This window comes from Rhizobium sp. KNZ2-6A (assembly GCF_056755475.1).
On record NZ_JBNDIC010000044.1, the window covers coordinates 1 to 56,234 of the forward strand.

Below are 56,234 nucleotides of genomic sequence, written 5' to 3' on the forward strand. Positions count from 1 at the left end.
CTTCCATATGAGCGAACAGCGGTTCGAGCAGATCATGGCCCGCCATGTGAGCGTCAGTGGCCGTGACCCCTATAAGGTGCTCGGCGTATCGCGACAGGACGATTTTCCGACGATCCGTCGCCGCTATCATGGCCTTGTCTCCGAGAACCATCCGGATCGTCTCGTGTCGCGAGGGGTCCCCGAAGAGTTTCATGCCATTGCCAACGAGCGCATGGCAGCCCTGAATGCGGCCTATGCCGAGATCGAGAAAGAACGCCGCGCCGCATGAGTGCATTTAAGGCCGATTTCACTCGCGCCCATGTGCAGCCTTCGCCGAACCATGGCGAGCGGCGGGACGGACGCCGGCCTGATATCATCCTTCTGCACTATACCGGCATGGGCACGGCCGAGGGAGCTCTCGACTGGCTGTGTCGCCCGGAGAGCCAGGTGTCGAGCCACTATTTCGTTTTCGAGGACGGGCGCGTCGTGCAGCTCGTTCCGGAAGAGCGTCGCGCTTGGCATGCGGGCAAGAGCTCCTGGCATGGTGATATCGATATCAATTCGCGGTCGATCGGCATCGAGATCGCCAATGCCGGCCATCCGGGCGGACTGCCGGATTTCCCGGATGCGCAGGTCGAAGCGGTCGTCGAACTGTGTCGCGATTGCGGCCAACGCTGGGCAATCGTGCCTGAACGCGTGCTCGGACACTCCGACGTGGCGCCCGTGCGAAAGGTGGATCCGGGCGAGAAATTCCCTTGGGCGGAGCTGGCTAAGGTAGGGGTAGGGCATTGGGTGGAACCGACGCCGATCACCGGCGGGAGGTTCTTCCAGAAAGGCGATGTCGGTCAACCGATCGAGGCGCTGCAGTCCATGCTCTCGCTTTATGGCTATAGCACTGAAATAACGGGGGAATTCTCGGAGAAGCTGAAGGGGGACGTCGAAGCCTTTCAGCGCCATTTCCGCCAGGAGCGCGTGGATGGCATCGCCGATTTTTCCACGATCGATACGCTTCATCGCCTTCTGTCCACGCTGCCCCGCTATTCGTAGCCTCGCCGTTGTCGGTGGCCATGTTTATAGCCGGCTATTGATGCGAAAATGCGTAACTCCCTGCTACGCCACATCTTTTCCCTATTATCTCCGCATTGCATTGGTCTAACGGCGCTCGCTGAACGGCGGTCGCGCCGTCTGGGTTTGTGTGTCGCGCGGCCGTAGACGACTAATGGGGACTGTGCATTCCGGCGGCTCTTTTTGCCTCCAGCCGGACGTGACGGCTTGTGCTGTCCGCGGTCCCGCCCCTGGAGACAAAAGACTACATGAAAAATTTGATTGTTGCGGCTGCAGCATGCGTGGGCGTGCTGCTGGCGGGATATGATTGCGCCTTTGCGGCCCAGCGTGACGCAAAGCAGAAAACGGTTCCACTCAAGATCGTCAGCCGCACCACCGGCTTTCCGATGCCAAACGTTCCCGCCGAATTGCGTGACGCGGAAACCTCCTTCGCACGACAAAATCGTTACTCCGCCCTGATTGCCAAATATGCCAAGCAGAACGGCGTTGCCGTTGAACTGGCGACTGCCGTCATCAAGATCGAAAGCAATTTCAATCCGAAAACACGGGGCAGCGCAGGCGAGATCGGCCTGATGCAGATCAAGCCGGCAACCGCCCGGCTGATGGGATATGCCGGAGGGGCCAAGGGGCTCTACGATCCCGAGACGAATATCAGGTTCGGCATGAAGTACCTGGCCATGGCGCAGGATCTCGGCGGCGGTGCGACGTGCAATACCATCCTCAAATACAATGCCGGCCACGGCGCCACGCGCATGAACCCGATCTCGAAGCGTTATTGCGGCAAGGTGCTGGCGCTTCTGGACTGACGTCCGAAGAACCAGGAATTACGGGTTAGGGCGGAATCGTCTTCCATGCTATCGAACAGCTATTGTTTGCGGGGATCATAGCATGGCAGCGGATTTCAGGTTCATCGTCGTCGGCCGGGGCATGATGGGGGCAGCTGCGGCCCGTCACCTGGCTAGGCAAACCGACGGCATTGCCGTTATCGGGCCGGATGAACCCGAAGATCGCGCCAGTCATCAGGGCGTCTTCGGCAGCCATTACGACGAGGGCCGCATCACCCGGACGATCGATCCCGATGCCGATTGGGCCCGTCTCGCGAACCGTTCGATCAGCCGCTATGCGGAAATCGAACGGGATAGCGGCATCCAGTTCTATGCGCCTGTCGGCTGCCTCGTTACCGGTCCGAAACGAGGAGGAGAAACCACCTATGTCGGCGATGTCGTCGAAGCCGCTGGCCGGCTCGGTGTTCAAACCGAAATCCTCGGCGACGCGGAGCTTGAGAAGAAGTTCCCTTTCTTCTCCTTTCCATCGGGAAGCGAAGGGGTCTTTGAGCCGCGTGGGGCAGGTCACATCAGTCCGCGCCGGCTGGTGAAGGCGCAGTCGTTGCTGGCGGAAAAAGCCGGCGCCAAGGTCATCAAGCAGACGGCATTGTCGATCCGCGACGAGGGTGGTCTCGCGATCGTCACGACGGCAGAAGGTGAGACCTTCAGCGCGGAAAAAATCCTGCTGGCCGCCGGCGGTTTCTCCATTGCGGAGAATCTCTTGCCGCGACCTGTTGAGATGAAGGTTTATGGCCGCACGGTCACCTTCTTCGAGGTCAGCGAAGCGGAAGCCGAAGCGCTTTCCGGCATGCCCTCGCTGATATCCGTGACGCCCGATGATGTGGACAGCATTTATATGCTGCCGCCGATCCGCTATCCCGACGGGAAGTATTACATCAAGATCGGCGGCGATCCCGATGATCTTCAATTCGAGACCGAGGCGGAATTGCGTGCCTGGTTTCGCACGGCCGGCCGCGACAAGGCCCGAGAACATCTGGTGCGAATCTTCCACGCGCTCGTTCCCGCTGTGAAGCGCCCTGCAGCTTTCACCAATTCCTGTGCCGTTTCCTATTCGCCGACGGGGTATCCGATGATCGGTTATACGTCGTCGCCACGCGTGGCGGTTCTGACCGGCGGTTGCGGCATGGCTGCCAAGAGTTCCGACGAAATCGGCCGGTTGGGGGCGGAACTGTTGTTCGCGGGCCGAATCAAGGACGAAGGCTACGGCACGGATTTCTCAGCGCATTTCCGCAACTGACATCCACCGTTCACGAGGCCGCATATTTCGGTGGCAATTGAGGGCGGTCTCGGTTAATGAGCCAGTGCCAGTTGGCTGGGCAGCCGCGCTTCATCAATGCCGAAAGGCGATGAGGTGAGGAAAGTCCGGGCTCCACGGAAACACGGTGCCGGATAACGTCCGGCGAGGGCAACCTCAGGGAAAGTGCCACAGAAAGCAAACCGCCCGGTCTCGTGCCGGGTAAGGGTGAAAGGGTGGGGTAAGAGCCCACCGCGTCTCTGGCAACAGCGACGGCACGGAAAACCCCACCGGGAGCAAAACCGAATAGGGATGACGCGGGGCGCGCAAGCGTTCCAGCCCGTTTCCGGGCCGGTCATCCGGGTGGGTTGCATGAGGCGTCGCGCAAGCGCCGTCCCAGATGAATGGCTGCCACGTTCCGGCCTCGGCCGGAGCCATACAGAACCCGGCTTACAGGCCAACTGGCAAATCATCGCGCCTTCTGCGAAAGGCGCGTTTCCCGCTCTCCGCAAATAATTTCGAGAGTGGCGGGATGCCCGGATTTCCAAGGTTTTCGGCCCTGGCAGGCGGGGCGTTTCGCCTGTGAAAACAATCCGTTTCGGGACATTGGCTGAGGCCGATCCTAACCTTTCGTTAAACTTAACGGCTTATGAATATTCGAGCTGATGCCATGCCAGACGTGGCCTCATCCCATTGACGCCCATATGGTCCCATGGTATCCCAAAAGAACACTGCATACGGGCAAATCAGTGCCCAATCATCGCAAGGCCGTGATTGCTTCCGTTCCGGAAGTATCGAAGGGGCATTCGCTCTTTCGGCTTGCGAAGCTGTGTCCGATTTTGGCTGTGCCTGTGAGCGTGTAGCTGCTTGCGGGTCATGGGGGACGGGTGTTTCGTGTCATGAACCGCTTCCTGTCAAATGCCACCAACCGGATCGATGCCAAGGGACGGGTTTCCGTGCCGGCGGCGTTTCGTTCCGTGCTGGCCGAGCGCAATATCCAGGAGCTGTACTGCTTCCAGGATTTTGTGTTTCCGGCGATCAGCGTCGGCGGTCTCGATCTGCTCGATCGGTTCGAGCGGCAGATTGCGGCGGACGATCCGTTTTCGCCGGCGGCAAATCAGATGTCGCTCCTCATTCATGGGGGTGGGGTCTTTATGAAGCTCGACGCGGAAGGGCGGTTGATGGTCACGGATTTCATCCGCGACTTCACCGGAATTGCGGGCGAAGTGACTTTCGTTGGGCGGGCGGATCATTTTCAATTGTGGCGACCGGAGGCCTTCCTGGCCTTGCAGGCGCAGGCACGAGAGGAGCGCAGGCTGGCGGGCAGGCGCTCGGATTAGAGCGGGGAAACGGAATGGCGGCGAATTCAGGCGGAGGTTCTTCTGATGCCGGTGGCGGACCGGTTCGTCACATTCCGGTTCTTCTTTCCGAGGTGCTCGATGCGCTGGCTCCGGCGTCCGGCAAAATTATACTCGACGGAACGTTCGGGGCTGGCGGCTATACGTCGGCCATCCTTGCTGCCGGCGCCGATGTGATTGCTCTTGATCGCGATCCGACGGCGATTGCGGCGGGCCAGGCACTTGTTTCGGCCCATGCCGGCCATCTCAATCTCATCCAATCGCAGTTTTCGCAATTGGCCGATCATGCGCCGGCAGGCGGCCTTGATGGCATCGTGCTCGATATCGGCGTTTCCTCCATGCAGATCGATGAGGCCGAGCGCGGTTTTTCGTTCAACAAGAGCGGTCCGCTCGACATGCGCATGTCGGCAAGCGGCGTATCGGCCGCCGATGTCGTCAATCGAGCCAAGCTCGCCGATCTCATTCGTATTTTTGTGTTTCTGGGCGAGGAAAAGCAGGCGCCACGCATTGCGCATGCGATCGAGAAACGGCGTGCGGAGGCTCCTTTTGTCACTACCCGCGATCTCGCCGGCCTGATCGAGACCGTGACGCCGCGAAAGGCGAAGGACAAGATTCATCCCGCGACGCGGGTCTTCCAAGCCTTGCGCATTTTCGTCAATGACGAGCTCGGCGAGCTGGCCCAGGCGTTGTTTGCAGCCGAACGCACCCTCAAGCCGGGCGGGCGCCTTGTCGTTGTGACCTTCCATTCGCTGGAAGACAGGATCGTCAAGAAGTTCTTTGCCGATCGCTCGGGCCGTGCCGTCGGGTCGCGCCACATGCCGATCGTGAGTGAGCGGCCTGCCACCTTCGAGCCGGTCGGCAAGTCGATGATTTCTGCGAGCGATGCCGAGGCGGAAGCCAATCCGCGCGCGCGCTCGGCCAAGCTGCGTGCGGGGCTTCGCACCGCCGCGCCAGCCGAAGCTGCCGATCTCTCGATCTTCGATCTGCCCAATCTCGCCAGTCTCGGAAAGCTCGGAGGTTGAGATGCTAAAGACTTTTGACATCGTGCTGATCGGCGTCATGACGGCCATGGCCAGCGTGACCTATACGATCAAGCATCGGGCCGAGCTGAAGCTGGAAGAGGTTCGTCGTCTCGAATCCGAAATCAAGCTCGAGAAGGACACGATCGAGCTTCTGAAGGCGGACTGGGCGCTGGTCTCGCAGCCGAACCGTCTTGAAAAGCTCGTCAACGCCTATAGTGGTGAGCTGCAACTGCAGCCGACGCTTTCGACCGCGATCGTCCAGCCGAGCGAGATGCCGATGCTGCGCTCGCAGCTTCCGCCGCCGACGGTGACGGCATCCAACGATCCGAAGAGCGGCAAGCCCGCCAAGGGCAATGCATCCGCAGCCTCCAAGAGCAGCGATACGACCGACGCGCAGATCAGGAAGGCCATTGCGGATGTGGCCGCCGCTCCCGCGCCGCGGCCGAAGGCGCCCACCTTGGTGAAGCGCAAGAAACCAGACATCGACAATATCGCAACGGGATCGGTGGACGAATAATGTCTTTTCTTTCTCGCATCATGGTCCTGAAGAGCAAGGCGCACTTCTCCACCGACGGCAACAATCGGCCGAGCGACGGCTTTTCGCGCTCGACCTTCGAAGGCGCGCGCAAGCGCAAGGCCACTCAGGCCAAGAGCCGCGTCGTTCTGCTGGTGGCGAGTTTCATCGCGGTCTATTGCGTGGTCGGCGCTCGTCTTGTCCAGTTCGCCATGACGCCTCCGGATACGACGTCAAGCATTTTGCCGCCGGATCGCCTTATGGCGTCGCGGCCCGACATTGTCGATCGCAACGGCGCCCTTCTGGCAACGGACATCCGTACCGTCTCGCTGTTTGCCGAACCGAACAAAATCATCGATCCGGATGAGGCCGTCGAGGAACTGCGCAAGGTCCTGCCGGATCTCGATGCCAAGTCCACCTACAAGAAGCTTTCGGTAAAGAGCTCGCATTTCGCCTGGCTGCGCCGGCAACTGACGCCGAAACAGCAAAGCCAGATCCTGGCGCTCGGCATTCCCGGCATCGGCTTCCGTCCGGAGAAGCGCCGCTTCTATCCCGGCGGCTCGACCGCGGCCCATATTCTCGGCTACGTCAATATCGACAACCGCGGCGTTGCCGGCATGGAGAAATATATCGACGACCAGGGGCTCGCCGACCTCGCCGCCGCGGGCATGACCAACGACCAGCCGCTGCAACCGGTGAAACTGTCGATCGATCTGCGCGTGCAGGACATCGTCCATGATGCGGTCGTCAACGCGGTCAAGAATTTCCAGGCGAAGGGTGCCGGCGCTGCGGTGGTCAATGTCAACACCGGCGAAGTGGTCGCCATGGCATCCGCGCCCGATTTCGATCCGAACTACCCGAATGAAGGTGCCTCCGAAGGCTGGCTCAATCGCATGACGAACGGCACGTTCGAAATGGGATCGACCTTCAAGACCTTTACCATGGCTATGGCATTCGATTCCGGCAAGGTCACGCTTCATGACGCTTTCGACGCCACCAATCCGATCCGTATCGGCGGCTTCACCATTAAAGATTTCCATGGTCAGCATCGCGTACTGACCGTTCCGGAAATCTTCCAGTATTCGTCCAATATCGGCACGGCGAAGGTCGCCGATCTCGTCGGCATCGACGCGCATAAGGAATTCCTCACCCGTATCGGCCTGCTCACCAAGATGCAGACCGAATTGCCCGAGGTGAAGATGCCGACGCAGCCACGCGTCTGGAAGAAGATCAATTCGATCACGATCTCCTTCGGTCACGGCGTCTCGACGACGCCGTTGCAGACAGCCGTTGCCGGTGCGGCGCTCGTCAACGGCGGCAGGCTGATCGAGCCGACTTTCTTGCCTCGCACCCGCGAGCAGGCCGACGAGATTGCCAAGCTCGTCGTCAAGAAAAGCACAAGCGACAATGTACGCTTCCTGCTTGACTTCAATGGCTCCAAGGGGTCGGGCCGTGCTGCCCGCGTGCCGGGTTACGATGTCGGCAGCAAGACCGGCACGGCCGACAAGGTCGTCAACGGTCGGTACTCCAATACGCTGAATTTCAACACCTTCATGGCCGCATTCCCGATCGATAATCCGCAATACATCATCATGACCTTCTGCGACGAGCCGAAGACCGGTGAGCATGGCGGCACGATCTCTGCCTACACCGCGGCGCCGATCGCGCGTGATATCATCGCCCGGGCAGCACCGATCCTCGGCATTCAGCCAAGTTTTGGAAACGGCAACTCGGCCTTGCTGGTGTCTTATTAAGCGTGAAAGAATACACACGTCGATTCGCGAGGGGCGGACTGATCGAGAAGGCGAAAAGTATATTCGATGAACTTGCGGGAAATTGCCGGAAATGGATTTCCGGAACTCAACACACAGATTGGCGGGACGCTTGGCGATCTTGAGATAATCGGGATCTCCGCCGACAGCCGGAAGGTGTCGCCCGGTGTGGCATTTGTTGCCGTGGCCGGGACCAAGGCTGATGGGGCGAGCTTTATCGCCGATGCCGTTTCGCGCGGGGCATCGGTTGTGGTTGCAGGCCATGAGATTGATGCTGGCGGTGTGCCCGTGCTTCCGGTTTCCGAACCGCGTCGGTTTCTGGCTGTCTCAGCTTCGCGCTTCTATGGACGGCAGCCGGAAACGATGGTGGCGGTGACGGGGACCGCCGGCAAAACCTCGGTTGCTTCCTTCACGCGCCAGATCTGGGCCTATGCCGGTCATCCGGCTGCCATGATCGGCACGACCGGCGTCGTATCGCCGACCCGTAACGAATATGGTGCACTGACGACGCCTGATCCGGTATCGCTGCACAAGCTGCTGGCCGAGCTCGCCGATGAAGGCGTCACTCATGCCGCCATGGAAGCTTCCAGCCATGGACTCGATCAATTCCGGCTCGATGGCGTGAAGCTCGGTGCCGCCGCTTTCACCAATCTCGGCCGCGACCACATGGATTATCATCCGACGGTCGAGGACTACATGGCCGCCAAGATGCGGCTGTTCCGGGATCTGCTGCCGAAGGGCTCTCCCGCAGTGATCTTTGCCGATGACGCGTGGTCGGCTCAGGCCATCGCCGCCGCCCGCGAGGCCGGGCAGGACGTGCGTACCGTCGGGCGCAAGGGTGATTTCCTGACGTTGAAGCGCGTGGAGCATTTCCGCCACAAGCAGATCGCCGAGGTGCATGTCGGCGACGATATCTTCGAAGTCCATATCCCGTTGGCTGGGGACTTCCAGATCGCCAATGCGCTTGTTGCCGCCGGCCTCGCCATCTCGACGGGTGTCGCTGCGCCGGTTGCCATGGCGGCATTGGAAAAGCTTGTCGGTGCATCCGGCCGCCTGGAGCTTGTCGGTCATACGCATAATGGGGCGCTCGCTTATGTCGACTATGCCCATAAGCCGGATGCGCTCGAAAATGTCCTGAATTCGGTGCGGCCGTTCACGACGGGCCGCGTCATTGTCGTCTTCGGCTGCGGCGGTGATCGTGATCGCGGCAAGCGGCCGATCATGGGCGAGATCGCTTGCCGTCTCGCCGACGTCGTCGTCGTTACCGACGACAATCCGCGATCCGAGGATCCGGCAACGATCCGCGCGGAGATCATGGTGGCCGCTGCCTGTGCGACGGAGATCGGCGATCGCGCCGAAGCGATCCGCACGGCGGTCGGCATGCTAACATCCGGCGACACGCTGATCGTCGCCGGCAAGGGGCATGAGGAAGGTCAGACGATCGGCAGCGTCACGCTGCCGTTCTCCGACCATGCCGAATTGCGCAAAGCATTGGAGGATTTGAAGTCTTGAGCTGGTTATGGACAACTGAGGATATGATCGCCGCAATCTCGGGCCGCTCTTTCGGAGCGCTGCCGGAGGGCATTACGGGCATATCCATAGACAGCCGTTCCATTCAGCCCGGCGAGGCTTTTTTTGCGATCAAGGGCGATCGCGTCGACGGCCATGACTATGCCAATCTGGCAATGGCGAATGGCGCGGCTTTTATCGTGATCAGCGAGGGGCGCCTGCCGGCAATGGGCAGGCTGACCGTACCGAAGATCGTGGTGGACGATGTGCTGGCAGCCCTTGCGCGGCTCGGCGCCGCCGCCCGCGAGCGCACACAGGCCAAGATCATCGCCGTTACAGGTTCGGTCGGCAAGACGACCACCAAGGAAATGCTGCGGCGTGCGCTGACACCCTCGGGCAGGGTGCACGCCTCCGTCGCCTCGTTCAACAATCATTGGGGTGTCCCGCTTACCCTGGCGCGCATGCCTGAAGATACGGATTTCGGCATTTTCGAAATCGGCATGAACCATCCCGGGGAAATTCGCCCGCTGGTCAAGATGGTGCAGCCGCATGTGGCGATCATCACCACGATCGCGCCGGCTCATCTCGGCAATTTCAACAGCATCAGCGAGATCGCGGCCGCGAAGGCGGAAATTTTCGAGGGTGTCGTGCCTGGTGGTCACGCCATTCTCAATCACGACAGCGATCAGTTCGAGATGCTGGAACATGCGGCACGGCAGGCGGGCATCGAGCATGTTCACAGCTTCGGTCAGCATGCCAAGGCCGATGTGCGCCTTGCGGAATTCAATGCCTCTGAAGAGAATTCGACGCTTTGGCTGACGATCGGCGGTGAGACCATGGAAGTGGCCCTCGGCGCACCCGGCCGTCACATCGCGGAAAATGCGCTTGCCGTGCTTGGCGCGGTCATGCTGGTGGAGGCCGATCTCGACGAGGCTGTCGATGCCTTGGCGGATCTGCAGCCGGAAAAGGGCCGGGGACAGCGCCACAAGCGCGCGATCGGCAACGGCTACTTCACGCTGATCGACGAAAGCTACAACGCCAATCCCGCTTCCATGCGCGCGGCCATCGCGCTGCTGGCGACGACCTCGCCGCATTCGGGGCCGGGCGGACGGCAGGGCAGGCGGATCGCCGTTCTCGGCGATATGCTGGAAATGGGGGATTATGCCCAGCGCGTGCATGCCAATCTTGCCGGACCGCTGCTGGCGGCCGGCATCGAGCATGTCTGGCTGGCGGGTCCGGAGATGGCGGCTTTAAGGGATGAGCTGCCGGAAAGTGTTCATGTCGAATATCGCGAGACGACGGAGGAGCTCTCGGAATTCGCGCTCAATTCAGTCGCCTCTGGCGACGTCTTGATGGTGAAATCATCGCTGGGGCTGGGATTTGGAAAGATCATAGCGGGCTTGCTTGACAAGTTTCCCGCATTTTCCGACACGGGCCCCCATACCCATCAGGGGCTTTAGAAAGGGCTCTTATGCTGATCTGGCTTGCCGAACTGTCGGACCATATTCATTTTTTCAGTACTCATTTCAGATTCCTCAATCTGTTCAGATACATCACGTTCCGTACCGGCGGTGCCCTGTTCACGTCAGCGTTGATTGTTTTCCTCTTCGGGCCGCGAATCATCTCCTCCCTGCGCGTGCGCCAGGGCAAGGGGCAGCCGATCCGCGCCGATGGTCCGCAGACGCATTTCAAGAAGGCCGGCACTCCGACGATGGGCGGGTTGATGATTCTGGCCGGCATCGTCGTCTCATCGCTGCTTTGGGCCGATCTTGCCAATGTCTATGTCGTCGCCACCCTGCTGGTGACGCTCGGCTTCGGCGCGATCGGCTTCTATGACGACTATCTCAAGGTGACCAAGCAGAGCGACAAGGGCTTTTCCGGCCGCGCGCGCCTCGGCATCGAGTTCATCATCGCCGCTATCGCCGTCTACTTCATGATGACGACCGCGCTATCCTCCGGCCCGGCCGGTTCGACCTTCGGCTCGTCTGTCGCCTTCCCCTTCTTCAAGAGCCTGCTGCTCAATCTTGGCATGTTCTTCGTGTTCTTCGGTGCATTCGTCATCGTTGCCGCCGGCAATGCCGTCAACCTGACCGACGGTCTCGACGGGCTTGCCATCGTGCCGGTCATGATCGCGGCGGCCTCCTTCGGCGTCATCTCCTATCTGGCCGGCAATTTCGTCTTCGCCGACTATCTGGCGATCAATTTCGTGCCCGGCACGGGCGAACTGGCCGTCGTCCTCGGCGCTGTCATCGGGGCGGGTCTTGGCTTTCTCTGGTTCAATGCGCCACCCGCCGCCATCTTCATGGGCGATACGGGTTCGCTGGCGCTCGGCGGCATGATCGGCTCGGTCGCCGTCGCCACCAAGCACGAGATCGTCATGGCGATCATCGGTGGTCTTTTCGTGCTGGAAGCGCTTTCCGTCATCATCCAGGTCGGTTTTTTCAAGATGACCAAGCGTCGTGTCTTCCTCATGGCGCCGATCCATCACCACTTCGAAAAGAAGGGCTGGACGGAAAGCCAGGTCGTCGTGCGCTTCTGGATCGTTGCGGTCATCCTGGCGATGGTCGGCCTGTCCACCCTGAAGTTGCGGTGAGGCACCGATGATCCCCGTTACCACGCTGAACGGAAAGAAGGTTGCTCTCTTCGGCCTCGGAGGTTCGGGTTTCGCCACGGCGCGGGCGTTGGTCGCGGGTGGCGCCGAGGTGACGGCCTGGGACGACAACCCGGACAGCGTGGCCAAGGCGGCAGCAGAGGGAATAGCGGTTGCCGATCTGAGGACGATCGACTGGAACAGCCAGTCGGTCTTCGTGCTGTCGCCCGGTGTGCCGCTGACGCATCCGAAGCCCCATTGGACCGTCGATCTCGCTCATGCCGCCGGCGTCGAGGTTATCGGCGACGTCGAGCTTTTCGTTAGGGAGCGGCGGGCGCATGCGCCGGATTGCCCCTTCATCGCCATTACCGGCACGAACGGCAAATCGACGACGACGGCGCTGATCGCTCATATCCTGCAATCGAGCGGGCGGGACACGCAGCTTGGCGGCAATATCGGGACAGCCGTGCTGACCCTCGATCCGCCGAAGGCTGGCCGCTTCTATGTGGTCGAGTGCTCTTCCTACCAGATCGATCTTGCGCCGACGCTCAATCCTTCCGCCGGCATTCTGCTGAACCTGACACCCGATCATCTCGATCGGCACGGCACGATGCAGCACTATGCCGATATCAAGGAGCGCCTTGTCGCGGGAAGCGACGTTGCCATAGTCGGCATTGACGACAGTCATTCCTCCTTGATCGCCGATCGCATCGAAAGGGCGGGCGGCAAGGTGATGCGGATTTCGCGCCGGCATGCATTGGCGCACGGCCTCTATGCCGAAGGCAGCCGCATCATGCGGGCATCCAGCGGTGCGGCAAGCGAGATCGCCGATCTCGACGGCATTCAGACCTTGCGCGGCGGCCATAACGCACAGAATGCGGCGGCGGCAATCGCAGCTTGCTTGGCCGTCGGCGTTTCGGCCGATGAAATTCGGGCCGGATTGAGATCATTCCCTGGTCTCAAGCATCGCATGCAGCCGATCGGAAAGCGCGGCCGAGTGGTTTTCGTCAACGATTCCAAGGCGACCAACGCGGATGCGGCCGCGCCTGCGCTTTCGAGCTACGAGAACATTTACTGGATTGCCGGCGGCCTGCCGAAAGAAGGCGGGATCACGACGCTTGCGCCGCTCTTTCCGCGCATAGCCAAGGCCTATCTGATCGGCGAGGCCGCACCCGCCTTTGCCGCAACGCTCGGGGAGCAGGTGCCCTACGAAATTTCCGGTACGCTGGAGCGGGCCGTCGCGCATGCGGCAGCCGATGCGGACAAGGATGAACATGTGTCCGCGGCGGTGATGTTGTCACCGGCTTGCGCAAGTTTCGATCAGTATAAGAATTTCGAGGTCAGGGGCGACGCCTTCGTCAGCCATGTGGCTGCAATCGAGGGCGTCTCCATGCTGATCGGTTCAGCAGCTGGAGGCAAATGATATGGTAAGCCGCGTTGAACGTGGGGCCTTGGCCGAGTGGTTCTGGACCATCGACCGCGTGTTTCTCGCCCTTTTCATTTTGTTGATCGGCATCGGTTTCATGCTTTCCTTCGCGGCCTCGCCCGCGGTGGCTGAGCGTATCGGGCTGGAGCCGTTCCACTTCGTCAAGCGTCACGCCCTATTCCTCGTTCCGGCGATCGCGGCGATGATCGGCATCTCCTTCATGACGCCCCGACAAGTCAGGCGCACGGCGGTCATCCTGCTGATCGTTGCGTTGGCGATGATGCTTTTCGCGCTCTTCTTCGGTATCGAGGTCAAGGGATCACGGCGCTGGGTCAATATCGCCGCGCTGTCGATCCAGCCATCCGAATTCATGAAACCGGCTTTCGTCGTCGTCTGCGCCTGGCTGTTTTCCGAACATGCGCGCCAGCCGGAAATTCCGGGCAATCTCTTCGCCATCATCCTGTTCGGCATCGTCGTCGCATTGCTCGTGGCCCAGCCGGACCTTGGCCAGACCATCCTGACGACGGCCGTCTGGGGCGGCATGTTCTTCATGGCGGGCATGCCCTGGCTGTGGATCATCGTGCTTGGCGGGCTTGGCGCCGGTGGTTTCGTCGCGGCCTATTACGTGTTCGATCACGTGGCGCAGCGCGTGAACAAGTTTATGACGGGCGAGGGCGATACGTTCCAGGTCGATACCGCCAAGGAGGCGATCGTTCACGGCAACTGGTTCGGCGTCGGTCCCGGCGAGGGCATCGTCAAGCGCATCATTCCGGACGCCCATACGGACTTCATCTTCTCGGTGGCTGCCGAAGAATTCGGTGTCATTTTCTGCATGGTGCTTGTCCTCATCTTTGCCGTTCTGGTGCTGCGCGGCCTGTCGCACGCCTATAAGGAAAAGAACGATTTTAACCGTTTCGCCGTTGCCGGCCTCGTGCTGCAGATCGGCATTCAGTCGATCATCAATATCGGCGTGAATCTGCAGCTCCTGCCGGCCAAGGGCATGACGCTGCCGCTGATATCCTACGGCGGCTCGTCGATGACCGCGATCTGCGTGACGGCAGGCTTCATCCTGGCGCTGACGCGGCACAGGCCGGAAAAGCGCGCGCAGGATCGCACCCTGTTCCGCGTGACGCACGGATTGCCGGCGGAGTGAGCGACTTGGGACCATTTGCCATTTGCTCTCGCTGTCTCCCGCCTATCCCTCATTCTCCGGTCGCTTTTCGGGAAGCGGCGGTCTATGAGGGGGGCTTGGCCCGCGTCGATGACGCGGCCGTGGCGGCTTCCTATATTAGGGAGATGCCCCGAGTCGTGGGGTGTTCGCGGGAGCGAAAATTATGAGTAAAGGCATTGTCCTTCTAGCCGCCGGCGGAACCGGCGGTCACGTATTTCCGGCCGAGGCGCTGGCCTATAAACTGAAGGAGCGCGGCTATTCCGTGCACCTCGTCACCGACAGCCGCGCCGAACGCTATGCCGGCAAGTTTCCGGCCGAAGAGATCCATGTCGTGCCCTCGGCGACGATCGGTTCGAAGAACCCGCTGAAGGTCGCGCGCGCACTTTGGACGCTGTGGACGGGCATGCGCGCTGCGCGCAAGCTGATCCAGCGCATCAAGCCCGTCTGCGTCGTCGGCTTCGGCGGCTATCCGACTGTTCCGCCGCTTCTGGCGGCCACGCGCATGGGCGTGCCGTCCATGCTGCATGAGCAGAACGCCGTCATGGGCCGCGCCAACAAGATGCTGGCGACGCGCGTTCGCGCGATTGCGGGTGGGTTCCTCACGGATAACGGCGCATTTGCGGAGAAGACGGTCACGACGGGAAACCCCGTGCGCCCGGCCGTCATCGAGGCGGCGAAGCGTCCCTATGTGCCATCCGGACCGGACGATCCGTTCAATCTGGTCGTCTTCGGCGGCAGCCAGGGTGCGCAGTATTTCTCGAAGGCCGTGCCTACGGCAATCAGCCTGCTTGAGGAGCCGCTGCGCAAGCGCCTGCGGATCACGCAGCAAGTGCGCCCCGAGGATATGGAGACGGTCAACAGCTGCACGAGAAAGCTTGACATGGGCGCCGATGTCGCGCCGTTCTTTACCGATATGGCCGAGCGCATCGGTGCAGCGCATCTGGTTCTTTGCCGCTCCGGAGCCTCGACCGTATCTGAGCTTGCCGTCATCGGCCGCCCGGCGATCCTCGTGCCTTATCCGCATGCGCTCGATCACGATCAGGCTGCGAATGCGGCCGCGCTGGCGGCAACCGGCGGCGTCAAGGTCATCGTACAATCGGAACTGACGCCGGAAAAGCTTTCCACCATCCTGCGCGGCTCCATGACCATGCCGGAAAAGCTTGCAAAGATGGCGGCAGCCGCCAAGCAGGCGGGCAAGCCGGATGCGGCAAACTTGCTTGCCGACATGGTTGAGGCTATTGCCGCGGGACGTTCAATTCAGCAATTCAAGGGGGCAGGCGTATGAAGCTGCCGAAGGCCATCGGCCTTGTGCATTTTATCGGTATAGGCGGTATCGGAATGAGCGGTATTGCCGAGGTGCTGCATAACCTCGGCCATCGCGTGCAGGGTTCCGATCAATCGGAAAGCGCCAACGTGCAGCGACTGCGCGACAAGGGCATCCCGGTCCATATCGGCCACAAGGCGGAAAACCTCGGCGACGCCGAAGTCGTCGTTGTCTCGACCGCGATCAAGAAGAGCAATCCCGAGCTTGCCGCCGCGCGCGAAAAACTGCTGCCGGTCGTCCGTCGCGCCGAAATGCTGGCCGAGTTGATGCGCTTCCGCAACGCCATCGCCATCGGCGGCACGCACGGAAAGACGACGACGACATCCCTCGTGGCGACGCTGCTCGAAGCTGGCGGGCTCGATCCCACAGTCATCAATGGCGGCATCATCAATGCCTACGGCACGAATGCGCGCATGGGCGCCGGCGAGTGGATGGTGGTCGAGGCCGACGAATCGGACGGCACCTTCCTGAAACTGCCGGCCGATGTCGCCGTCGTCACGAATATCGATCCGGAGCATCTCGATCACTACGGCAATTTCGATGCCGTCCGTGCCGCCTTCCGGCAGTTCGTCGAGAATGTGCCGTTCTATGGTTTCGGCGTCATGTGCATCGACCATCCGGAGGTGCAGTCGCTGGTCGGACGCATCGAGGACCGCAAGGTCATCACCTATGGCGAAAACCCGCAGGCGGACGTGCGTTTCTCGAATGTGCGCATCGACGGCACGCGCTCGGTGTTCGATATCGAAATCCGCAGGCGGCGCACGGGCAAGGTGATCCAGATCAAGGATCTCGTCATGCCGATGCCTGGTCGTCACAATATCTCCAACGCGACGGCGGCCGTTGCCGTTGCCAACCGTCTGGGGATCTCCAGCGAGGCGATCGCCAAGGGTCTGGCATCATTCGGCGGCGTCAAGCGCCGCTTCACGCTGACCGGCGAATGGAACGGCGTGAAGGTCTTCGACGATTATGGTCACCATCCCGTCGAGATCAAGGCGGTGCTGAAGGCCGCGCGCGAAGCCTGCAACGGCCGCATCATCGCCGTTCATCAACCGCATCGCTATACGCGCCTGTCGAGCCTCTTCGAAGAGTTCGCCGCCTGCTTCAACGATGCCGACAGCATCTTCCTGGCCCCCGTCTATGCAGCCGGCGAGGATCCCATCGAGGGTGCTGATTCGCAGGCACTGGTTTCGCGCATCAAGGCTAGCGGCCATCGCGATGCGCGCTATCTGCCATCGCAGGAAGATCTTGCCGCCATGGTTGCAGAGATTGCGCGACCGGGTGATTTTGTGGTTTTGTTGGGGGCTGGCAGTATCACATATTGGGCAGCATCATTGCCAAAGGAATTGGAAGGCCTCTCGGGTAAGTCCGCATGAAACAGGTAAATGGGGAAAAGCTTCTCGCGTCGCTCGGCGACAGTGTAAAGGACATCAGGGGCCGGCTGACGCCGGACGCGCCGATGGATCGTGTCACGTGGTTCCGCGCCGGCGGACTGGCGGAACTGATGTTCCAGCCGCATGACACGGACGATCTCATCGCCTTCCTGAAGATATTGCCGGAAGACGTGCCGCTGACGGTCGTCGGCGTGGGTTCGAACATATTGGTGCGCGACGGCGGCATTCCGGGCGTCGTCCTCCGGCTTTCGGCCAAGGGCTTCGGCTCCGTCGAGCTTGCCGGCGAAAATCGTATCCTGGCCGGCGCCATTTGCCCCGATAAGCATGTCGCGGCCATGGCGATGGACAACAGCATCGGCGGCTTCCATTTCTTCTACGGCATTCCTGGCAGCATCGGTGGTGCCGCGCGGATGAATGCGGGCGCCAACGGAGCCGAAACGCGCGAGCGCGTCGTCGAAGTGCATGCCATCGACCGCAAGGGCGACAAGCATGTGCTTAGCAATGCCGAGATGGGCTACAGCTACCGGCATTCGGATGCGTCCGACGATCTGATCTTCACGCATGTCCTTTTCGAGGGGCATCCGGAAGATCGCGCCAAGATTCGCGCTGAGATGGATGCCGTGCGCGCCCATCGCGAAACCGTGCAGCCGATTCGGGAAAAGACCGGTGGTTCGACCTTCAAGAATCCGGAAGGTCATTCCGCCTGGAAACTGATCGATGAGGCGGGCTGCCGCGGTCTCGTCATCGGTGGCGCGCAAATGTCGTCGCTGCATTGCAACTTCATGATCAACATGGAGCAGGCGACGGGCTACGATCTGGAATATCTCGGCGAGCAGGTGCGCCGCGAGGTTTTCGAGAAATCCGGCGTCAAGCTGGAGTGGGAAATCAAGCGCCTCGGCTACTTCATGCCCGGCCGGGAGGTTCGCCCGTTCCAGGGTGTCACGACCGAGTAATGAGTGGGTTGTCACAGGCTCCGAACTTCAGACAATGATTCAACAAAAAGGCCGGGTTTTTACCCGGCCTTTTCAATTGGTTATCGTGAAGTCCTCAGACTTCGTCGTTGCCCGAGAGCAGGATGCCGACCAGCGAGAGCAGCGCGGCGGCCGCCAGATAGTAGCCGACATAGACCAGGCCGTAGGTCGTCGCGAGCCATGTGGCGATGTAGGGAGCCAGCGACGCGCCGACGATGCCGCCGAGATTGAAGGTCATCGAGGCGCCGGTATAGCGTACGGTGGTCGGAAAGGGTGCCGCTAGCGCGGCACCGATCGGGCCGTAGGTGAAGCCCATCAGCGCAAGGCCGATGATCGAGCAAGCGAAAGTGCCTGAAAGGCCGGCCGTCAGCAGCGACGAGTAGAACAGGCCGAAGATGAAGATGCCGATCGTCGTCAGGATCAGAACCAGCCGGCGCGAATAGCGGTCCGACAACAGGCCGGAGATCGGGATCATCAGGCCGAAGAAGACGACGCCGGCGAGCTGGACGACGAGGAACTGGCCCTGCGAGTAGCCGAGACCTGCCGGCAGCGGACCGTTGCCCGGAGGCCTGGTGCCCCAGCTCAACGTAAAGGCCGTCATCAGATAGAACAGCACGAAGGTCGCCACCGCGATGATGGTGCCGAGAATCAGGCTGCGGAGATGCGAACGGAAGATGACCGCGATCGGGACGGAAACGCGTTCTTCCTTTTCGATCGCGCGCTGGAATTCCGGAGTTTCCGTGATCTTCAGACGGACATAGAGGCCGACGGCAACAAGCACGATGCTGATCAGGAAGGGGACGCGCCAGCCATAGTTGAGGAAGTCCGCATCCGCCATGGTTTCGCGCAGGATAAGGAAAAGCCCGGCCGACAGGATGAAGCCGATGGGGGCGCCGAGCTGCGGGAACATGGCGTACCAGCTGCGCTTGCCTTCAGGCGCGTTTTCCGTCGCCAGCAGCACCGCGCCGCCCCATTCGCCGCCGAGACCGAGACCCTGACCGAGGCGGCAAAGCGCCAGCAGCACGGGTGCGAGAACGCCGATCGATTCGTAGGTCGGCAGCATGCCGATCACGACCGTTGAGAGACCCATGGTCATCAGAGCCGCGACGAGCGTCGCCTTGCGGCCGACCCGGTCGCCGAAATGGCCGAAGATCATCGCGCCGATCGGACGCGCGAAGAAGGCGATGGAGAAGGTCGCGAAGGACTGCAGCGTTGCCGAAGTCGGATCGCTTGCTGGAAAGAACAGCTTCGGGAAGACGATAACCGCCGCCGTTGCATAAACATAGAAATCGAAAAATTCGATCGTTGTGCCGATAAGGCTCGCGATCAGAACACGTGCCGGGGAATTCGCAACAGCATTGTTCGATGACGAGGGGGTCGGCGATAAAGGAGATATCGCGTCAGTCATGATCCCACCAATTTAGAGGATGCTAAGGTTTTCTTATTAGGTAAGGCGTGTCCTTAGCGTAATTTTTGTTCGACGCAAACGTCAAATGCGCAAGAAATCAGCGGTTGTGTGCTACTATTTAGCCGCAATTGTTGATTCGCAAACAATTGGGCGAACGTTTGCCGTTAAGTGGGGCGTGCTTCGGGTGAGTCCTTGCCCGACGTTTTTTCATAGATGGTCGATTTTCGCTGTGGTTGAGGGCAAAGGAGAAGGCTTTCATGCAGAAAAAACTCATCGCTGAGTTTCTTGGGACGTTCTGGCTCGTATTTGGTGGCTGCGGCAGCGCAATTTTCGCGGCGGCATTTCCGAGCCTCGGTATCGGTTTTCTGGGTGTTGCTTTTGCGTTCGGTCTGACCGTGCTGACGATGGCCTATGCGGTCGGCGGCATTTCAGGTGGGCATTTCAATCCAGCCGTCTCGGTGGGTCTGACGGTGGCTGGCCGCTTTCCGGGCGGGCAGCTCATTCCTTATATCGTCGCGCAGGTTGTCGGTGCCATCGTGGCTGCAGCCGTGCTCTATCTGATCGCCAGCGGCAAGGCCGATTTTCAGCTCGGCGGCTTTGCGGCGAACGGCTATGGCGAGCATTCGCCGGGTGGCTATTCGCTGGTCTCGGCATTGGTGGCCGAGATCGTGCTGACCTTGTTTTTCCTCGTCGTGATTCTTGGCTCGACGAGTAGCAAGGTGCCGGCCGGCTTCGCGCCGATTGCCATCGGCCTGACGCTGACGCTGATTCACCTGATTTCGATCCCGATTACCAATACGTCGGTCAATCCGGCCCGTTCGACAGGCCAGGCATTGTTCGTCGGCGGTTGGGCCCTGCAGCAGCTTTGGCTGTTCTGGGTCGCTCCCATCGTCGGTGGCGCATTGGGCGGGCTGGTCTGGAAGCTGGTCGACGACAGCGAGTGAAATCCCAACGATTTTAATGCCTTCAGGCCCGCATCGGAACACCCGATGCGGGCCTCTTTGTTTAAAAAATCTAAATGTAGCGATTTCAAAAGTAGCAACTCTCTGATTCTAATGGCAGAATTCGTTGGGCCGGTTTGATTCGAACCATTCGATCATCGGCGGAGCGGCCGAAAGTTAACGAAAGTAAACGCTTCATTAACCTTAATGTCGTTCTAATCAGCCTATTGAAAGCGGGGCGAGAATCGCTGTTAGGCGAGGCCCGCAAATGCAGAGCAGAGACCGTGAAGTCGGGGGTATTGATGGGTGGCAAGCATGTGGCTGTCCTTTTGGGCGGATTTTCCTCGGAGAGGCCTGTCAGCCTTTCTTCGGGAAAGGCATGCGCCGATGCCCTCGAAGCCGAAGGCTTTCAGGTTTCCCGTATCGATGTGGGGCATGATGTCGCCAGCCGTCTGGCCGAGCTGAAGCCCGACGCCGTCTTCAATGCGCTGCATGGTCCTTTCGGTGAGGATGGCACGATCCAGGGCGTCCTCGAATATCTGCAGATTCCCTATACGCATTCCGGCGTGCTTGCCTCGGCGCTCGCGATGGACAAGTCGCGTGCCAAGACCGTTGCCGCCGCGGCCGGTATTCCGGTCGCGGGCTCGATCGTCATGAACCGTTTCGGCATCGTCAATGAGCACCCGATGGCGCCGCCTTACGTCGTCAAGCCGGTGCGTGAAGGGTCGAGCTTCGGCGTCGTGATCGTCAAGGAAGATCAGGCGCATCCGCCGCAGATCATTACGTCTTCCGAATGGCGCTACGGCGACGAGGTGCTTGTCGAGCGCTATGTTTATGGGCGGGAGCTGACCTGCGGCGTCATGGGCGGCAAGGTTCTCGGTGTAACTGAGATCGTGCCGCTCGGGCACAGCTTCTATGACTATGACGCCAAGTACGCCAAGGGTGGGTCAAAACATGTCTTGCCGGCGGAAATTTCACCGAATCTTTACCAAAAGATACAAACATTATCGTTAAGGGCACATGAAGCTATCGGCTGCCGCGGCGTTAGTCGATCTGACTTCCGTTTTGACGATCGCTTTTCCGAAGAGGGCGAACTTGTCTGGTTGGAGATCAATACCCAGCCCGGCATGACTCCTACCTCCCTTGTGCCTGAAATGGCGGCGCATGCCGGCTACTCTTTTGGTGAATTTCTCCGGTGGATGGTGGAGGACGCGTCTTGTTTGCGCTGACGCTCAAAAATATGAGGCGGTCCCGTCATCGCGTCCCGCTCGCCATCGATGATGTCGAGGATGCGTTCGTCCTGCCGCGTCCGCTGCGCCGCGCCGTACGCTTCCTGGTCAGCCTCGGCTCGGGCCGTGTCAACATTCCCGCGCATACGGGTACGGTGTCCGCCTTGATGCTCCTGGCTGCAACCGGTCTTTACGGCATGTCGCTTGGTGGTCACACCCAGGCTGTCGCCGAGGCGACGACCTCTGCCGCCGGGTTCGCGATCGAGGACGTCAAGGTTTCCGGCAATGACGAGACCTCGGAAATCGAGATTCTGCAGTTGCTTGGCCTCGACGGCACGACTTCGCTCGTTGCTCTCGATGCCGATGCGGCTCGCCTGAAGATCGCGAATTTGCCCTGGGTCGAAAATGTGGAAGTCCGCAAGGTCTATCCGAGGGCGGTCGAGGTGAAGCTGACGGAGCGCAAGGCCTACGCCATCTGGCAGCACGGCTCCGAGCTTTCGCTGATCCAGAAGGACGGCAGCGTGATCGCGCCGCTGCGCGACAACAAGTTCGCCAAGCTGCCGCTCTTCGTCGGCCGCGACGCCGAAACCGCAGCCGCCTCGGTCGAGGACGAGTTTGCCAAGTGGCCGGATGTCCGTGGTCATGTGAAGGCCTTCGTCCGCGTCGCCGGCCGTCGCTGGGATCTTTATCTCGACAATGGCGTGATCATCAAATTGCCGGAAGACAATATCGACGGCGCGCTCGCGCGCCTCACCATGCTCGACAAGAACGAAAATCTTCTTGAGCGCGATATCGCCGCCGTCGATCTCCGTCTCGATGATCGCACCGCAATAGAACTAACCCCGGATGCCGCAGTTCGTCGTCAGGCCGCCGTCGATGCGAGAAACAAGGCTTTGAAGAAAGCAGGGCAGGATACATGAGCTTATTCGGTTCGTCCCATTTCGGCCTGCCTCGGTTGAAGCCGCTGTCGTCGAAGCGGTCGCACATCGTGTCGGTCCTCGACATCGGCTCGACGAAGGTCGTCTGCATGATCGGCCGGCTGACGCCGCGCGAGGAGAGCCAGGTTCTTCCGAACCGCTCGCACAATATCGAGATCATCGGCATCGGCCATCAGCGCTCGCGCGGCATCAAGACCGGCGTCATCGCCGACCTCGACGCACTGGAAAGCGTCGTCCGGCTCTCCGTCGATGCGGCCGAGCGCATGGCTGGGCTGACCGTCGACAGCCTGATCGTCAATGTCTCGGCCGGCCGTCTCGGCAGCGACATCTACACCGCGACCATCGATCTCGGTGGCCAGGAAGTCGAGGCCAACGATCTCAAGAAGGTTCTGGCTGCCGCCTGCCAGCAGTCGATCCGCCAGGAACGCGCCGTGCTGCATTCGCTGGCAACCGGTTACTCGCTCGATGGTGAGCGCGGCATCCGCGACCCGCTGGCAATGTTCGGCGACGCGCTCGGCGTCGACATGCATGTGGTGACTGCGGAGCGCGCAGCACTGCGCAACCTCGAACTCTGCATCAACCGCGCCCATCTTTCGGTCGAGGGCATGGTAGCGACGCCTTATGCCAGCGGCCTTGCGGCTCTCGTTGACGACGAAGTGGAGCTCGGCTGCGCCGCCATCGACATGGGCGGCGGCACGACGACGATCTCGGTCTTTGCCGAAGGTAAGCTGGTTCATACCGATGCCGTCAGCCTTGGTGGCCATCACGTCACCACGGATCTTGCCCGTGGCCTTTCCACTCGTATCGAGGATGCGGAGCGGCTGAAGGTGGTCCATGCCTCGGCGCTTGCGAATTCTTCGGAAGAGCGTGAACTGATTTCCATCCCGCCGATCGGCGAAGACGAGCGTGACCAGCCGACGCAGGTGCCGAAGGCACTTGTGTCGCGCATCGTCAAGGCTCGCATCGAGGAAACCCTCGAGCTCATTCGCGATCGTATCCAGCGTTCGGGCTTCAGCCCGATCGTCGGCAAGCGCGTCGTCCTGACGGGTGGTGCCAGCCAGCTGACCGGCCTGCCCGAAGTGGCGCGCCGCGTTCTTGCCCGCAATGTCCGCATCGGCCGTCCGATGGGCGTATCCGGCCTGCCGACGGCGGCCAAGGGGCCGGCTTTTTCGACGGCAGTCGGTCTGATGATCTATCCGCAGGTCGCAGACATGGAGACACATGCGCCGAGCAGCGGTCTGCTCTCGTCGTTTGGGGGTAACAACAGCCGGATCGGCCGTGTCGGCCAATGGCTGAAGGAGAGTTTTTGAGTGCCTGATCCGGAGAGGCTCTCCGGGTAAGCGTCAGGCAAGTGAAATCGAGTGAATTGGCCGGCGTGGCGATGCGGCCATAAAGAGAAGGAACGGGTACAATGACTATCAAGCTGCATAAGCCAGATATCACCGAGCTTAAGCCGCGAATCACCGTATTCGGTGTTGGTGGCGGTGGCGGCAATGCCGTCAACAACATGATCACGGCAGGCTTGCAGGGCGTCGATTTCGTCGTCGCCAACACGGACGCGCAGGCGTTGACCATGACGAAGGCGGAGCGGATCATCCAGCTCGGCGTCAACGTCACGGAAGGTCTCGGCGCCGGCTCGCAGCCGGAAGTCGGCCGCGCAGCCGCCGAGGAATGCATCGATGAAATCATCGATCATCTCAACGGCACGCATATGTGCTTCGTCACCGCCGGCATGGGCGGCGGCACGGGTACGGGTGCAGCACCGGTCGTCGCGCAGGCGGCTCGCAACAAGGGCATCCTGACCGTCGGCGTCGTGACCAAGCCGTTCCACTTCGAAGGCGGCCGCCGCATGCGTCTCGCCGAGATGGGCATCCAGGAACTGCAGAAGTCGGTCGACACGCTGATCGTCATCCCGAACCAGAATCTGTTCCGTATCGCCAACGACAAGACGACTTTCGCTGATGCGTTCTCGATGGCCGACCAGGTTCTCTATTCGGGCGTTGCCTGCATCACCGACCTGATGGTGAAGGAAGGTCTCATCAACCTCGACTTCGCCGACGTCCGTTCGGTCATGCGCGAAATGGGCCGCGCCATGATGGGTACCGGCGAGGCTTCCGGCCAGGGCCGCGCAATGCAGGCTGCTGAAGCCGCCATTGCCAACCCGCTGCTCGACGAAACCTCGATGAAGGGCGCTCAGGGCTTGCTGATCTCGATCACCGGCGGCCGTGACCTGACCCTGTTCGAAGTCGATGAAGCTGCGACCCGCATCCGCGAAGAAGTCGATCCCGACGCCAACATCATCCTCGGCGCCACCTTCGACGAATCGCTTGAGGGCATCATCCGCGTTTCCGTGGTTGCAACGGGTATCGACCGCGCCATGAACGAAGCAGCCGAGAGAAACATGGAATTCCGCCCGGCCGCGAAGCCCGCTATGCGTCCTTCCGCGGCCGCCGCTCCGGCAGCGGCCGCAGCTCAGCCTGCCCACGTCGCGCAGGCCCAGACCGCACAGGCTGCCGCTCCGGCTCCTCGCACTGTCGATCCGGTTGCCCAGACCATTCGTGCGGCAGAGGCCGATCTCGAGCGCGAACTGGAATTCCAGATGGGTCGTCAGGCCCATGTCCAGCAGCAGCCGGTGATGCAGCAGGCCGCTGCGCCGGAAGATAACTTCCGTCCGCAGAGCCGCATCTTCGCAGCAGCCCCGGAAGCCCAGCCGGTCCGTCAGGCTCCGGTTCAGCCGCAGCCTCAGCAGCAGGCACCGGTCATGCATCAGCAGCCGATCATCCGTCAGGCTCCCGAGCAGGTCCGCATGCCGAAGGTCGAGGATTTCCCGCCGGTCGTTAAGGCCGAGATGGAACACCGCGCACAGCCGGCCGCCGGTCAGGCTTCCGAAGAGCGGGGCCCGATGGGCCTGCTGAAGCGAATCACCAATTCGCTCGGCCGCCGCGAAGAAGATCCGGCTTTCGACGACATGATGGCTTCGACGAACAACGCGGCTCCGCAGCGCCGCGCACCGTCGCCGGAAGCCAGCCTCTACGCTCCGCGTCGCGGCACGCTCGACGACCAGGGTCGTCAGGTTCCGCAGGCGCGCATGACGAGCCATGAGGACGATCAGCTCGAGATTCCGGCATTCCTGCGCCGGCAGTCGAACTGACCTGATGCTGGACGGCCTTTTAATAGGTTGCTAACCATCTTGATGAAATCCGGGGCCGAAAGACCCCGGATTTCCTTATTTTAGACCTATTGCCATATTTGAAATTATCCAACAAATTCAATTGGCTACTTTCGTAACAAAACGAAAGAAACAGTGATTTGGAATGCGATGCCTCGGCGCGTATGTAAATACCAAGCAAGCCTGCGGACTCACATTTCAATGATGAATGTATGTGGTGTGTGCGGCATAGTTAACAGACTGAACCGGCGATAAGGGTAAGCGTCCGAAGATGACCGCCCGGCCTGGATCAGACAGACGAAGGCAGAACTATATGGCAATCGGATTGCTTGGTTTTCAGACCACCATTGCAAACCCTGTGACACTTTCGGGTATCGGCGTTCATTCCGGCGCCAATGTGTCGATCACATTCTATCCGGCCGAAGCCGGCACCGGTGTCGTTTTCCAGCGCCTGCACGACAATGGCGATGTGACCGAACTGCGCGCCGTTTCCTCGCAAGTCGGTAATACGGATCTCTGCACCGTTCTCGGTTTTTCTCCGGCGCGTTCCGTCGCTACGGTCGAGCATGTGATGGCCGCGATTTACGCGATCGGCCTCGATAACGTCGTCGTCGAAGTGACCGGCGCTGAAATGCCGATCATGGATGGCAGCTCCTATCCCTTCATCGAGGCGATCGAGCAGACCGGCATCGTGTCGCTCGGCGTCAAGCGCCGCTATATCCGCGTCACCAAGCCGGTTCGCATCGAAGCCGGCGGTTCCTGGTGTGAATTCCGCCCGTATGACGGCACGCGCTTCGAAGTCGAGATCGATTTCGAATGCCCGCTGATCGGTCGGCAGAAGTGGGAAGGCGACCTGACTGCCGAGACCTTCAAGACCGAGCTGTCGCGTGCCCGTACCTTCGGCTTCATGCGCGATGTGGAACGCCTCTGGGCATCGGGTCATGCGCTGGGTTCGTCGCTCGAAAACTCCGTCGTTATCTCCGACGACAACACCGTTATCAACGTCGAGGGCCTGCGTTACGCCAAGGACGAATTTGTTCGCCACAAGACGCTGGACGCGGTTGGCGACCTCGCATTGGCTGGCGCGCAATTCATCGGCTGCTACCGCTCTTACCGCGGCGGCCATCGCATGAACGCGAATGCCCTGAAGGCGTTGCTCAGCGATGGCAGCGCCTATGACGTCGTCGAAACCTCGGCTCCGCGCCAGCGTGCTCACAGCCGCGAATTCGTGCCCGTCAATGCGCCTGAGTTCGCTCCCTGGTCGGCATAACGCTGCGGAACTTGAATAACAAAAGCTGCCGCTCCGATGAGGAGCGGCTCTTTTTTTGACAGGCGACTCGCGCGGTTTGCCGTCAGTCTTAACAAGACGGAGAATGCGCGCGGGCCGATATGAGAATTCCCTGTTAAAACAGGGATTAAAGACTGCGGATATGCGGCTTTGCCACAAAAATGCGTTAATGCATCATCAATGCGTTGCCCTGATGGTGTTTTTGCGGCTAGAAACGCCAGCGAGAGAACGCCGTCTCCGCAACGACGGCTAGTGGGACAGTTATCCGATGGGTTTTGCAAGGTCTGAACGCATGAATATCACAGCACGGGCTTTGCTCGTATCGTTCCTTCTGGCCGGTACCGGTGCGGTGGTGACGGGTTGTAATACCAAAAAGGATATCGACATCACCAAGCTCGGTGTCGAGACCGATCCTCCGGAAATGCTCTACAATCAGGGCCTTGCCAACATCAAGGCCGGCAATATGACGGAAGCCGGCAAGAAGTTCGACGCCATCAACCAGCAGCAACCATTCTCCGAATGGGCACGCAAAGCGCTCGTCATGAGCACATTCGTCAAGTATCGCACGGGCCGTTACGACGATGCAGTGCAGACAGGTAACAGCTACCTCAAGCAATATCCCGGCTCGGAAGACGCCGACTATGTCCAGTATCTGGTCGGCGCGTCCTTTGCCAAGCAGATCGTCGACGTAACGCAGGACCAGCGTGCGGCACAACAGACGATCGAGGCGATGACCAAGCTCGTCAACAACTATCCGAAGTCGCAGTATGTCAGCGACGCGCAGGAGAAGATCCGCTTTGCCAAGGATCAGCTCGCCGGCAAGGAAATGCAGATCGGCCGCTACTATCTGGAACGCAAGGATTACCTCGCGGCAATCTCGCGCTTCCGCATTGTCGTGGAGCAATATCCGACCACCAACCAGATCGAGGAAGCGCTGGCGCGCCTGGTCGAGGCCTACTATGCGATGGGTATCGTCCAGGAAGCACAGACGGCAGCCGCCGTTCTCGGCCACAACTATCCGGACAGCCGCTGGTATAAGGATTCCTATCAGCTGCTGCAGAAGGGCGGCGTAGAGCCGAGCGAAAATTCGGGCTCGTGGATTTCCAGGGCAGGCAAAAAACTTCTTCTTGGGACGTGAGATTGAGCGCAGATGCTGATCCAGCTTTCGATCCGCGATATCGTTTTGATCGAGCGGCTGGATCTTGCCTTCGAGTCCGGACTTTCGGTGCTGACCGGCGAGACGGGTGCGGGCAAATCCATCCTGCTTGACAGTCTGTCGCTGGCGCTTGGCGGGCGCGGCGATGGTGGCCTCGTGCGTCATGGCGAGGATCGTGGCCAGGTGACCGCGGTTTTTGACGTCGGTACGCAGCATCCCGCCCGCAAGCTCCTGCGGGAGAACGACATTGATGATGACGGCGATCTGATCTTCCGCCGCGTCCAGTCCGCCGATGGCCGTACCAAGGCTTTTGTCAACGATCAGGCGCTCAGCGTCCAGCTCATGCGCCAGATCGGGCAACTTCTCGTCGAAATTCACGGGCAGCATGACGATCGCGCGCTTGTCGATACCGACGCGCATCGCACATTGCTCGATGCCTTCGCCGGCCTTGCCGAAGAGGCGCAGGACGTCGGCCGGCTTCACAAGGTCTGGCGCGACACCGACCGCACCTTGAAGAAGCATAGGGAGCAGGTGGAGAAGGCCGCCCGCGAAGCGGACTATCTTCGCGCCTCCGTCGAAGAACTGGAAAAGCTCTCGCCGCAGGATGGCGAGGAGGATGAGCTTGCCGAAAAGCGCTCGCGGATGATGAAGGCCGAGCGCATTGCCGGCGATATTGCCGAGGCTTCGGAGTTCCTCAACGGCAATGCATCGCCCGTGCCGCATATTGCCTCGCTGGTGCGCCGGCTGGAGCGCAAGAGCCATGAAGCGCCGGGCCTGCTGGAAGATACGGTGGCGTTGCTCGATGCCGCTCTCGACCAGCTTTCCAACGCCCAGATGGAAGTAGAGACGGCGTTGCGCAAGACGGAATACGATCCGCGCGAACTGGAGCGGGTCGAGGAACGCCTGTTTGCGCTGCGGGCCGCCTCTCGGAAATATTCGGTGCCGGTCACCGAGCTGCCGGCACTGGCCGAACGCATGGTTTCGGATCTCGCCGATCTTGATGCCGGCGAGGAGCGGCTTGCGCGGCTCGCCGCGGAGCTTGCCGCCGCCAAGGCAGAGTATGATGCGGCAGCACGCAGCCTCTCGGAAAAGCGCCGCCATGCCGGGCAAGCCCTTGCCGAGGCTGTCATGGCGGAATTGCCGGCGCTGAAGCTTGAGCGGGCGCGTTTCATGGTGGAGATAACAAGCGATCCCGAAGCCGGCACGGCTGATGGCATCGACGTCGTCGAGTTCCACGTGCAGACCAATCCCGGTACGCGCCCGGGATCGATCACCAAGGTTGCATCCGGTGGCGAACTATCGCGGTTCCTGCTGGCGCTCAAGGTAGCGCTTGCCGATCGCGGCTCGGCGCCGACCCTCGTCTTCGATGAAATCGACACCGGCGTCGGCGGCGCGGTCGCGGATGCGATCGGCCAACGGCTGAAGCGCCTCTCCGACCGCGTGCAGGTGCTGTCCGTCACCCACGCACCGCAGGTCGCCGCACGCGCCGCGACGCATCTCCTGATCTCCAAGGGACCGGTTGCGGACGGTTCTGAAAAGATTTCCACGCGCGTTGCCACCATGGAGCCGAAAGACCGCACCGAGGAAATCGCCCGCATGCTCGCCGGCGCGTCGGTGACGGAAGAGGCGAGGGCCGCCGCCAAGCGCTTGCTGGCCGGCAACGGCTGATTGCTGCCCCTTTGACCGCCTGATTTTTCTCTTTATTTTACCCGGTCCGAACGGAAAAACCGCTTCGCACTTTTCCTCCAAGTGCTCTAAAACATCTCCGAAATCGGGGAGTGTCGATTCATGAGCACCGAACAGAAGCCCGTCGAGGATTTGACCGAAGAGGAAGCGGCCGCGTCGCTTGCCTATCTGGCTGCGGAGATTGCGCGCAACGACGCGCTTTATCATGGCAAGGATGCGCCGGAGATTTCCGATGCGGATTACGATGCGCTGAAGCGACGCAACGATGCCGTCGAGGCCCGGTTTCCGGCACTCATTCGCGCCGACAGCCCGTCGCGTCGGGTCGGTGCCGCGCCGTCGGAGACCTTCGCGCCCGTCGTGCATGCGAGGCCGATGCTGTCGCTCGACAACACGTTCTCGCAGGAAGACGTGGAGGATTTCGTCGCCAGCGTCTATCGCTTCCTCGGCCGCCTTCCGGACAATTCCATTGCCTTTACCGCCGAGCCGAAGATCGATGGGCTCTCGATGTCCATTCGTTACGAGAACGGCCGGATGGTGAGCGCTGCGACGCGTGGCGACGGCACGACGGGTGAGAATGTCACCGCCAATATCAGGACCATCCAGGAGATACCGCAGATTTTGCCCGCAGGCGCTCCCTCGGTCGTCGAGGTGCGCGGCGAGGTCTACATGGCCAAGAGCGACTTCCTGGCGCTCAATGCGCAGATGGAGGCCGAGGGCAAGCAGACCTATGTCAACCCGCGCAACACGGCGGCGGGGTCGCTCCGTCAGCTCGATGCGAAGGTGACGGCCAGCCGCAAGCTGAAATTCTTCGCCTATGCTTGGGGCGAGATATCGGAGATGCCGGCCGATACGCAATACGGCATGGTACAGACCTTCAAGTCCTGGGGTTTCCCGGTCAATCCGCTCATGGAGCGCCTGAGTTCGGTCGCCGATATTCTCGGGCATTACGAGGAGATCGGCCTGCAGCGGCCCGATCTCGATTACGATATCGACGGTGTCGTCTACAAGGTCGACAGCCTGGAACTGCAGGCCCGCCTCGGTTTCCGTTCGCGCTCGCCGCGTTGGGCGACGGCGCACAAGTTTCCGGCGGAACAGGCATTCACGCGTCTGGTCGGCATCGACATCCAGGTCGGCCGCACGGGGGCGCTGACGCCGGTCGCGCGGCTCGAGCCGATCACAGTCGGCGGTGTCGTTGTGACCAATGCGACGCTGCACAATGCCGACTATATCAAGGGCATCGGCAACAAGGGCGAGCCCATCCGCGATGGCCGCGATATCCGCGTCGGCGATATGGTGATCGTGCAGCGGGCAGGTGACGTCATCCCGCAGATCGTCGATGTCGTGCTGGAAAAGCGCGAAACGTCGAGCGCGCCTTACGAATTCCCCAAAGTCTGCCCGGTTTGTGGCAGCCATGCGGTGCGAGATATCAACGAGAAGACCGGCAAGGTCGACGCCGTCACGCGTTGCACAGGCGGCTTCATCTGCCGCGCGCAGGCGACCGAGCATCTCAAGCATTTCGTCTCGCGCAACGCCTATGACATCGAAGGGCTGGGCTCGAAGCAGATCGATTTCTTCTTCGAGAGCGAGGACCCGGCGCTGCAGATAAGGACCGCGCCTGACATATTCACCCTGGAGAGACGTCAGCAGTCGTCGCTTGCCAAGCTGGAGAATATCGACGGCTTCGGCAAGGTCAGCGTCGGCAAGCTCTATGTCGCGATCAACGAGCGGCGACAGATCGCTTTGCATCGCTTCATCTTCGCGCTCGGTATCCGCCACGTCGGCGAGACGACGGCCAAGCTGCTCGCACGTTCCTATGGCACTTACGATGCCTTTGAAGCTGGCATGAAGGAGGCGGCGGCGCTTGCCGGCGATGCGTGGAACGACCTCAACAATATCGAGGGTATCGGTGAGGTGGTGGCGCGAGCTATCGTCGAGTTCTACAAGGAACCGCGCAATACGCAGGTGATCGCGAAGCTGCTGGAGGAGGTTCGTCCCCAAGAAGCGGAGCAGCCGGTGACCTCGGGCAGCCCCGTGGCCGGTAAGACGGTCGTCTTTACCGGCTCGCTGGAAAAGTTCACGCGTGACGAGGCCAAGGCGAAGGCGGAGAGCCTGGGCGCGAAGGTATCCGGCTCGGTTTCTAAAAAGACCGACATCGTCGTTGCGGGACCGGGCGCCGGCTCGAAGCTCGACAAGGCGCGGGAATTCGATGTCCAGGTCATGACCGAGGACGAGTGGCTGGATTTGATTGGCGGATGATGGAAGCGGCGGGATCGTAATCCGCCGCCCTTGAGTGCTCAGAATTTCAGGCGTGCCATCGTGAATGCGTCGACATACTCGCCGTTGCGGAATCCAAAGGCGCGCAGCCGGCCCTCGGTTTCGAACCCGAATTTCTCGTAGAGCCGGATCGCCGGCGCATTGTCGACGTAGACGGTCAGTTCCAGACGCCTGATCGCAAGCCAGTTGTCGGCGGTATCGGCGAGGGCGCCCAAAAGCGCCGAGCCGATGCCGCAGCCCGTAAAATCGTCGTGTACGCCCATGCCGATATTGCCGGTGTGAATCCGCCGGCCGGCAAGGCGGTTCAGGCCGGCATTGCCGACGACCTTTCCGTCAAGCACAGCGACGAGCCTGACGGCATTGGGGTCATGCTTGTCCAGCCATCGCTGTGTCTCTTCGGTGCTTTGAAAAGGCAACCGCAGCGTGCCGGCGCGGAAACCGGGGAGATTGGCGATCGCCGCGATCGCTTCGGCATCCGACGGCCGCGTGGCGCGAATCTCGATCGGGCCGATTTTGCCTGATCGTCGTTTGCTTGGGTCGTCTTGGTCGGAATTCATGGGCTCTCCTTTGATGTCGGGCGAGGAGAGCAAGGAGGCTTCAACCCTGCTCGCCTCGGCAGGGTTGAGATGGATCGCGGTCAGCTCAGCGCAACACAGCTTCCACTCGCCCTGCAAGGGGAGAGATGGTGAGATGCATCATTATGGTGCGGTTTGCGATCATGGGTGGATGATCCGATGCGGTGACGTCGTTGTCAATCATTCCCGGCGGAATTCCCTCTGCTTGCTTTCCATCGATAGCTTGACAGGCAACCAGTTGGTTGCCTATATATAACAAACAGGCAACTAGATGGTTCCGTATCTGTGAATGATGATGCAGTTTTCAAGGCGCTGGCCGATGCCAGCCGGCGGCAATTGCTCGACAGGCTCCATGAGCGCAACGGGCAGACCCTGAGCGCGCTCTGCGAAGATCTGGAGATGTCCCGCCAGGCTGTGGCCAAGCACCTTGCCATTCTGGAAGAAGCCAATTTGGTCGCCTCGGAGAAGCATGGCCGCGAGAAGCTGCATTTCATCAACGCAGTCCCGATCAACGGCATTGCCGAGCGCTGGATCAACAAGTTCGAACATCGCCATCTGAGCGCGCTTTCGGCCTTGAAGAAGGCGTTGGAAGACGAGGGCAGTCAGTAACCGCGACAAGCCCAGACATTCAAACAAGGAGAAATGACATGACTGGAAGCAAATTCGTCTACGTCACCTTTATTCGCACCACACCGGAGAAACTCTGGTCGGCGCTAACAACGCCGGAATTCGCCAAGCAGTATTGGTTCGACATGGTCCATGACACTGAGTGGAAGGTCGGTGCGCCGTGGAAAATGCTCTTTCCGGATGGCCGCGTCGCCGACACCGGAGAGATTGCAGAGTTCGATCCGCCTCGGCGCCTGGCTTTCAAATGGCGCAACGAATTTCGTCCCGAGTTGAAAGCCGAGGGCTGGTCGCGCTGCGTCATGGAATTAGAGCCCGCGGATAACGCCGTGAAGCTGACCGTCACCCATGCGATCGATGTGGAGAACTCCAAGTTCATCGAGGCAGTGTCGGGCGGCTGGCCCAAAATACTGTCGAACCTCAAGTCGCTGCTGGAGACCGGAGCAGTCGCGAACAGCCAGACGTAAGGTGGAGCGCCTCGCGTTTCCGTCGGGACGCCGGTGCTCTTGCGGCGGCGTCCCGACTGCGTGCGATACTGATTGCCAGCCTTATCTTGCATCGCTCATCAGCCATCTTACCTTAGCCGTGCCGCTTTCGCTCCCCGCGGCCGCTGTTGGAGGATGATTGATGCGTTCACTCAAGTTCTTTGCCGCCATTGCCGCGTTTCTCCTGGCACTGGCGCCCGTTTCCGCTTCCGCCGAGGTCGTCGGCAAGGTCGGTGTGGATTGGACGGGCAATGACATTCTGGTCGATGCCGTGCCGGACCCGGAAGTCACCGGCGTGACCTGCCATGTGACCTATTTCGATCGCAGCGTCATCGACCGGCTGCGCAAGGGCAACTGGTTCGAGGATCCCTCCAACAATTCCATTGCTTGCCGCCAGACCGGCCCGATCGAAATCGGTGATATCAACCTGTCGCAGAGCGGCGACGAGGTGTTTCGCGCCGGATTGTCGCTCATCTGGAAGAAGCTGGTCGTCACCCGGATCTACGACAAGAAGAACGACACGTTGATCTACCTCATCCATTCACGCCAGCTGACGGATGGTTCGGCCAAGATGGCGATTTCGACGATACCCTTGTTTGGTCAGCAGGTGACATGGAAGAAGGGCAAGCCCAATTAGAGCGGATCGCGACTTCTGCGCGAAATGCGTTATCGTTACCGGGATACCGCAATCACAACTGGCGGAGAGGTAATACCAAAAAAAGTCATACTCTTGGGTTGTCGAATTGCTTCTGGTTGCTTTCGGTTTGCACCTTTTTGATGCAATTTTGAAAGCGAACACGGAGGCGACTCTTGACCCCTGTTCACGGCCTGCAAGACCGGCATCATTGGCTACACCCCTGCCAAAGCCGGTTATATGAAAAACGATCGCCCTGGAGCCGAGTTCCAGGGCGATCTTTTTGGGGTAATCTCTAACCTATTGAAATCAGGCGGCTTGGGCCAGCTGGTCTGCAATGACCGTATCGAGGTTGAGGAAGCAGACCATGGTCTTTTCCAGGGCTACGATGCCGCGGCAGAAGGCGCGCTGCGCTTCCGGAACGATTTCCGGCGCCGGCTGCAGATCTTCGCTCTTGATCGACATCATATCCGAGACCTGTTCGACCAAAAGGCCGACGAGCTTGCCGGCAATATCCGTGACGATGATGGCCGAACGCTCGGAAGGCTCCGTCATTTTCATGCCCAGGCGGCAGGCCATGTCGATGACCGGGATAACGGCGCCGCGCAGATTGATGAGGCCAAGCACGTAAGGTGGCGTATGTGGCATCGGCGTCACCGGCGCCCAGCCGCGGATTTCGCGGATGGCCATGATGTCGATGCAGAATTCCTGATCGCCGAGGTGAAAGGAGACGATTTCCAGATAGGCGCCCGATTGCTTGATGGCGTTCGTCATGTTCGAGGACTTCCCGATTGGCATCGCCGGCAAGCGACGCTCGCGATTGAAAAAGAGATCGGCTGAAGCGGCTTGGGCAGCGGCAGCATCCGGTGCTTCGGCGCAAAGCGCCTGGCTTTCCGGCGGGCGTCATGCCCTTCTGAAATAAAGAGTTTGCCGCGTTTTCGGGCGGCGGGCGAAGTCGAGTTCGACCTTTGAAAGAGATGTTGGCGCGGACAGGTTAGGATTGGTTTAACATGATCGTAAATTCTGTCTGGCCGAGCCTGAGTGAGAGACCTTGAAGCGCATGCTGCGACGATTTCGGCCCCTTGCGAACATCTTCTTGAATTGCGTCCTCAGCATCGAGCCATTACATCGGCTGGAGGGCGGATCGCGCTGCCTTTCGGGTGCGGTCGCCGGAATCGGTGAGGGAAGGCAGTCATGAGAAGCGTGCGGATTGCGATTTGGGTGGCCGTGTTGATCGTGGCCGGAATATTGGGCTGGCTGAGCTTTGGCGGAGGCAAGTCGCCCGAGGTGGCGGCATCCGGTCCCTATGGCGTGCCCTTCACGCTCGTTTCGCAAAGCGGCCAGCCGATCAGCGAACAGGCGTTTCGCGGCAAGCCGTCGGCCATCTTCTTCGGCTATACGCATTGCCCGGATGTATGCCCGACGACGCTGTTCGAGCTGAATGGCTGGCTGCAGAAGATCGATCCCGATGGCAGCAAACTCAACGCCTATTTCGTCACCGTCGATCCCGAGCGCGATACGCCGGCAATCATGGACCAGTATGTCTCCAATGTGTCGAAGCGCATCACCGGCATTTCCGGCGATCCCGCTAAGGTGATGGACATGGTCAAAGGATTCCGCGTCTACGCCAAGAAAGTGCCGGTGGACGAGAAGCAGCCGAATGGCGACTATACGATGGATCATACCGCTTCCGTGTTCCTGCTGGATTCGGCAGGCCGCTTTGCCGGAACCATCGCCTATGGAGAAGATGCAGCCGTGGCGGCGAAGAAGCTGGAGAACCTGATCAAGAAGGGGTAGGGCCCGCATGGGCGAGGGGCTTGGCGAACAGGGAAAATCCAGATCCATCCTGATCGCGGGGGCGGGGCCGGTCGGCCTTACCGCCGCGCTTGAACTCGCCCGGCGCGGCTATAGGCCCCGCATCGTTGACGATGGCGCCGGCCCGACCCCCACGGAAGAGAGCCGGGCGCTCGGCGTCAATGCCCGCACGCTGACGTTGCTGTCCCCCTCCGGCGTTGCGGAGCGCATCCTCGCCGCCGCCCAGCCGATCGAGCGTTTTCGCGTCCGCTCGGACAAGAAAATTCTTCTCCAGCTGGATACTCGAGAGGTGAAAGGCCGCTTCAGCGCCATTCGCGCCTTGTCGCAGGGCGCCACCGAGCGCCTGTTGATGGAGGCACTTTCGGCCTACGGCATCTTGCCCGAATGGCAGACGGCGTTGGTTGTGGAGGCCATATCGGACTTCCGGAAGCCGGAGGTCACTCTGCGCCGGACAAACGGTGTGCCGGAGACGGTGCGGCCGGATATTCTGATCGGTGCCGATGGCGCGCATTCCGCCGTTCGCAAGGCGACGGGCGCCGGCTTCCCCGGCGAGGCGCTGGAGGCCTATTTCTATCTCGCCGATTTTCGCTATGCGGAGCCGGTCGATACTCACTACGGCGAAATCTCGCTCTTCGATCCCGGCATGGTCGGGCGCCTGCCTGTTGCGGCCGACATCCTCCGCTATATCTCGACACTGGAGGATTTCGAAAGCCGCATCGTTCATCCGGCCGCCATTGCCGAGAAGACCTGGGCCTCGCAATTTCGCATCAACTTCCGCCATGTCGAGCCTATGGCGAAAGGCAATGTCTTTCTGGCCGGCGATGCCGCTCATATCCATTCGCCGGCCGGCGCACGCGGCATGAATCTCGGCATCGAAGATGCCTGCTGGCTTGCGTGGCTCATTGCGGAAGGCCGCGAACAGGAGTATTCGGCCTTGAGAATTCCCGCCGTGAAGCTGGTATTGAAGCAGACCTACGGCCTGACACGACTGGTGACCATGAGAAATCCGCTGGCGATTGCGGCGCGCAATCTGTTTGCGCCGCTATTCCTGCGCTTTGGCTCGGCCCATCGGACGTTGCTTCAGAGCGTCGCCGGCTATGACACACCGAGACCGCCCTGGATCGGCTGGGCCGAATAAGAACGAGAAAGAGCGACGAGTGAGCGAAATCCGCCTTTATGTGACAACGACCGAGAAGAAGGCCGCGCAGGTCCTGGATCTGATGACGCCGGTATTCGAAGACGAGGAGTTGCCGATCGCAACGACGGAAATCGACGAGAAGAACGATATTTGGGAAGCGTCGATCTATCTCTATGCCGTGGACGAAGAGGAGGTTCGTGGTCGGTTTGAAGCGCTCCTGAAGCCCACCTTCGCCGAACTTCCCATCCAAAAGGAAATACTTCCGGATATCGACTGGATCGCCAAGTCGCTGGAAGGGCTGAAGCCGGTACGGGCCGGCCGCTTCCTCGTGCATGGCTCGCATGATCGCGACAAGGTCGGCCCCAGCGATATCGCCATCGAAATCGAGGCCGGACAGGCTTTCGGTACGGGCCATCACGGGACGACGGCGGGCTGCCTGGAGACGATCGAGAAGGTTCTTGCGAGCCGCCGCGTGCGCAATGCGCTCGATCTCGGGACGGGCAGCGGCGTTCTGGCGATTGCTGTGCGCAAGCTGCGCAACATTCCGGTTCTGGCGACGGATATCGATCCTGTTGCCGTTCGCGTCGCCCGGGAGAATGTCCGCGGCAACGGGATTGCTTCGGGTATCGCGCTGGAGACGGCGCCCGGCTTTCATTCCACGGCTTTCTCCCGTCATGGACCATTTGATCTGATCATCGCCAATATTCTGGCGCGTCCGCTCATCAAGATGGCGCCGCAGCTTGTGGCACATCTGGCGCCGGGCGGCTCAGTCATCCTATCAGGTATCCTCGCCGAGCAGCGCTGGAAGGTTCTGGCGGCCTATAACGGAGCGAACCTGCGGCACGTGCGCACGATCTGGCGCAACGGCTGGGTCACCATCCATCTCGACCGGCCTTAGAATCCTTCGCGCCGCATTTAAGGCGGCAAGCCCCCTCCGACCCTTCGGGCCACCTTCTCCTGAGGGAAGAAAGAACTTGCGGTGCTGCCGTGCTTCACAATGCGATTGTCCTGCCTTGCGGGAGGGGGAATTTTGCCATGGGGCTGAAAACGAAAAAGGCGGTGCCGAAGCACCGCCTTGAGATCGATTTTCACCGATCTTGCCCGCGAGCGTGTGGAGGAGTGCTCAAGCGGGCTCTAAGCGTTCCGATTACGATCCGGTAGGGAGGAGGAGAACCGGATTGCGATCGATAAGAACGCGTAGCTCGTAAACTTCTTAGCGGCGACCGCCGCGGCTTGCGCCGATTGCCTTTGCGGTTTCGACTTCGAGCTGACGAAGCGAGCCGACGGAATGGCGTACGGTGCGACGCTCGCCAGCCAGCGCCGGGCTAACATATGCGGAGCGAGAGATAGGCATTGTCTTCAAGTCCTTGGTTCGTGCGGGTTCGTCGTGAACCCGTTTGATGCGGCGGATATAGCGACTCGCTTGCCGGCGTGGCAGGGGGGCAGCTTCATGGGAGCTATGCGTTATATGCATGTTTCCTGCCGTGAAGTTGTCATATTTGGTAAGCGATGCTCACGAAATGGGCGGATTCGTTAACGGCGGGGAGAGGAGCTGCGCGCTTGGGAGAGAGCCCGATGGCTCGATGCTGCGCATATCGTCGCCACGATCGAAAATCACGTCGCGCTTCCGGCCATCATGCTCTAACATACTGGCACCATTCGGTTTCACGGATTCTCCACCAGTCTCGGATCAGCTCATGTTTCAGTCTTTCGACGTCACTTCCACTCCGCAATTCGGTCGCGAGCGCGTCGCCGGTCTGCGTGCCGCCTTCGGTGATCTCGGCATCGACGGCTTCCTCGTGCCGCGTGCGGACGAGTATCAGGGCGAGTACGTGCCCAAATGTTCGGAGCGCCTGGCGTGGCTTACGGGTTTCACTGGATCGGCGGGTGTTGCGCTTATCACACACTCCCAGGCCGTGGTTTTCGTGGACGGTCGCTATGTGACGCAACTTGCCGAGCAGGTGGACCGCAGCGTCTTCACCGGCGGCGATCTCGTGAACGAGCCTCCGCATGTGTGGCTGCCGCGCCATGCGAAGAAGGGTTTCCGGCTGGGCATCGATCCATGGCTGCATACGGGCGCGGAAGTGCGACGGCTGGAAAAGGCATTGGCTGAGATTGATGGCAAGCTCGTCTTCCTGCCCCATAATCCGCTCGACAAGCTCTGGACCGACCGGCCGCCCGAGCCGCTGAGCAACGTTATCATTCAGGATATCGCCCAGGCCGGTATCCTCGCGAAGGACAAGCTTGCGACGATTGCAAACGGTCTCAAGGAAAAGAACCTCAAGGCGGCGCTGATTACCGATCCGTCCTCTGTCGCCTGGATCTTCAATATCCGCGGCGGTGACGTGCCGCACACGCCACATCCCCTGGCCCGCGCCATCATCTATGCGGAAGGTGAAGCGGCGCTCTTCCTCGACAAGCGCAAGACCCAGGTCGAGGCCGAAGCCTATCTCACGCAGATGTGCAAGCAGCTGCCGCCTTCGGAGCTCGTCAAGCGCCTGGCCGCCGCGGCCGCGAATGGCGGGCGCATCCTGGTCGACCCGGATCTTGCCTCCTACGCTCTGACCGACATCATCCGTCGTGAAGGTGGAGAGGTCGTGGAGGGCAATGATCCCGCCAAGCTGCCGCGTGCCTGCAAGAATGCCGCCGAAATCAACGGATCGGCCGCCGCCCACCTGCAGGACGGCGCCGCCATGGTCGAATTCCTTTACTGGCTGGAGACGAGCAAGCCGGGAACGGTGACGGAAATCGCTGCGGCGGAACGGTTGGAAGCCTGCCGCGCCCGCGTCGGCGAAAGCATGCAGAACCCGCTGAAGGACATCTCCTTCGATACGATCTCAGGCGCTGGCGAGCACGCGGCCATCATGCATTACCGCGTGACGACGGAGAGCGACCGGCTGATCCAGGCCGGTGAACTGTTTCTCATCGATTCAGGCGCGCAATATATCAACGGCACGACGGACATTACGCGCACGGTCGGCATCGGTGCCGTTTCCGAAGAGCACAAGCGCCTCTTCACGCTGGTATTGAAGGGAATGATCGCCATCAGCACGGCACGTTTTCCGAAGGGCACCCGTGGCTGCGATCTCGATCCGCTGGCACGCATCGCGCTGTGGAAGGCGGGCGTCGATTTCGCCCATGGCACCGGCCACGGCGTCGGCTCCTATTTGTCGGTACATGAGGGGCCGCAGCGCATTGCGCGCCTTGCCGTGCAGGAACTGCTTCCCGGCATGATCCTTTCCAACGAACCCGGCTATTACCGTCCGGGTCAATTCGGCATCCGCATCGAAAACCTGATCTATATCCGCGATCCGGAGGAGATCGAGGGCGGTGACATGCCGATGCTGGGCTTCGAGACTTTGACCTTCTGCCCGATCGACCGCAGCCTGGTTCTCGTCGAGCTGCTGACGCATGAAGAGTTGCATTGGCTGAACGAGTATCATGCACGGACGCGCGAGGCGCTGATGCCGCTGATCCATGATCGCGACATCCGTGCATGGCTGGAAAATGCCACGCGCGCGCTCGGCCATTGAGACGCGCGACCCCATTCCGCCTCAAAACGGGATGGGGTTAAGCGCCGACGGAATGTCTCCATGCCATCACGATGATCCATCCCGCGACCAGCATGTAGGTCGAGGGGTAGCGCAGGCCGACGAGAAGGGCAGCGAGCATCGCTGCTTTCGTGTCCCAGCCGCCGATAAAGAAGGCGGGGGCGACAAGCGTCGTCAGCACGGCGGCGGGCACGGCATTCAGCGCCGCTTCGACGCGCGGCGGAATGCGGGTCATCTTGACGATGAGGATATAGCCGCCGATGCGTGTCAGGAAGGTCACCACGGCTGCGGCCAGAATGAGCAAGACCATGTGCGGATTGAAATCGAACATGGTCAGACCTCGTGATTTTCGTGTGCGAGATCGGGCTTGCGGTTCGCCTTTACTGGCGGCAGCATTGCGGCGAGCGCGACGCCTGCCAATGCGCCGATGCTGACATGCCAGGGCGAGCCGACATAGCGATATGCGATGGCTGATGCGACTGCGCTGACGGCGACGACCGGCAGGAAGTTGTCGCGCGTGCGGAAGCCCATGACGATGCCGAGGAAATAAACCGGCAGCAGAATATCGAGACCGATGGCCTTGGGATCGCCGATCAGGCTGCCGAGAAGACCGCCGACCAGGCTCACCACCACCCAGGGAATATAGATCACCGCAGCAAAGCCGATATACCAGGCGAAGGTCACCGGCTTGCCGCTTTCGTGGCGCTTGATCGTCTCGGCGAATTGCGGATCGACCAGCAGGAAGAAGGTGAAGAACTTCTCCACCATAGAAAAATGCCTGATGTAGCGGGCGATCGCTGCCGAATAGAGCACGTGGCGGAAGTTCACCGCCAGGATCGACAGCACGATGAGCCAAGCCTGGACATTGTGGCCGAAGAGATCGATCCCAACCATCTGGCTGGCACCGGCATAGACGGTGCCGCTCATCAGGGTCAACTCGCCGAGCGACATGCCCTGATCCCGCGCCAGCGCGCCGAAGAGAGCGCCGAAAGGCGCCGCGGCGAGGCCGACAGGAATGCCGCCCTTCAACCCGTCAAGAAATTCCGCGCGACTCATGGTCCGCTCTGTCCTTCGTGGAAATACCGGCTTTGCTCCGGATGCGGTGTCGAGGGCGCGGATCCCGCATGGGGAACGACAACGGTTGTACCCCTTGCGCATTTGTTTCCGCGCTGTTCAATGGCGGGACGTGTAAGCCGTGTGCGCCGGGCCAGCAATTGAATTTACTTGATGGATCAATTGATTTCCTTGATCCAGCGCTTTGAGACCGCGCGCAAAATGAGAGATGGAAAGATGAAGAAGATCACCTTTTCGAAGGAGGAGAAGGCAGCCATGGTCGCGCGTCTTCAGCGCTATTTCGCCGATGAACTGGACCAGACGCTCGGCTCGCTGCCCGCCGAATTCCTGCTCGATTTCTTCACAACGGAGATCGGGCCTTATTACTACAATCAGGGCCTGCGCGATGCTCATGCCGCGCTGATGGGCAAGATGGAGGATTTCGGCGAGGCGATCTATCTACTGGAGAAGGAACCGGCCAAGGACTGATGCGGCCTCATTTTTTCGGCTGGAATGTATGCTCCAGTGCCGGGAAGGTGCGGGCTTTCACTTCCTCGGCATAGGCTTCCACGGCCTTCGAGACCAGCGGCGCCAGCTCCGCGAAATGCTTGACGAAGCGCGGCTTGAAATCGTTGAACAGGCCGAGCATGTCGTCGGAAACGAGGATCTGCCCGTCGCAGGCGGCGGATGCGCCGATGCCGATGGTGGGAATGGTGACTGCCGCGGTAATCTCGCGGGCGAGCGGTTCGATCGTGCCCTCGATCACCATGGCGAAGGCGCCAGCCTCGGAGATCGCCTTGGCGTCGCGCCGGATCTTGCCGGCTTCCTTGTCCGAGCGTCCAAGCGGACGATAGCCGCCGGTCGTATTCACCTGCTGCGGCATCAGCCCGACATGGCCGAAGACCGGAATGCCGCGAGAGGTGAGAAACGCCACGGTTTCAGCCATTTCCTCGCCGCCCTCGAGCTTCACGCCGTCGCAGCCGGTTTCCTTCAGGATGCGCGCGGCGTTGCGGAAGGCCTGTTCCTTCGATTCCTGGTATGAGCCGAACGGCAGGTCGACGATGACGCAGGCATGCTTGGCGCCGCGCATGACGGCCTGGCCATGGGCGATCATCATATCAAGCGTGACGCCGACGGTCGTCTCCATGCCGTAGAGCACCATGCCGAGGGAATCTCCGACCAAAAGCAGGTCGCAATGCGGATCGAGGAGGCGGGCAATCGGCGTCGTATAGGCCGTCAGGCTGACGATCGGGCGTTGGCCCTTCATCGTCTCGATCGCGGCGGGCGTGATGCGCTTAGTGTGTCCGACAGTGCTCATCTCAGGCGGCCTTTTCGTTGTTTGATGGCTTGCGGCCGATGACACGGTTGTCGAGCAGGCGGGTGGTGCCGATGCGGACAAAGAGCGCGACGAGGATGGGCTGTCCCTGCAAGGTCGTCAGCGGTTCCAGCGTGTCGGGATGACGAACGGCGGCGACTTCCGCGGTCGCCAGCGGCTCCGTTTCGATGAAGGCGCTCAAGGCCTCCTCGAGTGCTGCGGGGTCATCCGCGCCTAGATCGTAAAGCCTCTGGGCTTCCGCCAATGCCTTGGGAACGATAACGGCGGCAGCACGCTCCTCTTTCGAGAGATAGACGTTGCGCGAGGAGAGGGCCAGACCATCGACATCGCGAACGGTCGGCACGGGCACGACAGAAACGGGCTGCGCCAGATCCTCGACCATGCGGCGGATGATCGCCACCTGCTGATAGTCCTTCTCGCCGAAATAGGCGCTGTCGGGCTGGACGATATTGAAGAGCTTGGTGACGACCGCGGCAACGCCGGCGAAATGGCCGGGGCGAACCGCGCCCTCCAGTTCCGCGCCGAGCTTCGGCACGTCGACGACGGTTTCCATCGGGCGCGGATACATATCTGTCACGCCGGGCGCGAAGAGAAAGTCGACGCCCGCATCGCGCAGCATGGCGCCGTCGCGTTCGAGATCGCGCGGATATTTCGCCAGATCCTCATTGGCGCCGAACTGCAGCGGATTGACGAAGATGGAGGTGACGACGATATCGTTTTCGGCCTTGGCGCGGGAGACCAGTTCCATGTGGCCGGCATGCAGGTAGCCCATTGTGGGAACCAGGCCGATGCGCTTGCTGGCCGCGCGATGTTCGCCGAGCCGTTCGCGCAGAGCGGCTATCGTATTGATGGTCTCCATGATGCTCCTCCCCGGACGCGCCGCCCGGTGCATGTCCGTCTTTCGTCTTTTAATTTTGGCGGCTCTTCTAACGTGTGCGGCGCAAAAAGGCAATTCAAGGCCGCTGGCCCCGCCTGACCCGCTTCGCCCGTCCAACGACGACATTCGCTTTTCGAGCCGGTATGACAATTGTCCGTTCTGGCTTAGCGCTTTCCTCAATCTTTTGCTGTTAGCTGCCGTGCATGGCAAAAATCGTGGCATTGGCTGCATATTTCTATCAGGCGGCGGTTGCCTTCGGGCTGCTGATCGCGGTGGCGCATCTGCTGGCTCCGGCGGATTATGCGGCCTATTCGCTGTTCATCTCGGTCAGCCAGTTCGCGGCGATTTTCTGTTTCGAGTGGGTCCGCTTTGCCTGCAGCCGCTTCTATCCGGGGCAGGGGCCTGGAAGCGAAGCCTTGGAGCGCAAGGCATTGACGGTGGAATTTGCGGCGTGCTCGGCGATCTGCCTGATTGCCGCGTCGGCTTCGATCTTCTTTTCCGTATCGGCGGAGATTGCCGTGCTTGGCGGTCTGGTGGCGATCTTTCAGGGCGGCAGCGACCTGCACCTCACTATGCTACGCTTCCGCCAGGAATTTCGTGTCTTCTCAAGGCTGCAGGGCTCACGCGCCACCATTCTCGCAGCCGGCACGCTTGCGGGTGCGGCAGTTGCCCCGACTTTTACATGCACCGTCATCGGCCTGATGGCCGGCTATGGCGCTTACGGTCTCCTGGCGGTCTTCCTGACCCGCAACAGCCTGCGCGAGGCGGCGCCGTTCGAGCCAGCGCTGCTGCGCAAGCACTTCGTCTATGGCAGCGTTGCCGCCAGCGCTTCCGTTATCGGCATGCTGACGCCGCTGGGATTGAAATCCATTCTCACGGCGACGTTGGGAGCGGGGGCCGCAGCCGGTGCTCTCCTGGCGCTCGATCTGCTGCAACGCCCCTTCGTGCTGATCGTCTCCGCCCTGCAGGCCATTCAATATCCCGATGTCGTCACGACCTATGATCGCGATGGGGCAACACCTGCCTTTGCCAAGCAGTTGGGGGAATATTATTCGCTGCTGACCGGCCTGACGCTCATGACCGCCGCAGGTATCTTCGCGGTGCTGCAGCCGGTCGGCCAATTGGTCGTCGCCGCCGGTTTGCGCAACGAGTTTCTTGCCGTTGCTCCCTTCGTCATCGGTCTTGCGACATGCCGCGCCTTGACCGCCAACATGATGCCGACCCCGGCACATCTGCAACATCGGCTACTGACGATCTTCCTGCTTGCGGCGCTGGATTGCGTGTTGCTGAATGCCGGCACGCTTATCGGCGGTCACCTTGGCTCCGACAGCGATGCCGGCCTCATGGCCGGCGGCATGATCGGCGCGCTTTGCGCCATGGCGATCGGCGTGAAGGTCATGACGTCTCTTTCTTTCGATTTCGTCTGGCCGCCGGTCGTCTTCTCCGCCATCGGTCTTGCCGTGCCGGTGCTGGCGACGGCCGGTTTCGGCTATTCGCTTTGGATATCGGTGGCGGTCGGCGTAGTCGGCGGCGCGCTCTTCTGCCTGCTCGGCCTCTACAGCTACTTCGTCACCATGTTCCGGTCGCAAACTCGATCGTGAAATCTCTCAGAGATCTTCGAGAATGGAGAGCACGCGGTCGGCGCTGGCGTCCCAGGAGAAGCGGGTGACATTCTCATGGCCGCGCCGGCGCAGATCCTGGCGCAGTGCGTGGTCCGTCGCGATGCTCCGCATGGCGGAAACGAGTTCATCCTGCCGGAATGGGTCGAAATAGAGCGCGGCATCGCCCGAGGCCTCGCGCACGGCGGGGATATCGGCGGCAAGCACCGGACAGCCCTGCGTCATCGCTTCCAGGGGTGGGATGCCGAAGCCTTCATAGAGGCTTGGGAAGACGAATGCGGTGGCATGCCGCTCCAGAGCGGCGATTTCCGCATCGCTGAGGCGGCCTGGAAAGAGCATGCTGTCGTTCGACTGCTGGTCATCCGATTTGAAGACGGTCGGCGCGGAGCCGCCGACGACCACGAGCTTCTGATTTTCATCTTTCAACCCCTCGAAAGCGCGAATGGCGAAGTCGAGGTTCTTGTTCGGCTTCATCGTCCCGACGAGCAGGAAGAAGCCGTTCGTCTTCAGGCCAAGCCGCTGCATCACCGCTTCATCCGGTTCGATGGCGGCGTAGTGATCGACGGCATTGTAGACGACGTCGATGCCAGCCGAGGGAACCCGGAAGACGGAGGCGAGCTCTTGCCGCGAGAATTCGGAGACGGTGCCGATCTTGGCGGTGCGCGTCAGCACCGTGCCCAGCGCACCGTGCAGCAGGCGGTAGCTGCGCTTGAAGGATTGCGGATGGCGGAAGATCGTCACGTCATGGATGACGACCGCCTGGCGGCGATGCAGGAGCGGGCCGCTGCCGCCGAAGCCGATGAGCCGGCTGCCGCGCGAGCGCGAAAGCAGCGATGTCTGCTCCCAGACGTGCCCGGGGCCGGAACCGAAGCTGTCGATTTCGATGGCCGAGAGCCTGATATCGACGGGGGTATTGCGCGGCACGGCCAGACGCCAGCGCGCGCCTCTCAACGAGGCGGGCAGGGCGCCTGAGGAGATTTTGCGGTCGAGTGACAGCGTCAACTCGCGCGCGAAGCGCTGCACGCCGGACAAGGGCTGGCCGAGAAAACGCCCGTTGATGACAATCGACTGCACGCTAGTGGTCCCGATGACTTATTGACGGGACACAGCTTGCACCATTTTGTTTAGAGAAGGTTTAGCCCGGCCGATGCGATTTTAGGCAAGTGCATCCCCGCTGCTGATCACGGTGACGCCGCGGGCTCGCATTTCCTCGATCGCTGCCTTGACGCCAGCCGGATCGATGCCACGGCTGGCATCCTCGATGAAGCGGACGGTCGCATCAGGCAGCATTTCGATGGCGTCGAGTGCCGAGAACTTAACGCAGTAATCGGTCGCCAGCCCGCAAAGATCGAGCTCGGTAACGCCTTTGCCGCGGAGATAGGCCGCAAGTCCGGTGAGGGCTGACTGGTCATTGTCGCGGAAAGCGGAATAGCTGTCGACTACTGGGTTCTGGCCCTTCTGCTGGATGAAATCGATGGCATCGACATGGAGATCGGGGTGGAACTCGGCGTCTTTGCTGTTCTGGACGCAGTGGTCGGGCCACATCATCTGCGGCTTGCCCGAAAGCGTGCCGATTTCGAAGGGTTTCTTGCCGGGATGGGCGGAAGCGAAGCTGCCATGACCCGCCGGATGCCAGTCCTGCGAAGCGACGATCAGATCATATTTGCCGCTGTCGATGAGCTTGTTGGCGACGGGCACGACTTGATCCCCATCCGGCACGGGGAGATTTCCGCCAGGGCAGAAGCCGTTCTGAATGTCGATGAGCAGCAGTGCTTTCATGAGGCCTGTCCTTCCAGGTTTGTTGCGGCGCACGATGCCAAGCGGCGAGCCCCGGATCAAGCCCTTTGTGCCCCGCCGATCGGGCGGCGAGGCGCGAAGTGATAGAGCTTAAGCCGGCTTATGGCCCTTGAGCCCGTAGAAGGCGATGTAGACGTAGCAGATGATCGGCATCAGGAAGGCGAGATGAATGCCGATCGTATCGGCAAGGCCGCCCTGGATGACCGGCAGGATCGCGCCGCCGACGATGGCAAGGCAAAGGATGCCCGAGCCCTGGCTCGTATATTTGCCGAGGCCGTGCAGCGCCAGGCTGAAGATCGTCGGGAACATGATCGAGTTGAACAGGCCGATCGCCAGCACAGACCACATGGCGACATGGCCTGTTGTCAGCACGGTGACCACGAGCAGGATGATGACCGCAGCGGCGTTGAAGGCAAGCGCCTTACCGTCATCGATATGACGCATGATCAGCGAACCGATGAAGCGTCCGATCATGGCGCCGCCCCAGAAATAGGAGACGTAGTGGGCGGCCTCGGCCTCCGAGAGATGGGCGATGTCGGGTTGGCTGAGGAAGTTGACCAGGAAGCTGCCGATGCTGACTTCGGCGCCGACATAGAGGAAAATGCCGACAGCGCCGAGCACGAGATGGCGGTACTGCCAGGCGGAGCCGCCGCCGCGCATCGGTTCGACGGTTTCCTCGTCTTCGACTTCGGGCAGTTTCAACGCAGCAAAGACGGCGGCGAGCACCAGAAAGGCTGCGGCAAGCAACAGGTAGGGGAATTTCACGGCGCCGGCTTCGGCAAGCCGCATGGCGTCTAGCTGTTCGGGGGTAGCGTTAGCGGCGGCAACGGTCGCGGCCGACAGGATCAGCATCGCGCCGAAGTATGGTGCGATCGTCGTGCCGAGCGAATTGAAGGCCTGCGTCAGGTTCAGGCGGCTGGCAGCCGTATCCGGCGGTCCCAATACGGTGACATAGGGGTTTGCGGCGACCTGCAGGATCGTGATGCCGGTGGCGAGAACGAAGAGCGCGCCCAGGAAGAGGGCATAGACGCGATAGCTGGCGGCCGGGATGAACAGGGCGCAGCCGACCGCGGCGATCGTGAGGCCGACGACGATGCCCCACTTGTAGGTGATGCGCTTCACGAGTGCTCCAGCCGGCAGCGATACGATGGAGTATGCGCCGAAAAAGCAGAGCTGGATGAGCATCGCTTGAGTGTAATTGAGCTGAAAGACGCTCTTTAGGTGCGGGACCAGAATGTCGTTCAGGCAAGTGATGAAGCCCCACATGAAAAAGAGTGAGGTGAGTGCGATAAGCGCGAATTGGTAATTGCCCTGGCCTTGGCGTGCGGATGCACGGGCGCTGGTGGGCGCAGAGCTTGTTGCTGAGCCAGCCACTTTTTATCCTCGGTTCTTGTTGTTGCCAGGCTTCGAGATTCGACCCGGGCGAAAAGCCCGAACGGGCCGGAAGGACTGGCAGCGGCTTGCCGAGACGCCCGCAAGAAGCACGGAATCCCGAAGCCGCTTAAATCGATATAATCGATTGGATCATTATTGGTAGCTTGCTAGGAATGCGGATTTTGCAATGCAGCAATGCGGTTTGCTGCAATGGCGAAGACGTCGAGTGGAGCAATCCTGCTTTTCTGGCTGCATGCCCGCCTGGCATCAGCTGCTGTTCAGATAGCCGAGTACGGCACGCTGCACGCGAAACGCCAGTTGATTTTTATCCTGATCGCCATGTTCTCCGGCGGCGTCGACCATTCCCTTTATGATCGCCACCACGTCCCGGCTTGCAATATCGATATCCGCCTGCGGCGGCAGGTCCGGTCGCTGGAGCGTTGCGCGCGTGAGCTCGAAGAATCGCATCTTGACCCGTTCGGTGGCGGCATCGAGCGGCAGGCGTGCTTCTTCGAAGTCGAGCAGGCGAGCGAGAGCCGGCCGACGAAGCTGCTGTTCGACGCAGGGGAGGATGAGCGCTGACAAAGCCTCCTTACCCGTGGGCTGAGTAGCCGCGCTTTCCGCCTGCTCGACGAGGCGGCTCGTTTCCCTGAGGATCAACGCTCCGATCAGCGCGTCCTTGCGCGGGAAATACTGATAGAGCGAACCGACGCTGACACCGGCCTTTTCGGCCACGGCGTTGGTGGAGAAAGCTTCATGGCCGCGTTCCTCCAAAATGCGAGCCGCAGCCTCCACGATCGCCTCGACGGTCGCGAGCGAACGGGCTTGTTTCGGCGCTTTTCTCGGCGCGGGGCGGCTCTTCAGAGGGCTCTCGGACATGTTCCTGGAATGCGAGTGGTAAAAAGCGAATTATCGCTCATATTATAGGTCAAGGCTCAGCGAAACAAGCGTTTCAGCGACATCCGGGGATTGAACTCCTTCGGCGTGTTCGAGAGCGCATGCGTGCGCGACGTTCGCCATTCGGGCGGAGAGACAAATGGAGACAAATGCATGTCCAGCGAAACCAAAACCGCCATCGTCACCGGTGCATCGAAGGGCATCGGTGCCGCCATTGCGAGGCATCTTGCCGCCGATGATTTTCAGACCGTCGTCAACTATGCATCGAGTTTCCGTGAGGCTGAGGATGTCGTCACCGGCATCGAGGCGGCCGGCGGCCGCGCGATCGCGGTCCGTGCGGATGTGGCCGATGCTTCGGCTGTTATGGCATTGTTCGATCGTGCCGAAGCTGAGTTCGGAAAGGTCGATGTGCTCGTCAACAATGCCGGGATCAGCAAGTTCTCGCCCTTGGCCCAGGTGAGCGATGAGGATTTTCAACAGCAGATCGCCGTCAACCTCACGGGTACCTTCAATGGAATGCGCGAGGGTGCAAAGCGGGTGAGGGATGGCGGCCGCATCATCAACCTGTCAACGAGCATTATCGGCCACTATTCCCCCGGCAACGGCGTCTACGCGGCGACGAAGGCGGCGGTGGAAGCGATGACGCATACGCTCGCCAAGGAACTCGGCACGCGCGGCGTGACGGTCAATGCGGTCGCACCAGGGCCGATCGCCACAGAACTCCTGTTCAAGGGACGATCCGAGGAGCTGATCCAGCGGCTGATCAACGACATCCCGCTTGGCCGTCTCGGGCTGCCGGAAGAGATCGCCCAGATCGTGTCGTTTCTTGCCAGCGCTGAGAGCGGTTGGATCAACGGCCAGATCATCCGGGCGAATGGCGGGCGCAATTGAAATCATCGTCGGCGGGAAAGCGCCTGACATGCTCGATCAACGCGCGAAGCTTCGGAGCCGTGTTTCTGCTGGGATAATAGAGATAGAAGCCCGCAAAATAGGGGCAATAATCCTCGAGGATCGGCAGCAGCTCTCCACGGCCGATGAAGGGGCGAAAGCTTTCCTCCATTCCGAAGGAGATACCGGCACCGGCGACGGCAAGCTTGATCATCAGGCCCATGTCGTTGGTGGTGATCGTCGACGGCACGGTGACGCTGAATTCCCTGCCTGCTTCGGCGAACTCCCAGCGATAGGGTGCCGATTTCGGGGAGGGGCGCCAGCCGATGCAGGCGTGGCCGGCAAGGTCTGCCGGGTGTGACGGCATGCCGAAATGCTCGCGATAGGATGGAGCGCAGACGGCCAGTTGTCGTTCCACGCCTGCGATGGGTACGGCGATCATGTCCTGCGCGATGACCTCTCCCAGCCGCACGCCGGCATCATAGCTTTCGGCGACGATGTCGAATTCCTCGTCCGTGACGGTGATATCAAGCTCCACCTCGGGATATTGATGGACGAAGGCGGCGAGGAGCGGGCCTGCCAGAAAGCGTTCGGCAATCGAGGAGACGGCAAGCCGCAGGCGGCCGCGCGGAAGTTCCGTCAGCGCTTCGGTTCTCGCCAGCGCCGCACGCATCTCCTCGACGGCCGGCGCGACCCTTTCATAAAGCCGCTCGCCGGCTTCGGTGAGGCTGACGCTGCGCGTCGTGCGCAGCACAAGCGCGATGCCGAGATTTTCTTCCAGGCGACGGATCGTCTGGCTGACGGCGGAGCGTGTCACGCCGAGGCGTGTGGCCGCCGCGCGAAAGCTCCGCTCCTCCGCAACGAGGGCAAAGACGGCGAGCGCATTCAGATCTGGCTCCATTGGTTATTTTTTCTTTCCAATATGGGAAGGAGGTGATGGCTTATCGAAACAATGGCTGGTCCTTACAGTCAAGGCCTCATGACATGGATCAAGAAAGGATGAGGTCATGCCGATGGATAAAGTCATTCTGATAACAGGCGCTTCAAGCGGAATCGGAGAGGGCATTGCCCGCGAACTTGCCGCCGCCGGCGCGAAAGTGGCGCTGGGTGCACGGCGCGTGGAGCGCCTAGAGACTCTGGCCGCCGAGTTGAGCGCTGCGGGCGGCACCGTGCTCGCTCACCCTCTCGATGTGACGGATCGCCAAAGCTTCGATGCCTTTGTGGATGCCGCCCGGCGGACTTGGGGACGCGTCGATGTCATCATCAACAATGCCGGCGTGATGCCGCTGTCGCTGATGGCGTCGCTGAAGGTCGAGGAATGGGATCGGATGATCGATGTCAACATCAAGGGCGTGCTTTATGGCATCGCCGCGGTCCTACCTGAGATGGTCGCACGCAATTCCGGCCAGATCATCAATATCGCGTCGATCGGAGCGCTTGCGGTCTCGCCGACGGCTGCGGTCTATTGCGCCACGAAATATGCGGTGCGGGCGATCTCGGATGGGTTGCGGCAGGAACACAAGACGTTGCGCGTCACCTGCATCCACCCCGGCGTCGTCGAAAGCGAGCTTGCCGACACGATCACCGATCCCGTCGCCGCGGAGGCGATGAAGACCTATCGTGCCATTGCCTTGAAGCCGGATGCCATCGCGCGTGCCGTGCGCTTCGCCATCGAACAGCCCGAGGATGTCGATGTCAACGAGATCGTCGTGCGCCCGACGGCCAACACGTAAGCGGCGATGGAGATGGCTTTGTTCGTCCGAAGTCTCGCCCTGGCTCTTGCCGCCTGCGCCATATTCATCGTCACATCAGAGGTCTACGCTACCATGAACAACAAGCCTGCTGCATCCGCGACCATCCAGCAAAGCCATCCTTACGTCGGCATGTGGGTTACCGCCGATGGCTATGTGCGCCACAATCTGCTGCCGAACGGCCGCTATGACGAGGCGCGCGGCCGGCGCGAAAGCGCCTATCAGGGGCGCTATGAAGTTCGCGGCGATCACATCGATTACTGGGACGACACCGGCTTTACCGCAGACGGAGATTTCATCGACGACGTGCTTCACCACGGGGGCATGATCCTCCATCGCCAAAAGTAGGGAGTATCGAATGGCGCCATCGCGAGACCGGTAGTGTCCCGCGATGGCTTCCTTTTTGTTGCCGCCGTGGTGATCAGTCGAATGCCAATCCTTCTTCCGCGATGGATTTGCGCACGGCATCGCGCTGCCTCATGCGCAGATACCAAGCCTTGAGATGGTCGAGTTCATCGAAGTGGATCCCTGCCTTGTAGTAGGATTTGAGCCAGGCCGCCTGACCCCATCCCGTCAGCGCGAAGAGATAGGCATCGGCCACCGTGAAGCTGTCGCCCATCAGGAAGGGGCGATCGGCGAGGTGCGCGTCGATCCATTGATATCGCTTTTCGAGCTTCGGCCTTGCCGTCTCGACATAGTTTCCCGCCAGCCGCGCATAGAGGAGCGGAATGAAGCCCTTGTGGATTTCCGTCGACAGGAAACCGAGCATTTCCTGCAGCTTGTAGCGCGCCATCGTGCGGGCAGCCGGCGCCAGTCCGGCCTCGGGCTTCAAATCCGCCAGATATTGGACGATGGCCGGCCCTTCCCGCAGACGATTGCCATCGGTGAGTTCGAGAACAGGGACATAGCCGTGCGGATTGACGCCATGGAAATCCAGCCCCGCCTCCGTCTTGTGACTGATATGATCGACCTTGATCAGCTCGACCTCCAGGCCGAGTTCGTTGATAACGATATGGGGCGAGAGCGAGCAGCTGGCGGGCATGTAGTATAGTTTCACTGGGGATCTCCATGGTGTTTCCTGTGCCAGCTTCCCTTGGAAAGCCGGCTGTTGAACCATGTAGTCTCTATGGTATGGAATCGTAAGAACGGAAAAGTTTGACATCTAGGTACAAAAATTATACCGGCTCGAGCATGAGGTTTGCGCGATGAAAAAGACCGTGACTGGCTGCTCCGTCGAGGAGGCGATGCATTTGCTGGGAGGCCGCTGGCGTCTGCTGATCGTGTCCTATCTGGTCGATGAACCCAAGCGCTTCAACGAGCTGCGACGGCTGATGCCCGGCATCTCGCAGAGGATGCTCACGCTGGACCTGCGCGCGCTGGCGGAGGCCGGTCTCATCCGGCGGACGGTCTATCCGACGGTTCCCGTGAAGGTCGAATATTCTCTGACGAAGGATGGGACACGTCTGGAGAAGGTGGTGGCCGTGGTCAAGGAATTCGGGCTGTGGCTGAAGGATCGGGATGCGCAGAGGACTGAGGAGCGTGAGGCTTCACCAGAGCTCGTAGTATAGATCGCGCCAAATCGGGATTTGTCTTTTCAATCAGCTCGATCTTCCACTGGCGATACCAGCGTTTCAGGGATTTTTCGCGTTGAATGGCCGAAACGATATCTGCGTGGTCTTCATACCAGACCAATCGCGTACACTCATATTTCCAGGCGAAGCCGGGTGTCAGGCCCTCGCGATGCTCATAAATGCGGCGCTCGATATCGGCCGTGACGCCGATGTACAGCGTGCCTCGCTTGTGGTTGGTGATGATGTAGGTATATCCACCCATGCGTGTAGGATGCTGGTGGGGATGATGGTCGTCAAGAGCTAATAGCGGTCGTGACAGGGTTTGCATTTGCCACCCTGCTACACCTCTAACTCCGTCATCCTCGGGTCAAGCCCGAGGATGACGGCATTAGTGGCGAACTATGCAACATGGGTTAGCTCGACGTTTTCCGGTAATGAGAAATCGGCTCGCAGTTAAGGCGAGTTGGTAAAAAATAAACTCAATCAAAAATATGCACTCGTATCGATTGCATCCAGCAGCAAATATAATATTGTTTACTTGGAGATCGAATTTTGGGGCACTAATTATGTCGTTCAAAGAACAAGTTGCAGAACTATCGAAGCGAGCGATTGCTGCGCAAAATATTGCTCTTACTGAAGAGGCGACAAAAAATGCCCTTGTTATGCCATTTTTGCGCACACTTGGTTTCGATGTCTTTGATCCGACCCAGATTGTGCCGGAGTTTATAGCTGATGTTGGCCTAAAAAAGGGAGAAAAGGTCGATTACGCCGTAAAGATAAACGACAGGATTGAGTTTATTCTGGAGGCAAAGGCGGTTAGCGCGAATCTTTCACAGGCTCAATACAGTCAACTTTACCGATATTTTTCGACCACAGATTGCTCCATTGCCATTCTCACCAACGGTATACAAATCTGGTTTTTTACCGATCTTGATGCACCCAACAAACTCGATAGTAATCCGTTCTTTAAATTTGATCTTTTCGACTACGACGATAACGATCTGAAAGAGCTAGAAAAATTTCATAAAGAAAAATTTTCAATTGAAGACATCAAAAGTTCGGCCAGCACGCTAAAACGGATGAAAGCGACTATTAACTGCATAGAAGCGCAGTTTAATGATCCTGATGACGAATTCGTTCGATTCATTTCGAAGGAAATACACGATGGTAAGCTCACTGCGGCTGTTGTCGCTGAGTTCAAGCCGATAATCAAACGTGCCTTTGAGGATCTAGTTCGTCAAAAAATCCAAAGGAAACTGAGTGCGGCGTTCAATGAGAATGTGAACATCCCAACGATTAAGGACGTAGATTCGGTCACACAAATCAATGACGACGGTGATGGTATCGAAACGACCCAAGAGGAGATTGACGGTTTTAATATTGTGCGAGCGATCGGAGCAGAGCTAGCAGATGTCTCTCGAATTGTTATGCGCGATCAAAAATCTTACTGTGGTATCAATTTCGATGACAACAATCGCAAACCAATTGTTAGATTGCATTTTAATTCCAAGACCAAATTTCTAACAATCTTCGATGCGGAAAAGGCTGGATTTCGATTTGATATCACGCAGACCACCGATATCTTTAAGGCCAAAGCGCAGATTCAAGCTGTGATCCAGTCATACGTCGGCTCCTGATCAAACCCTCTCCACAAACCCATCCAACACCCTTTTCTGCCCGGCGCGGTCGAATTCGATGGTCAGCTTGTTGCCCTCTATTTCCGAGACGTTGCCGTTGCCGAACTTGATGTGGAAGACGCGGTCGCCGACCATGAATTTGGAGGGTTCGTTGGAGGTGGATTTGGCCACCAGCTCGCCGTCGATGGTGCGCACCTTCGGGCCGCTTTCGCCGTAGCCGATGCGTTCGACGGCATGGCCGGAGCGGCTGCCCCAGTTGTCGCGCGTCGCATCGTTGCGGTTGGCCTGCGCGCGCTTCCAGCCGGGCGTGGAGTAGGAATTGGCGAAGGGATCTGCCTTGTCGAAGCGGGAC

At 60.4% G+C, this 56,234-nt stretch carries 54 protein-coding genes, 1 other RNA gene and 1 pseudogene (1 of these 56 running past the window's edge); 40 read left to right on the top strand and 16 right to left on the bottom strand.

Annotation, left to right across the window (positions count from 1 at the left end; translation table 11 throughout):
* The 17 genes from ACPYOP_RS24920 to murB form a co-directional block, all read left to right on the top strand.
* A partial coding sequence (locus ACPYOP_RS24920; RefSeq protein ID WP_481412955.1) for a J domain-containing protein occupies positions 1–268 on the top strand: 268 nt, incomplete at its 5' end.
* On the top strand, positions 265–1,026 hold the full coding sequence (locus ACPYOP_RS24925; RefSeq protein ID WP_481412956.1) for an N-acetylmuramoyl-L-alanine amidase: 762 nt from the start codon (positions 265–267) through the stop codon (positions 1,024–1,026). The genes ACPYOP_RS24920 and ACPYOP_RS24925, both read left to right, overlap by 4 nt.
* Before the next feature lie 266 nt (positions 1,027–1,292).
* Positions 1,293–1,850, top strand: a complete 558-nt coding sequence (locus ACPYOP_RS24930) for a lytic transglycosylase domain-containing protein (RefSeq protein WP_481412957.1) — start codon at positions 1,293–1,295, stop codon at positions 1,848–1,850.
* Between the two features lie 82 nt (positions 1,851–1,932).
* A complete protein-coding gene (locus tag ACPYOP_RS24935; protein WP_481412958.1) occupies positions 1,933–3,126 on the top strand; it encodes an NAD(P)/FAD-dependent oxidoreductase in 1,194 nt (397 codons plus the stop codon).
* Between the two features lie 67 nt (positions 3,127–3,193).
* Positions 3,194–3,592: RNase P RNA component class A (gene rnpB, locus ACPYOP_RS24940), an RNA gene on the top strand.
* A gap of 430 nt (positions 3,593–4,022) precedes the next feature.
* The gene (gene mraZ / locus ACPYOP_RS24945) at positions 4,023–4,463 is read left to right on the top strand and encodes a division/cell wall cluster transcriptional repressor MraZ (protein ID WP_481412959.1); all 441 of its coding nucleotides are present in this window, start codon (positions 4,023–4,025) and stop codon (positions 4,461–4,463) included.
* Between the two features lie 14 nt (positions 4,464–4,477).
* A complete protein-coding gene (rsmH, locus tag ACPYOP_RS24950; protein WP_481412960.1) occupies positions 4,478–5,503 on the top strand; it encodes a 16S rRNA (cytosine(1402)-N(4))-methyltransferase RsmH in 1,026 nt (341 codons plus the stop codon).
* Position 5,504: 1 nt separating this feature from the next.
* Entirely contained in the window at positions 5,505–6,020 is a 516-nt protein-coding gene (gene ftsL, locus ACPYOP_RS24955; protein ID WP_481412961.1) for a cell division protein FtsL, read from the top strand.
* Positions 6,020–7,771, top strand: coding sequence for a peptidoglycan D,D-transpeptidase FtsI family protein (locus ACPYOP_RS24960; RefSeq protein ID WP_481412962.1), 1,752 nt, complete (start codon positions 6,020–6,022; stop codon positions 7,769–7,771). Before ftsL ends, ACPYOP_RS24960 begins: the two co-directional genes overlap by 1 nt.
* 66 nt (positions 7,772–7,837) lie before the next feature.
* Positions 7,838–9,301, top strand: a complete 1,464-nt coding sequence (locus ACPYOP_RS24965) for a UDP-N-acetylmuramoyl-L-alanyl-D-glutamate--2,6-diaminopimelate ligase (protein WP_481412963.1) — start codon at positions 7,838–7,840, stop codon at positions 9,299–9,301.
* On the top strand, positions 9,298–10,758 hold the full coding sequence (locus tag ACPYOP_RS24970) for a UDP-N-acetylmuramoylalanyl-D-glutamyl-2,6-diaminopimelate--D-alanyl-D-alanine ligase (RefSeq protein ID WP_481412964.1): 1,461 nt from the start codon (positions 9,298–9,300) through the stop codon (positions 10,756–10,758). The genes ACPYOP_RS24965 and ACPYOP_RS24970 overlap by 4 nt, the downstream gene beginning before the upstream one ends.
* An 11-nt stretch (positions 10,759–10,769) precedes the next feature.
* Positions 10,770–11,891: a phospho-N-acetylmuramoyl-pentapeptide-transferase gene (mraY, locus tag ACPYOP_RS24975; RefSeq protein ID WP_481412965.1), complete on the top strand. Its 1,122-nt coding sequence runs from the start codon at positions 10,770–10,772 to the stop codon at positions 11,889–11,891.
* Positions 11,892–11,898: 7 nt separating this feature from the next.
* Positions 11,899–13,311, top strand: a complete 1,413-nt coding sequence (murD, locus tag ACPYOP_RS24980; protein WP_481412966.1) for a UDP-N-acetylmuramoyl-L-alanine--D-glutamate ligase — start codon at positions 11,899–11,901, stop codon at positions 13,309–13,311.
* A 1-nt stretch (position 13,312) separates the two neighbouring features.
* Positions 13,313–14,467 carry a putative lipid II flippase FtsW gene (gene ftsW, locus ACPYOP_RS24985; protein ID WP_481412967.1) on the top strand — a complete coding sequence of 385 codons (1,155 nt, stop codon included), beginning with the start codon at positions 13,313–13,315 and terminating at the stop codon, positions 14,465–14,467.
* Positions 14,468–14,648: 181 nt separating this feature from the next.
* Positions 14,649–15,770, top strand: a complete 1,122-nt coding sequence (murG, locus tag ACPYOP_RS24990) for an undecaprenyldiphospho-muramoylpentapeptide beta-N-acetylglucosaminyltransferase (protein ID WP_481412968.1) — start codon at positions 14,649–14,651, stop codon at positions 15,768–15,770.
* Positions 15,767–17,182, top strand: coding sequence for a UDP-N-acetylmuramate--L-alanine ligase (gene murC, locus ACPYOP_RS24995; protein WP_481412969.1), 1,416 nt, complete (start codon positions 15,767–15,769; stop codon positions 17,180–17,182). The genes murG and murC overlap by 4 nt, the downstream gene beginning before the upstream one ends.
* Positions 17,179–18,153 (top strand): UDP-N-acetylmuramate dehydrogenase, encoded by a 975-nt coding sequence (gene murB / locus ACPYOP_RS25000; protein WP_481412970.1) that lies wholly within the window; start codon positions 17,179–17,181, stop codon positions 18,151–18,153. Before murC ends, murB begins: the two co-directional genes overlap by 4 nt.
* A 94-nt stretch (positions 18,154–18,247) precedes the next feature.
* Here the strand turns inward: murB and ACPYOP_RS25005 are convergent, their stop codons facing one another.
* Complete coding sequence (locus tag ACPYOP_RS25005; protein WP_481412971.1) at positions 18,248–19,579, bottom strand: MFS transporter; 1,332 nt, start codon at positions 19,577–19,579, stop codon at positions 18,248–18,250.
* A 257-nt stretch (positions 19,580–19,836) separates the two neighbouring features.
* On the opposite strand from ACPYOP_RS25005, the gene aqpZ reads away from it, so the two are divergent.
* The 9 genes from aqpZ to ligA all read left to right on the top strand — a co-directional run bounded on the left by aqpZ (position 19,837) and on the right by ligA (position 32,242).
* Positions 19,837–20,523, top strand: coding sequence for an aquaporin Z (gene aqpZ / locus ACPYOP_RS25010; protein WP_481412972.1), 687 nt, complete (start codon positions 19,837–19,839; stop codon positions 20,521–20,523).
* Between the two features lie 299 nt (positions 20,524–20,822).
* Positions 20,823–21,749, top strand: coding sequence for a D-alanine--D-alanine ligase (locus ACPYOP_RS25015; protein WP_481413005.1), 927 nt, complete (start codon positions 20,823–20,825; stop codon positions 21,747–21,749).
* Positions 21,737–22,669: a cell division protein FtsQ/DivIB gene (locus ACPYOP_RS25020; protein WP_481412973.1), complete on the top strand. Its 933-nt coding sequence runs from the start codon at positions 21,737–21,739 to the stop codon at positions 22,667–22,669. Before ACPYOP_RS25015 ends, ACPYOP_RS25020 begins: the two co-directional genes overlap by 13 nt.
* Positions 22,666–23,997 (top strand): cell division protein FtsA, encoded by a 1,332-nt coding sequence (gene ftsA / locus ACPYOP_RS25025; RefSeq protein WP_481412974.1) that lies wholly within the window; start codon positions 22,666–22,668, stop codon positions 23,995–23,997. Before ACPYOP_RS25020 ends, ftsA begins: the two co-directional genes overlap by 4 nt.
* A gap of 101 nt (positions 23,998–24,098) precedes the next feature.
* Positions 24,099–25,838 carry a cell division protein FtsZ gene (gene ftsZ, locus ACPYOP_RS25030; RefSeq protein WP_481412975.1) on the top strand — a complete coding sequence of 580 codons (1,740 nt, stop codon included), beginning with the start codon at positions 24,099–24,101 and terminating at the stop codon, positions 25,836–25,838.
* A gap of 331 nt (positions 25,839–26,169) precedes the next feature.
* The gene (lpxC, locus tag ACPYOP_RS25035; protein WP_481412976.1) at positions 26,170–27,126 is read left to right on the top strand and encodes a UDP-3-O-acyl-N-acetylglucosamine deacetylase; all 957 of its coding nucleotides are present in this window, start codon (positions 26,170–26,172) and stop codon (positions 27,124–27,126) included.
* A gap of 286 nt (positions 27,127–27,412) precedes the next feature.
* Positions 27,413–28,282: an outer membrane protein assembly factor BamD gene (locus ACPYOP_RS25040; protein ID WP_481412977.1), complete on the top strand. Its 870-nt coding sequence runs from the start codon at positions 27,413–27,415 to the stop codon at positions 28,280–28,282.
* Between the two features lie 12 nt (positions 28,283–28,294).
* On the top strand, positions 28,295–29,968 hold the full coding sequence (gene recN, locus ACPYOP_RS25045; RefSeq protein WP_481412978.1) for a DNA repair protein RecN: 1,674 nt from the start codon (positions 28,295–28,297) through the stop codon (positions 29,966–29,968).
* Positions 29,969–30,088: 120 nt separating this feature from the next.
* The gene (gene ligA, locus ACPYOP_RS25050; protein WP_481412979.1) at positions 30,089–32,242 is read left to right on the top strand and encodes an NAD-dependent DNA ligase LigA; all 2,154 of its coding nucleotides are present in this window, start codon (positions 30,089–30,091) and stop codon (positions 32,240–32,242) included.
* A gap of 38 nt (positions 32,243–32,280) precedes the next feature.
* Here ligA and ACPYOP_RS25055 read toward each other — a convergent pair whose 3' ends face one another.
* Complete coding sequence (locus ACPYOP_RS25055; RefSeq protein WP_481412980.1) at positions 32,281–32,817, bottom strand: GNAT family N-acetyltransferase; 537 nt, start codon at positions 32,815–32,817, stop codon at positions 32,281–32,283.
* A 303-nt stretch (positions 32,818–33,120) separates the two neighbouring features.
* Between ACPYOP_RS25055 and ACPYOP_RS25060 the strand changes: the two genes are divergently transcribed.
* The 3 genes from ACPYOP_RS25060 (at position 33,121) to ACPYOP_RS25070 (ending at position 34,581) form a co-directional block, all read left to right on the top strand.
* Positions 33,121–33,444 carry an ArsR/SmtB family transcription factor gene (locus ACPYOP_RS25060; RefSeq protein ID WP_481412981.1) on the top strand — a complete coding sequence of 108 codons (324 nt, stop codon included), beginning with the start codon at positions 33,121–33,123 and terminating at the stop codon, positions 33,442–33,444.
* A gap of 38 nt (positions 33,445–33,482) precedes the next feature.
* Positions 33,483–33,926, top strand: a complete 444-nt coding sequence (locus tag ACPYOP_RS25065; RefSeq protein WP_481412982.1) for an SRPBCC family protein — start codon at positions 33,483–33,485, stop codon at positions 33,924–33,926.
* A 160-nt stretch (positions 33,927–34,086) separates the two neighbouring features.
* Positions 34,087–34,581 (top strand): CreA family protein, encoded by a 495-nt coding sequence (locus ACPYOP_RS25070; protein WP_481412983.1) that lies wholly within the window; start codon positions 34,087–34,089, stop codon positions 34,579–34,581.
* A 306-nt stretch (positions 34,582–34,887) separates the two neighbouring features.
* Here the strand turns inward: ACPYOP_RS25070 and ACPYOP_RS25075 are convergent, their stop codons facing one another.
* Positions 34,888–35,352 carry a chemotaxis protein CheW gene (locus tag ACPYOP_RS25075; protein ID WP_112342785.1) on the bottom strand — a complete coding sequence of 155 codons (465 nt, stop codon included), beginning with the start codon at positions 35,350–35,352 and terminating at the stop codon, positions 34,888–34,890.
* A 420-nt stretch (positions 35,353–35,772) separates the two neighbouring features.
* Here ACPYOP_RS25075 and ACPYOP_RS25080 point away from each other — a divergent pair, with 420 nt between their 5' ends.
* The 3 genes from ACPYOP_RS25080 to ACPYOP_RS25090 are packed head-to-tail and all read left to right on the top strand — an operon-like array spanning position 35,773 to position 38,429.
* Entirely contained in the window at positions 35,773–36,375 is a 603-nt protein-coding gene (locus ACPYOP_RS25080) for an SCO family protein (RefSeq protein ID WP_481412984.1), read from the top strand.
* Positions 36,376–36,382: 7 nt separating this feature from the next.
* A complete protein-coding gene (locus ACPYOP_RS25085; protein WP_481412985.1) occupies positions 36,383–37,531 on the top strand; it encodes an FAD-dependent oxidoreductase in 1,149 nt (382 codons plus the stop codon).
* Positions 37,532–37,550: 19 nt separating this feature from the next.
* Positions 37,551–38,429, top strand: coding sequence for a 50S ribosomal protein L11 methyltransferase (locus tag ACPYOP_RS25090; protein WP_481412986.1), 879 nt, complete (start codon positions 37,551–37,553; stop codon positions 38,427–38,429).
* Between the two features lie 315 nt (positions 38,430–38,744).
* On the opposite strand, the gene ACPYOP_RS25095 is transcribed toward ACPYOP_RS25090, so the two are convergent.
* Positions 38,745–38,885 carry a hypothetical protein gene (locus tag ACPYOP_RS25095; protein ID WP_162711788.1) on the bottom strand — a complete coding sequence of 47 codons (141 nt, stop codon included), beginning with the start codon at positions 38,883–38,885 and terminating at the stop codon, positions 38,745–38,747.
* A gap of 343 nt (positions 38,886–39,228) precedes the next feature.
* On the opposite strand from ACPYOP_RS25095, the gene ACPYOP_RS25100 reads away from it, so the two are divergent.
* Positions 39,229–41,064 (top strand): aminopeptidase P family protein, encoded by a 1,836-nt coding sequence (locus ACPYOP_RS25100; protein ID WP_481412987.1) that lies wholly within the window; start codon positions 39,229–39,231, stop codon positions 41,062–41,064.
* A gap of 37 nt (positions 41,065–41,101) precedes the next feature.
* On the opposite strand, the gene ACPYOP_RS25105 is transcribed toward ACPYOP_RS25100, so the two are convergent.
* The gene (locus ACPYOP_RS25105; protein ID WP_481412988.1) at positions 41,102–41,413 is read right to left on the bottom strand and encodes an AzlD family protein; all 312 of its coding nucleotides are present in this window, start codon (positions 41,411–41,413) and stop codon (positions 41,102–41,104) included.
* Between the two features lie 2 nt (positions 41,414–41,415).
* Positions 41,416–42,138: an AzlC family ABC transporter permease gene (locus ACPYOP_RS25110; RefSeq protein ID WP_481412989.1), complete on the bottom strand. Its 723-nt coding sequence runs from the start codon at positions 42,136–42,138 to the stop codon at positions 41,416–41,418.
* Between the two features lie 234 nt (positions 42,139–42,372).
* On the opposite strand from ACPYOP_RS25110, the gene ACPYOP_RS25115 reads away from it, so the two are divergent.
* The gene (locus tag ACPYOP_RS25115; protein WP_481412990.1) at positions 42,373–42,624 is read left to right on the top strand and encodes a DUF2164 domain-containing protein; all 252 of its coding nucleotides are present in this window, start codon (positions 42,373–42,375) and stop codon (positions 42,622–42,624) included.
* Positions 42,625–42,631: 7 nt separating this feature from the next.
* Here the strand turns inward: ACPYOP_RS25115 and panB are convergent, their stop codons facing one another.
* Both panB and panC read right to left on the bottom strand, forming a co-directional pair.
* Positions 42,632–43,453, bottom strand: coding sequence for a 3-methyl-2-oxobutanoate hydroxymethyltransferase (panB, locus tag ACPYOP_RS25120; protein WP_481412991.1), 822 nt, complete (start codon positions 43,451–43,453; stop codon positions 42,632–42,634).
* Position 43,454: 1 nt separating this feature from the next.
* The gene (gene panC, locus ACPYOP_RS25125) at positions 43,455–44,330 is read right to left on the bottom strand and encodes a pantoate--beta-alanine ligase (protein WP_481412992.1); all 876 of its coding nucleotides are present in this window, start codon (positions 44,328–44,330) and stop codon (positions 43,455–43,457) included.
* A 233-nt stretch (positions 44,331–44,563) separates the two neighbouring features.
* On the opposite strand from panC, the gene ACPYOP_RS25130 reads away from it, so the two are divergent.
* Positions 44,564–45,949, top strand: a complete 1,386-nt coding sequence (locus ACPYOP_RS25130; protein WP_481412993.1) for a hypothetical protein — start codon at positions 44,564–44,566, stop codon at positions 45,947–45,949.
* A gap of 6 nt (positions 45,950–45,955) precedes the next feature.
* On the opposite strand, the gene ACPYOP_RS25135 is transcribed toward ACPYOP_RS25130, so the two are convergent.
* From ACPYOP_RS25135 to ACPYOP_RS25150, 4 genes are all read right to left on the bottom strand, one after another.
* Entirely contained in the window at positions 45,956–47,041 is a 1,086-nt protein-coding gene (locus ACPYOP_RS25135; protein ID WP_481412994.1) for a glycosyltransferase family 4 protein, read from the bottom strand.
* A gap of 81 nt (positions 47,042–47,122) precedes the next feature.
* The gene (gene pncA, locus ACPYOP_RS25140; protein WP_481412995.1) at positions 47,123–47,746 is read right to left on the bottom strand and encodes a bifunctional nicotinamidase/pyrazinamidase; all 624 of its coding nucleotides are present in this window, start codon (positions 47,744–47,746) and stop codon (positions 47,123–47,125) included.
* A 108-nt stretch (positions 47,747–47,854) separates the two neighbouring features.
* Positions 47,855–49,138, bottom strand: a complete 1,284-nt coding sequence (locus ACPYOP_RS25145; protein ID WP_481412996.1) for a sugar MFS transporter — start codon at positions 49,136–49,138, stop codon at positions 47,855–47,857.
* A gap of 267 nt (positions 49,139–49,405) precedes the next feature.
* Positions 49,406–50,017, bottom strand: a complete 612-nt coding sequence (locus ACPYOP_RS25150) for a TetR/AcrR family transcriptional regulator (protein WP_481412997.1) — start codon at positions 50,015–50,017, stop codon at positions 49,406–49,408.
* 171 nt (positions 50,018–50,188) lie between these two features.
* Between ACPYOP_RS25150 and ACPYOP_RS25155 the strand changes: the two genes are divergently transcribed.
* On the top strand, positions 50,189–50,926 hold the full coding sequence (locus ACPYOP_RS25155) for an SDR family oxidoreductase (RefSeq protein ID WP_481412998.1): 738 nt from the start codon (positions 50,189–50,191) through the stop codon (positions 50,924–50,926).
* Here the strand turns inward: ACPYOP_RS25155 and ACPYOP_RS25160 are convergent.
* Entirely contained in the window at positions 50,898–51,824 is a 927-nt protein-coding gene (locus ACPYOP_RS25160; RefSeq protein ID WP_481412999.1) for a LysR family transcriptional regulator, read from the bottom strand. The genes ACPYOP_RS25155 and ACPYOP_RS25160 overlap by 29 nt on opposite strands.
* Positions 51,825–51,930: 106 nt before the next feature.
* Between ACPYOP_RS25160 and ACPYOP_RS25165 the strand changes: the two genes are divergently transcribed.
* Positions 51,931–52,656, top strand: coding sequence for an SDR family oxidoreductase (locus ACPYOP_RS25165; RefSeq protein WP_481413000.1), 726 nt, complete (start codon positions 51,931–51,933; stop codon positions 52,654–52,656).
* Between the two features lie 93 nt (positions 52,657–52,749).
* A complete protein-coding gene (locus ACPYOP_RS25170) occupies positions 52,750–53,022 on the top strand; it encodes an Atu4866 domain-containing protein (protein ID WP_481413006.1) in 273 nt (90 codons plus the stop codon).
* 73 nt (positions 53,023–53,095) lie between these two features.
* On the opposite strand, the gene ACPYOP_RS25175 is transcribed toward ACPYOP_RS25170, so the two are convergent.
* Positions 53,096–53,731 (bottom strand): glutathione binding-like protein, encoded by a 636-nt coding sequence (locus tag ACPYOP_RS25175; RefSeq protein WP_481413001.1) that lies wholly within the window; start codon positions 53,729–53,731, stop codon positions 53,096–53,098.
* A gap of 148 nt (positions 53,732–53,879) precedes the next feature.
* Here ACPYOP_RS25175 and ACPYOP_RS25180 point away from each other — a divergent pair, with 148 nt between their 5' ends.
* On the top strand, positions 53,880–54,242 hold the full coding sequence (locus ACPYOP_RS25180) for a winged helix-turn-helix transcriptional regulator (RefSeq protein WP_481413002.1): 363 nt from the start codon (positions 53,880–53,882) through the stop codon (positions 54,240–54,242).
* Here the strand turns inward: ACPYOP_RS25180 and ACPYOP_RS25185 are convergent.
* Positions 54,222–54,507 (bottom strand): annotated as a pseudogene (locus ACPYOP_RS25185) (GIY-YIG nuclease family protein). The gene ACPYOP_RS25180 and the pseudogene ACPYOP_RS25185 overlap by 21 nt on opposite strands.
* 304 nt (positions 54,508–54,811) lie before the next feature.
* Between ACPYOP_RS25185 and ACPYOP_RS25190 the strand changes: the two are divergent.
* Positions 54,812–55,882: a type I restriction endonuclease gene (locus ACPYOP_RS25190; RefSeq protein WP_481413003.1), complete on the top strand. Its 1,071-nt coding sequence runs from the start codon at positions 54,812–54,814 to the stop codon at positions 55,880–55,882.
* Here the strand turns inward: ACPYOP_RS25190 and ACPYOP_RS25195 are convergent.
* The coding region annotated (locus tag ACPYOP_RS25195) for an ATP-dependent helicase (protein WP_481413004.1) crosses the window boundary (this coding region is incomplete at its 5' end): on the bottom strand, positions 55,883–56,234 show 352 of its 1,797 nt. The annotated region continues 1,445 nt past the right edge of the window.

Bases quoted from the DNA above. Each gene is read 5' to 3' on its own strand.
- ACPYOP_RS24925 (WP_481412956.1), top strand. From the start codon at position 265: ATGAGTGCATTTAAGGCCGATTTCACTCGCGCCCATGTGCAGCCTTCG.
- ACPYOP_RS24930 (WP_481412957.1), top strand. From the start codon at position 1,293: ATGAAAAATTTGATTGTTGCGGCTGCAGCATGCGTGGGCGTGCTGCTG.
- ACPYOP_RS24935 (WP_481412958.1), top strand. From the start codon at position 1,933: ATGGCAGCGGATTTCAGGTTCATCGTCGTCGGCCGGGGCATGATGGGG.
- mraZ (WP_481412959.1), top strand. From the start codon at position 4,023: ATGAACCGCTTCCTGTCAAATGCCACCAACCGGATCGATGCCAAGGGA.
- rsmH (WP_481412960.1), top strand. From the start codon at position 4,478: ATGGCGGCGAATTCAGGCGGAGGTTCTTCTGATGCCGGTGGCGGACCG.
- ftsL (WP_481412961.1), top strand. From the start codon at position 5,505: ATGCTAAAGACTTTTGACATCGTGCTGATCGGCGTCATGACGGCCATG.
- ACPYOP_RS24960 (WP_481412962.1), top strand. From the start codon at position 6,020: ATGTCTTTTCTTTCTCGCATCATGGTCCTGAAGAGCAAGGCGCACTTC.
- ACPYOP_RS24965 (WP_481412963.1), top strand. From the start codon at position 7,838: ATGAACTTGCGGGAAATTGCCGGAAATGGATTTCCGGAACTCAACACA.
- mraY (WP_481412965.1), top strand. From the start codon at position 10,770: ATGCTGATCTGGCTTGCCGAACTGTCGGACCATATTCATTTTTTCAGT.
- murD (WP_481412966.1), top strand. From the start codon at position 11,899: ATGATCCCCGTTACCACGCTGAACGGAAAGAAGGTTGCTCTCTTCGGC.
- ftsW (WP_481412967.1), top strand. From the start codon at position 13,313: ATGGTAAGCCGCGTTGAACGTGGGGCCTTGGCCGAGTGGTTCTGGACC.
- murG (WP_481412968.1), top strand. From the start codon at position 14,649: ATGAGTAAAGGCATTGTCCTTCTAGCCGCCGGCGGAACCGGCGGTCAC.
- murC (WP_481412969.1), top strand. From the start codon at position 15,767: ATGAAGCTGCCGAAGGCCATCGGCCTTGTGCATTTTATCGGTATAGGC.
- murB (WP_481412970.1), top strand. From the start codon at position 17,179: ATGAAACAGGTAAATGGGGAAAAGCTTCTCGCGTCGCTCGGCGACAGT.
- ACPYOP_RS25005 (WP_481412971.1), bottom strand. From the start codon at position 19,579: ATGACTGACGCGATATCTCCTTTATCGCCGACCCCCTCGTCATCGAAC.
- aqpZ (WP_481412972.1), top strand. From the start codon at position 19,837: ATGCAGAAAAAACTCATCGCTGAGTTTCTTGGGACGTTCTGGCTCGTA.
- ACPYOP_RS25015 (WP_481413005.1), top strand. From the start codon at position 20,823: ATGGGTGGCAAGCATGTGGCTGTCCTTTTGGGCGGATTTTCCTCGGAG.
- ftsA (WP_481412974.1), top strand. From the start codon at position 22,666: ATGAGCTTATTCGGTTCGTCCCATTTCGGCCTGCCTCGGTTGAAGCCG.
- ftsZ (WP_481412975.1), top strand. From the start codon at position 24,099: ATGACTATCAAGCTGCATAAGCCAGATATCACCGAGCTTAAGCCGCGA.
- lpxC (WP_481412976.1), top strand. From the start codon at position 26,170: ATGGCAATCGGATTGCTTGGTTTTCAGACCACCATTGCAAACCCTGTG.
- ACPYOP_RS25040 (WP_481412977.1), top strand. From the start codon at position 27,413: ATGGGTTTTGCAAGGTCTGAACGCATGAATATCACAGCACGGGCTTTG.
- recN (WP_481412978.1), top strand. From the start codon at position 28,295: ATGCTGATCCAGCTTTCGATCCGCGATATCGTTTTGATCGAGCGGCTG.
- ligA (WP_481412979.1), top strand. From the start codon at position 30,089: ATGAGCACCGAACAGAAGCCCGTCGAGGATTTGACCGAAGAGGAAGCG.
- ACPYOP_RS25055 (WP_481412980.1), bottom strand. From the start codon at position 32,817: ATGAATTCCGACCAAGACGACCCAAGCAAACGACGATCAGGCAAAATC.
- ACPYOP_RS25065 (WP_481412982.1), top strand. From the start codon at position 33,483: ATGACTGGAAGCAAATTCGTCTACGTCACCTTTATTCGCACCACACCG.
- ACPYOP_RS25070 (WP_481412983.1), top strand. From the start codon at position 34,087: ATGCGTTCACTCAAGTTCTTTGCCGCCATTGCCGCGTTTCTCCTGGCA.
- ACPYOP_RS25075 (WP_112342785.1), bottom strand. From the start codon at position 35,352: ATGACGAACGCCATCAAGCAATCGGGCGCCTATCTGGAAATCGTCTCC.
- ACPYOP_RS25080 (WP_481412984.1), top strand. From the start codon at position 35,773: ATGAGAAGCGTGCGGATTGCGATTTGGGTGGCCGTGTTGATCGTGGCC.
- ACPYOP_RS25085 (WP_481412985.1), top strand. From the start codon at position 36,383: ATGGGCGAGGGGCTTGGCGAACAGGGAAAATCCAGATCCATCCTGATC.
- ACPYOP_RS25095 (WP_162711788.1), bottom strand. From the start codon at position 38,885: ATGCCTATCTCTCGCTCCGCATATGTTAGCCCGGCGCTGGCTGGCGAG.
- ACPYOP_RS25100 (WP_481412987.1), top strand. From the start codon at position 39,229: ATGTTTCAGTCTTTCGACGTCACTTCCACTCCGCAATTCGGTCGCGAG.
- ACPYOP_RS25105 (WP_481412988.1), bottom strand. From the start codon at position 41,413: ATGTTCGATTTCAATCCGCACATGGTCTTGCTCATTCTGGCCGCAGCC.
- ACPYOP_RS25110 (WP_481412989.1), bottom strand. From the start codon at position 42,138: ATGAGTCGCGCGGAATTTCTTGACGGGTTGAAGGGCGGCATTCCTGTC.
- ACPYOP_RS25115 (WP_481412990.1), top strand. From the start codon at position 42,373: ATGAAGAAGATCACCTTTTCGAAGGAGGAGAAGGCAGCCATGGTCGCG.
- panB (WP_481412991.1), bottom strand. From the start codon at position 43,453: ATGAGCACTGTCGGACACACTAAGCGCATCACGCCCGCCGCGATCGAG.
- panC (WP_481412992.1), bottom strand. From the start codon at position 44,330: ATGGAGACCATCAATACGATAGCCGCTCTGCGCGAACGGCTCGGCGAA.
- pncA (WP_481412995.1), bottom strand. From the start codon at position 47,746: ATGAAAGCACTGCTGCTCATCGACATTCAGAACGGCTTCTGCCCTGGC.
- ACPYOP_RS25150 (WP_481412997.1), bottom strand. From the start codon at position 50,017: ATGTCCGAGAGCCCTCTGAAGAGCCGCCCCGCGCCGAGAAAAGCGCCG.
- ACPYOP_RS25155 (WP_481412998.1), top strand. From the start codon at position 50,189: ATGTCCAGCGAAACCAAAACCGCCATCGTCACCGGTGCATCGAAGGGC.
- ACPYOP_RS25160 (WP_481412999.1), bottom strand. From the start codon at position 51,824: ATGGAGCCAGATCTGAATGCGCTCGCCGTCTTTGCCCTCGTTGCGGAG.
- ACPYOP_RS25165 (WP_481413000.1), top strand. From the start codon at position 51,931: ATGCCGATGGATAAAGTCATTCTGATAACAGGCGCTTCAAGCGGAATC.
- ACPYOP_RS25170 (WP_481413006.1), top strand. From the start codon at position 52,750: ATGAACAACAAGCCTGCTGCATCCGCGACCATCCAGCAAAGCCATCCT.
- ACPYOP_RS25180 (WP_481413002.1), top strand. From the start codon at position 53,880: ATGAAAAAGACCGTGACTGGCTGCTCCGTCGAGGAGGCGATGCATTTG.
- ACPYOP_RS25190 (WP_481413003.1), top strand. From the start codon at position 54,812: ATGTCGTTCAAAGAACAAGTTGCAGAACTATCGAAGCGAGCGATTGCT.